The 57,128-nt window shown below is 72.8% G+C and carries 46 protein-coding genes and 1 pseudogene (2 of these 47 running past the window's edge); 20 read left to right on the forward strand and 27 right to left on the reverse strand.

Features of this window, described 5'->3' with window-relative positions; genetic code table 11:
- The 3 genes in view from ACFVTH_RS18230 to ACFVTH_RS18240 are tightly spaced (at most 58 nt apart) and all read left to right on the forward strand, a layout consistent with a single transcriptional unit that may run on beyond the window.
- Nucleotides 1-209: the 3' end of a transporter substrate-binding domain-containing protein gene (locus ACFVTH_RS18230; RefSeq protein ID WP_387094040.1), read on the forward strand. The gene continues 649 nt to the left of window position 1, outside the view; 209 of the gene's 858 nt are visible here — the last part of the coding sequence; its start codon lies off the left edge, out of view; it ends in the stop codon at nt 207-209.
- 58 nt (nt 210-267) lie between these two features.
- The gene (locus tag ACFVTH_RS18235) at nt 268-1,146 is read left to right on the forward strand and encodes an amino acid ABC transporter permease (protein ID WP_387094043.1); all 879 of its coding nucleotides are present in this window, start codon (nt 268-270) and stop codon (nt 1,144-1,146) included.
- Complete coding sequence (locus ACFVTH_RS18240; protein ID WP_387094046.1) at nt 1,143-1,892, forward strand: amino acid ABC transporter ATP-binding protein; 750 nt, start codon at nt 1,143-1,145, stop codon at nt 1,890-1,892. Before ACFVTH_RS18235 ends, ACFVTH_RS18240 begins: the two co-directional genes overlap by 4 nt.
- 28 nt (nt 1,893-1,920) lie before the next feature.
- On the opposite strand, the gene ACFVTH_RS18245 is transcribed toward ACFVTH_RS18240, so the two are convergent.
- Nucleotides 1,921-2,769 (reverse strand): NAD(P)H-hydrate dehydratase, encoded by an 849-nt coding sequence (locus ACFVTH_RS18245; RefSeq protein ID WP_387094049.1) that lies wholly within the window; start codon nt 2,767-2,769, stop codon nt 1,921-1,923.
- 23 nt (nt 2,770-2,792) lie between these two features.
- On the opposite strand from ACFVTH_RS18245, the gene ACFVTH_RS18250 reads away from it, so the two are divergent.
- Nucleotides 2,793-3,425, forward strand: a complete 633-nt coding sequence (locus tag ACFVTH_RS18250) for an HAD family hydrolase (RefSeq protein WP_387094052.1) — start codon at nt 2,793-2,795, stop codon at nt 3,423-3,425.
- On the forward strand, nt 3,422-4,537 hold the full coding sequence (locus ACFVTH_RS18255; RefSeq protein WP_387094055.1) for an NADH:flavin oxidoreductase/NADH oxidase: 1,116 nt from the start codon (nt 3,422-3,424) through the stop codon (nt 4,535-4,537). The genes ACFVTH_RS18250 and ACFVTH_RS18255 overlap by 4 nt, the downstream gene beginning before the upstream one ends.
- Before the next feature lie 16 nt (nt 4,538-4,553).
- Here the strand turns inward: ACFVTH_RS18255 and ACFVTH_RS18260 are convergent, their stop codons facing one another.
- The 4 genes from ACFVTH_RS18260 to ACFVTH_RS18275 form a co-directional block, all read right to left on the reverse strand.
- Complete coding sequence (locus ACFVTH_RS18260) at nt 4,554-4,982, reverse strand: VOC family protein (RefSeq protein WP_387094058.1); 429 nt, start codon at nt 4,980-4,982, stop codon at nt 4,554-4,556.
- Nucleotides 4,983-5,056: 74 nt separating this feature from the next.
- Entirely contained in the window at nt 5,057-6,094 is a 1,038-nt protein-coding gene (locus tag ACFVTH_RS18265; protein ID WP_387094061.1) for a hemolysin family protein, read from the reverse strand.
- 55 nt (nt 6,095-6,149) lie between these two features.
- Entirely contained in the window at nt 6,150-7,484 is a 1,335-nt protein-coding gene (locus ACFVTH_RS18270) for a hemolysin family protein (RefSeq protein ID WP_387094064.1), read from the reverse strand.
- Nucleotides 7,485-7,599: 115 nt separating this feature from the next.
- Nucleotides 7,600-9,039 carry a GuaB1 family IMP dehydrogenase-related protein gene (locus ACFVTH_RS18275; protein ID WP_387094071.1) on the reverse strand — a complete coding sequence of 480 codons (1,440 nt, stop codon included), beginning with the start codon at nt 9,037-9,039 and terminating at the stop codon, nt 7,600-7,602.
- Nucleotides 9,040-9,184: 145 nt separating this feature from the next.
- On the opposite strand from ACFVTH_RS18275, the gene ACFVTH_RS18280 reads away from it, so the two are divergent.
- On the forward strand, nt 9,185-12,955 hold the full coding sequence (locus ACFVTH_RS18280) for a multifunctional oxoglutarate decarboxylase/oxoglutarate dehydrogenase thiamine pyrophosphate-binding subunit/dihydrolipoyllysine-residue succinyltransferase subunit (RefSeq protein ID WP_387094074.1): 3,771 nt from the start codon (nt 9,185-9,187) through the stop codon (nt 12,953-12,955).
- A 141-nt stretch (nt 12,956-13,096) separates the two neighbouring features.
- Here ACFVTH_RS18280 and ACFVTH_RS18285 read toward each other — a convergent pair whose 3' ends face one another.
- The 3 genes from ACFVTH_RS18285 to ACFVTH_RS18295 form a co-directional block, all read right to left on the reverse strand.
- Nucleotides 13,097-15,337, reverse strand: a complete 2,241-nt coding sequence (locus ACFVTH_RS18285; RefSeq protein ID WP_387094077.1) for an MMPL family transporter — start codon at nt 15,335-15,337, stop codon at nt 13,097-13,099.
- 72 nt (nt 15,338-15,409) lie between these two features.
- A complete protein-coding gene (locus ACFVTH_RS18290) occupies nt 15,410-15,661 on the reverse strand; it encodes a zf-HC2 domain-containing protein (RefSeq protein WP_387094080.1) in 252 nt (83 codons plus the stop codon).
- Entirely contained in the window at nt 15,658-16,305 is a 648-nt protein-coding gene (locus ACFVTH_RS18295) for a sigma-70 family RNA polymerase sigma factor (protein ID WP_387094240.1), read from the reverse strand. Before ACFVTH_RS18295 ends, ACFVTH_RS18290 begins: the two co-directional genes overlap by 4 nt.
- A gap of 135 nt (nt 16,306-16,440) precedes the next feature.
- On the opposite strand from ACFVTH_RS18295, the gene aroA reads away from it, so the two are divergent.
- The 3 genes from aroA to bcp all read left to right on the forward strand — a co-directional run bounded on the left by aroA (nt 16,441) and on the right by bcp (nt 19,462).
- A complete protein-coding gene (aroA, locus tag ACFVTH_RS18300) occupies nt 16,441-17,808 on the forward strand; it encodes a 3-phosphoshikimate 1-carboxyvinyltransferase (RefSeq protein WP_387094083.1) in 1,368 nt (455 codons plus the stop codon).
- Nucleotides 17,805-18,845 carry a ribosome small subunit-dependent GTPase A gene (gene rsgA, locus ACFVTH_RS18305; protein WP_386937380.1) on the forward strand — a complete coding sequence of 347 codons (1,041 nt, stop codon included), beginning with the start codon at nt 17,805-17,807 and terminating at the stop codon, nt 18,843-18,845. The genes aroA and rsgA overlap by 4 nt, the downstream gene beginning before the upstream one ends.
- Nucleotides 18,846-18,985: 140 nt before the next feature.
- On the forward strand, nt 18,986-19,462 hold the full coding sequence (bcp, locus tag ACFVTH_RS18310) for a thioredoxin-dependent thiol peroxidase (RefSeq protein ID WP_386937382.1): 477 nt from the start codon (nt 18,986-18,988) through the stop codon (nt 19,460-19,462).
- 94 nt (nt 19,463-19,556) lie between these two features.
- Here the strand turns inward: bcp and ACFVTH_RS18315 are convergent, their stop codons facing one another.
- The gene (locus tag ACFVTH_RS18315; RefSeq protein ID WP_387094086.1) at nt 19,557-20,048 is read right to left on the reverse strand and encodes a hypothetical protein; all 492 of its coding nucleotides are present in this window, start codon (nt 20,046-20,048) and stop codon (nt 19,557-19,559) included.
- Between the two features lie 198 nt (nt 20,049-20,246).
- Between ACFVTH_RS18315 and ACFVTH_RS18320 the strand changes: the two genes are divergently transcribed.
- Nucleotides 20,247-20,495 carry a WhiB family transcriptional regulator gene (locus ACFVTH_RS18320; protein WP_022888365.1) on the forward strand — a complete coding sequence of 83 codons (249 nt, stop codon included), beginning with the start codon at nt 20,247-20,249 and terminating at the stop codon, nt 20,493-20,495.
- Nucleotides 20,496-20,556: 61 nt separating this feature from the next.
- Here ACFVTH_RS18320 and ACFVTH_RS18325 read toward each other — a convergent pair whose 3' ends face one another.
- The 3 genes from ACFVTH_RS18325 to ACFVTH_RS18335 are packed head-to-tail and all read right to left on the reverse strand — an operon-like array spanning nt 20,557 to nt 23,949.
- A complete protein-coding gene (locus tag ACFVTH_RS18325; protein ID WP_386937386.1) occupies nt 20,557-22,050 on the reverse strand; it encodes a sensor histidine kinase in 1,494 nt (497 codons plus the stop codon).
- A gap of 26 nt (nt 22,051-22,076) precedes the next feature.
- The gene (locus tag ACFVTH_RS18330) at nt 22,077-23,321 is read right to left on the reverse strand and encodes a CpaE family protein (RefSeq protein WP_387094089.1); all 1,245 of its coding nucleotides are present in this window, start codon (nt 23,319-23,321) and stop codon (nt 22,077-22,079) included.
- Between the two features lies 1 nt (nt 23,322).
- Complete coding sequence (locus ACFVTH_RS18335; protein WP_387094091.1) at nt 23,323-23,949, reverse strand: hypothetical protein; 627 nt, start codon at nt 23,947-23,949, stop codon at nt 23,323-23,325.
- 131 nt (nt 23,950-24,080) lie between these two features.
- Here ACFVTH_RS18335 and ACFVTH_RS18340 point away from each other — a divergent pair, with 131 nt between their 5' ends.
- On the forward strand, nt 24,081-24,374 hold the full coding sequence (locus tag ACFVTH_RS18340) for a helix-turn-helix domain-containing protein (RefSeq protein ID WP_387094094.1): 294 nt from the start codon (nt 24,081-24,083) through the stop codon (nt 24,372-24,374).
- A 21-nt stretch (nt 24,375-24,395) separates the two neighbouring features.
- Here ACFVTH_RS18340 and ACFVTH_RS18345 read toward each other — a convergent pair whose 3' ends face one another.
- Nucleotides 24,396-25,001: a hypothetical protein gene (locus ACFVTH_RS18345; protein WP_387094096.1), complete on the reverse strand. Its 606-nt coding sequence runs from the start codon at nt 24,999-25,001 to the stop codon at nt 24,396-24,398.
- 183 nt (nt 25,002-25,184) lie between these two features.
- On the opposite strand from ACFVTH_RS18345, the gene ACFVTH_RS18350 reads away from it, so the two are divergent.
- Nucleotides 25,185-25,637: an Rv3235 family protein gene (locus tag ACFVTH_RS18350; RefSeq protein WP_387094099.1), complete on the forward strand. Its 453-nt coding sequence runs from the start codon at nt 25,185-25,187 to the stop codon at nt 25,635-25,637.
- A gap of 9 nt (nt 25,638-25,646) precedes the next feature.
- On the opposite strand, the gene ACFVTH_RS18355 is transcribed toward ACFVTH_RS18350, so the two are convergent.
- From ACFVTH_RS18355 to mtrA, 7 genes are all read right to left on the reverse strand, one after another.
- On the reverse strand, nt 25,647-27,185 hold the full coding sequence (locus ACFVTH_RS18355; RefSeq protein ID WP_387094102.1) for a carboxylesterase/lipase family protein: 1,539 nt from the start codon (nt 27,183-27,185) through the stop codon (nt 25,647-25,649).
- Nucleotides 27,186-27,311: 126 nt separating this feature from the next.
- Entirely contained in the window at nt 27,312-30,095 is a 2,784-nt protein-coding gene (secA, locus tag ACFVTH_RS18360) for a preprotein translocase subunit SecA (protein WP_387094105.1), read from the reverse strand.
- Between the two features lie 179 nt (nt 30,096-30,274).
- Complete coding sequence (hpf, locus tag ACFVTH_RS18365; protein ID WP_387094108.1) at nt 30,275-30,979, reverse strand: ribosome hibernation-promoting factor, HPF/YfiA family; 705 nt, start codon at nt 30,977-30,979, stop codon at nt 30,275-30,277.
- A 23-nt stretch (nt 30,980-31,002) separates the two neighbouring features.
- Nucleotides 31,003-31,800, reverse strand: coding sequence for a ComF family protein (locus tag ACFVTH_RS18370; protein WP_387094111.1), 798 nt, complete (start codon nt 31,798-31,800; stop codon nt 31,003-31,005).
- A gap of 136 nt (nt 31,801-31,936) precedes the next feature.
- On the reverse strand, nt 31,937-33,649 hold the full coding sequence (locus ACFVTH_RS18375; RefSeq protein WP_387094114.1) for a GerMN domain-containing protein: 1,713 nt from the start codon (nt 33,647-33,649) through the stop codon (nt 31,937-31,939).
- Complete coding sequence (gene mtrB / locus ACFVTH_RS18380) at nt 33,642-35,342, reverse strand: MtrAB system histidine kinase MtrB (RefSeq protein ID WP_387094118.1); 1,701 nt, start codon at nt 35,340-35,342, stop codon at nt 33,642-33,644. The genes ACFVTH_RS18375 and mtrB overlap by 8 nt, the downstream gene beginning before the upstream one ends.
- A 12-nt stretch (nt 35,343-35,354) precedes the next feature.
- Nucleotides 35,355-36,035 carry an MtrAB system response regulator MtrA gene (gene mtrA, locus ACFVTH_RS18385; RefSeq protein WP_386937406.1) on the reverse strand — a complete coding sequence of 227 codons (681 nt, stop codon included), beginning with the start codon at nt 36,033-36,035 and terminating at the stop codon, nt 35,355-35,357.
- 156 nt (nt 36,036-36,191) lie between these two features.
- On the opposite strand from mtrA, the gene ACFVTH_RS18390 reads away from it, so the two are divergent.
- The 6 genes from ACFVTH_RS18390 to ACFVTH_RS18415 all read left to right on the forward strand — a co-directional run bounded on the left by ACFVTH_RS18390 (nt 36,192) and on the right by ACFVTH_RS18415 (nt 42,746).
- Entirely contained in the window at nt 36,192-37,475 is a 1,284-nt protein-coding gene (locus ACFVTH_RS18390; protein ID WP_387094121.1) for a hypothetical protein, read from the forward strand.
- A gap of 2 nt (nt 37,476-37,477) precedes the next feature.
- Nucleotides 37,478-38,143 carry a DUF4129 domain-containing protein gene (locus ACFVTH_RS18395; RefSeq protein WP_387094124.1) on the forward strand — a complete coding sequence of 222 codons (666 nt, stop codon included), beginning with the start codon at nt 37,478-37,480 and terminating at the stop codon, nt 38,141-38,143.
- Nucleotides 38,140-39,441 carry a DUF4350 domain-containing protein gene (locus ACFVTH_RS18400; protein WP_387094127.1) on the forward strand — a complete coding sequence of 434 codons (1,302 nt, stop codon included), beginning with the start codon at nt 38,140-38,142 and terminating at the stop codon, nt 39,439-39,441. Before ACFVTH_RS18395 ends, ACFVTH_RS18400 begins: the two co-directional genes overlap by 4 nt.
- Nucleotides 39,438-40,484, forward strand: coding sequence for an AAA family ATPase (locus tag ACFVTH_RS18405; protein ID WP_387094130.1), 1,047 nt, complete (start codon nt 39,438-39,440; stop codon nt 40,482-40,484). Before ACFVTH_RS18400 ends, ACFVTH_RS18405 begins: the two co-directional genes overlap by 4 nt.
- Before the next feature lies 1 nt (nt 40,485).
- Nucleotides 40,486-41,823 carry a DUF58 domain-containing protein gene (locus ACFVTH_RS18410; protein ID WP_387094133.1) on the forward strand — a complete coding sequence of 446 codons (1,338 nt, stop codon included), beginning with the start codon at nt 40,486-40,488 and terminating at the stop codon, nt 41,821-41,823.
- A 164-nt stretch (nt 41,824-41,987) separates the two neighbouring features.
- Entirely contained in the window at nt 41,988-42,746 is a 759-nt protein-coding gene (locus tag ACFVTH_RS18415; protein ID WP_387094135.1) for an aquaporin, read from the forward strand.
- Between the two features lie 76 nt (nt 42,747-42,822).
- On the opposite strand, the gene ACFVTH_RS18420 is transcribed toward ACFVTH_RS18415, so the two are convergent.
- Entirely contained in the window at nt 42,823-43,818 is a 996-nt protein-coding gene (locus ACFVTH_RS18420; RefSeq protein WP_387094137.1) for a stage II sporulation protein M, read from the reverse strand.
- Nucleotides 43,819-43,835: 17 nt separating this feature from the next.
- Between ACFVTH_RS18420 and ACFVTH_RS18425 the strand changes: the two genes are divergently transcribed.
- Complete coding sequence (locus ACFVTH_RS18425) at nt 43,836-44,678, forward strand: RDD family protein (RefSeq protein ID WP_387094140.1); 843 nt, start codon at nt 43,836-43,838, stop codon at nt 44,676-44,678.
- A 24-nt stretch (nt 44,679-44,702) separates the two neighbouring features.
- Here the strand turns inward: ACFVTH_RS18425 and ahcY are convergent, their stop codons facing one another.
- The 4 genes and pseudogenes from ahcY to ACFVTH_RS18445 form a co-directional block, all read right to left on the reverse strand.
- Nucleotides 44,703-46,193 (reverse strand): adenosylhomocysteinase, encoded by a 1,491-nt coding sequence (gene ahcY / locus ACFVTH_RS18430; RefSeq protein WP_387094143.1) that lies wholly within the window; start codon nt 46,191-46,193, stop codon nt 44,703-44,705.
- 65 nt (nt 46,194-46,258) lie between these two features.
- Nucleotides 46,259-50,269, reverse strand: a complete 4,011-nt coding sequence (locus ACFVTH_RS18435; protein WP_387094146.1) for a carboxypeptidase regulatory-like domain-containing protein — start codon at nt 50,267-50,269, stop codon at nt 46,259-46,261.
- A 139-nt stretch (nt 50,270-50,408) separates the two neighbouring features.
- Nucleotides 50,409-51,845, reverse strand: coding sequence for a phosphomannomutase/phosphoglucomutase (locus ACFVTH_RS18440; protein ID WP_387094149.1), 1,437 nt, complete (start codon nt 51,843-51,845; stop codon nt 50,409-50,411).
- A gap of 32 nt (nt 51,846-51,877) precedes the next feature.
- Nucleotides 51,878-52,057: pseudogene (locus ACFVTH_RS18445) on the reverse strand (DUF3499 family protein); the annotation flags it as partial.
- 126 nt (nt 52,058-52,183) lie between these two features.
- Between ACFVTH_RS18445 and ACFVTH_RS18450 the strand changes: the two are divergent.
- Nucleotides 52,184-52,540 (forward strand): hypothetical protein, encoded by a 357-nt coding sequence (locus ACFVTH_RS18450; RefSeq protein ID WP_386937423.1) that lies wholly within the window; start codon nt 52,184-52,186, stop codon nt 52,538-52,540.
- 45 nt (nt 52,541-52,585) lie between these two features.
- On the opposite strand, the gene ACFVTH_RS18455 is transcribed toward ACFVTH_RS18450, so the two are convergent.
- Both ACFVTH_RS18455 and ACFVTH_RS18460 read right to left on the reverse strand, forming a co-directional pair.
- Entirely contained in the window at nt 52,586-54,061 is a 1,476-nt protein-coding gene (locus ACFVTH_RS18455) for a DUF5719 family protein (protein WP_387094152.1), read from the reverse strand.
- On the reverse strand, nt 54,051-57,128 hold the 3' portion of the coding sequence (locus ACFVTH_RS18460) for a glycosyltransferase (RefSeq protein WP_387094156.1). It continues 105 nt past the right edge of the window; the window shows 3,078 of its 3,183 coding nt (coding positions 106-3,183); its start codon lies off the right edge, out of view — the gene reads right to left on this strand; the stop codon is at nt 54,051-54,053. The genes ACFVTH_RS18455 and ACFVTH_RS18460 overlap by 11 nt, the downstream gene beginning before the upstream one ends.

Consider the following 57,128-nt stretch of genomic DNA (forward strand, 5'->3'; position numbering starts at 1 on the left):
CCGGCGCAGAGCTCGACGGCGGCGAGATCATCGGGCAGCTGCCCGAGACCTCGGCCGGCGGCGACGAGTTCGGCTTCGTGCTCGCGAAGGACTCGCCGCTCACCGCCGAGGTGACCGCCGCGGTCGACGCGCTCCGGGCCGACGGCACCCTCGACGCCCTCGCGGAGGAGTGGCTCGGCGGCGAGGGCGCGGCACCGGTCCTCGAGTGATCCTCCGGCCGACCGCGGGGCGCCGAGGCATCCCCGTGCTGCCGCGAGCGTGGTCGTCGTGACCACGACGCGCCCCGACGACGCCGACGCGACCGCGTGGCGGCCGAGTGCGCTCGAACTCGACCGACGCGCGTTCCGGCGGCGGCAGACCCGGCGCTCGGTGCTGATCAGCGCGGGCTCGACCGTCGTCTTCGCCGCGCTGCTCGGCTGGGCCCTCATCGGCTCGCCGGGCTGGGCTGCAGTGCAGCAGTCGTTCTTCGACCCCGAGGTCGCGATCGCGTCGCTCCCCCGCATCCTCGAGGGCCTCTGGCTGAACGTCCAGGTGCTCGTCGCGGCGAGCATCGGCGTGCTGGTCTTCGCCCTGGTGCTCGCGACGCTCCGCACGCTCCGCGGCCCGGTGTTCTTCCCGCTGCGGGCGCTCGCGGCCGGCTACACCGACCTGTTCCGCGGGGTCCCGCTGCTCATCGTGCTCTACCTCGTGGGCTACGGCATCCCCGGCCTCGACTTCTTCCCGCCGCTGCCCGTGGCGTTCTGGGGAACGATCGCCCTCATCCTGACCTACTCGGCGTACGTCTCGGAGGTGTTCCGGGCCGGCATCGAGGCGGTGCATCCCTCGCAGCGCCTCGCCGCGCGGTCGCTCGGCCTGAGCCACGGCCAGACCATGCGGCGCGTCGTCCTGCCGCAGGCGATGCGCAAGGTGACCCCGGCCCTCATGAACGACTTCGTCGCGATGCAGAAGGACGTCGGGCTCATCTCGGTGCTCGGCGCGGTCGACGCCGTGCGCGCGGCCCAGATCGAGACCGCCCACTACTTCAACTTCACCCCGTACGTCGTCGCGGGCCTGCTGTTCGTGCTGCTCGCCTGGCCGATGATCCGGCTCACCGACTGGGTGACCGCGCGCATGCGGGAGCGCGAGCAGATCGGCAGCATCGTATGACCGCGACGACCGAACCCCTCCTCCGCCTCCGCGGCATCCGGCGCGCCTTCGGCGACACGGTCGTGCTCGACGGCATCGACCTCGAGGTGGACGCGCACGAGGTCGTGGCGCTCATCGGCGCGAGCGGCTCGGGCAAGTCGACCCTGCTGCGCTCCATCAACCTCCTGGAGCCGATCGACGACGGCGTCATCATGCTGCGCGGCGACGACATCAGCGATCCCCGCGTCGACGCCGACGCGGTGCGCGCGCGCATCGGCGTCGTGTTCCAGCACTACAACCTCTTCCCGCACCTCAGCGTGCTCGACAACGTGACGCTCGCCTCCCGTCTCGTGCACCGGAGGCCCCGGCGCGAGGCCGAGCGCCGAGGCCGGGAGCTGCTCGACTCGGTGGGCCTCGCCGAGTTCGCGGACGCGTTCCCCGACCGGCTCTCGGGCGGCCAGCAGCAGCGGGCCGCGATCGTGCGGGCGATCGCGGGCGACCCCGAACTGCTGCTCCTCGACGAGGTGACGAGCGCGCTCGACCCCGCCCTCGTCGGCGAGGTGCTCGAGCTCGTCCGCTCGCTCGCCGAGCGCGGCACGACGATCGTGATGGCGACCCACGAGATGGCCTTCGCGCGCGACGTCGCCGACCGCGTCGTCCTGCTCGACGGCGGTCGCATCCTCGAGCAGGCGCCGGCCGCCGAGTTCTTCGCATCGCCGCGCGAGCGGCGGACGCGCGAGTTCCTGTCGCGCTTCCTCGACGGCTGAGCACCGCCTCCGGGCCCGGCGCCGAGCCTCAGCGCTGCAGCAGCCCGCCGATCACCTGCGGCACCGTCGCGGCGATGTCGAGCGCGGCGACGGGCCCGCCGTCGACCGCGGCGCTCGCGCGACGCGCGGCCTCCCCGTGGATCCACGCGGCGGTGGCGGCGAGCTTCGTCAGCGCCTCGGCGTTCACCGCGAGCTCCTGGTGATGGGTCGCGACGAGCGCGCCGAGGACGCCGCCGAGCACGTCGCCGGTGCCGGCGCTCGCGAGCCAATGCGTCGGCGCGGTGACCCTGTAACGGTCGCCGTCGGGATCGGCGACGTAGGTCACCGCCCCCTTCAGCAGCACCGCGACGCCGAGCTCGCGCGCGGCCCGGTCGGCCCACCCGGCCGGGTCGGCCCGCACCTCGGCGAGGGTCACGTCGACCTCGCGGGTGACGAGCAGGTTCGCGAGCTCGCGCGCGTGCGGGGTGATCACGGTGGGCGCGGTGTGGGTGCCGACGAGGTCGAGCGCTCCGGCATCGAGCACGACGGGCAGGCGGGAGGCGAGTGCGTGCTGCAGGTCGCCCTGCAGCATGAACGAACGCCGGCCCGGGTCGATGCCCGAGCCGATGAGCCAGGCCTGCACGCGCCCCGAGACCGTGACGGTCTCGGGCCGGCGCAGCAGCACGGCGGCGCGCACGCCGCGCGGCCCGGTGTAGCGGACCATGCCGACGCCGGCGCGGGTCGCGGCCTCGACCCCGAGCACCGCCGCCCCGGGGTAGTCGGGCGAGCCGGTGATCACACCGAGCACGCCCCGCGTGTACTTGTCGTCGCCCGCGCCGGGGGCCCTCACCCAGCCGGCCGCCTCGTCGGCGGTCCATTCCTGCCACGGTTCGCCCATATACCAACGATAGGTTGAGCAGGATGACTCCGACAGCCCTCCCCCCGATCAGCCTCTCGCCCTCGGTCGTCGTCTTCGACTACGGCGAGGTGATCTCCCGCGAGCCGAGCGAGGCCGATCGGGCCGCGCTCCTCGCCCGCGCCGGCGTGCCGGCCGACGAGTTCTGGGGCGCGTACTGGGCGCATCGAGAGGGCCTCGACCGCGGGACGACCTCGATCGCCCGCTACTGGCAGGCGGTCGCCCACGACACCGGGGCGACGTGGGGCTCGCTCGACGTGCACGAGCTGTGGGCGATCGACCACCGCAGCTGGCTGTCGGTCGATCCCGGCACCCTCGCGGTGCTGCACGCCCTGGTCGACGGCGGCACGCGGATCGCGCTCCTCTCGAACGCCGGCGCCGACTTCTCGGGCTGGCTCCGCCACGGTTCGTTCGCGCCGCTCTTCGACCGGGTGTTCGTCAGCGGCGAGCTCGAGCTCGTGAAGCCCGAGGTCGCGATCTACGAGCACGTCATCGGCGCGCTGGCGATCGAGCCGGCGCAGCTCCTCTTCGTCGACAACCGGTCCGAGAACGTCGAGGGCGCCCGCGCGGTCGGCGGCGACGGGCACGTCTTCACGGATGCCCCGGCGCTCGAGCGCTGGCTCCGGAGCCTCGCGTGAGCGCGCCCGGGTCCGCAGGCCCCGCGCTCTTCCGCCCGATCACGGTCCGCGGGCTCGAGATCCGCAACCGCGTCTGGGTGCCGCCGCTCTGCCAGTACTCGGTCACGGCGCGCGACGGGGTGCCGCACGACTGGCACCTCGTGCACCTCGGCGCGATGGCCGCGGGCGGCGCCGGGCTCGTGGTCGCCGAGGCGACGGCGGTCAGCCCCGAGGGCCGCATCTCCGATCACGACACGGGGCTCTGGAACGACGCGCAGGCCGAGGCGTGGTCGCGGATCACCCGCTTCATCCGGTCGCAGGGCGCCGCCTCCGGCATCCAGCTCGCGCACGCCGGGCGCAAGGCCTCGGTCTGGCCCGAGCCGATGCGACGACGGGGCTCGCAACCGCTCGACGAGGGCGGCTGGCCGACCGTGTCGGCCTCGGCCGTCGCGTTCGACGGCTACCGGGAGCCGCTGGCGCTCGACGAGGCCGGCATCGCCCGCGTGATCGACGACTTCCGGTCGGCGGCCCGACGCGCGGTCGAGGCCGGGTTCGACCTCGTCGAGGTCCACGCCGCGCACGGGTACCTCGTGCACCAGTTCCTCTCTCCGCTGTCGAACCTGCGCGACGACCGCTGGGGCGGAAGCCTCGAGAACCGGGCCCGGCTCCTCCTCGAGATCGTGCGTGCGGTGCGCGCCGAGATCGGCGAGGAGATGCCGCTGTTCGTGCGGTTCTCGGCGACCGACTGGGTGCCCGGCGGCTGGGACGAGGACCAGACCTCCGTCGTGGTCGCGTGGGCCAAGGACGCGGGCGCCGACTTCTTCGACATCTCGACGGGCGGACTCGTCGCCGCGGCCGACATCCCGGTCGCGCCGGGGTACCAGGCGCACTTCGCCGAGTACGTCGGCGAGCACACCGAGGCCGCGGTCTCGGCCGTCGGACGCATCACCGACGCCCGTCACGCCGAGCGGCTCGTCGCCGAGGGCCGCGCCGACGCCGTCATGTTCGGCAAGGCGATGATGCGCGACCCGCACTTCGCGATGCGGGCCGCGCACGAGCTCGACGCGGGCACCTCGATGTGGCCCCCGCAGTACCTGCGGGCGAGGCCCGAGCACAACGACGGCGAGTGGTGACGACGACCGGTCGGCGCTAGCCCATCGAGCCCGACCGCATCTTCGCCATGCGTTCCGCCGACTCGGGCGACATCTGCCCGATCGCGAAGATGTTGCCCTCGCTGTCGCTGAACCAGGCGCTGCGCTCGTCGCCGAGCTCGGCCACGCCGTCGACCGTCGTGAGCCCCGGCAGGTCGTAGTCGTGGAACACGACGCCGTGCGTGCGGAGGGCCGTCATGTCGCGGTCGAGGTCGTCGGTGAAGAAGTTGAACGCGGTGTTCTGCGCCGTGCCGGCGTAGTCGGTGCGGTAGACCATGACCCCCACTCCGCCGACGTCGTAGAACAGCATCCCGCCCTCGGTCTCCTCGTACACCGGGTCGCGACCGAGCACGTCGTGCCACCAGTTGCGTGCCCGGTCGATGTCGGCGGCGGGGAGGACGGCGCACGCCATGAGCTTCTCGAACATGATGATTCCTCGTGTTCCTCGGGTCGGCAGTATTCTACGCCGCCGACCCCGCGGCCGCCCTCCCCCATTCGCGACTAACCGCGACGGGTCGCGTCCTGCACCTCGCCGACGAGTTCCTCGATGATGTCCTCCAGGAAGATCACCCCGCTCGTCGAGCCGTCCTCCTCGAAGGTGCGCGCGACGTGCGTGCCGAGGCGGCGCATCGTGGCGAGCGCATCCTCGAGGTCGGTGCCGTCGAAGATCGAGACGAGTCGCCGCACCCGCTTCGCGGGGATCGGGTCGTCGAACTCGTCGTCGTCGAGGTCGATCACGTCCTTCAGGTGCACGTAGCCGTCGGGCTCGCCGTCCTCCCCGAGGATCGGGTAGCGCGAGAAGCCGCGACGGGCGACGGCCCGCTCGACGTCGCCCGGGGTCGCCCCGGGAGGCAGGCTCACGAGGCCGGACATGGGCACCGCGACATCCTTCACCCGCTTCGTCGTGAACTCGAACGCCGCCGTGAGCGTGCCGCTCGCGTCGTCGAGCACGCCCTCACGGCGCGACTGGTGCACGATCGTCTGCACCTCCTCGAGGGTGTACGTCGAGGTGGCCTCGTTCTTCGGCTCGACGCCGAACAGGCGCAGCACGCCGTTCGCCGTCGCGTTCAGCGCGACGATGATCGGCTTGAAGACGCGCGCGACGAACACGAGCGGCGGCGCGAGCAGCAGCACCGCCCGGTCGGGCACCGAGAACGAGAGGTTCTTCGGCACCATCTCGCCGAAGACGACGTGCAGGTACGACACGAGCACGAGGGTCACGATGAACGCGACCGTCGAGACGACCTCCTCCGACCAGCCGGTGAGGTGCAGCGGCACCTCCAGCAGGTGATGGATCGCCGGCTCGGAGACGTTCAGGATGAGCAGCGAGCACACCGTGATGCCGAGCTGGCTCGTCGCGAGCATGAGCGTCGCGTGCTCCATCGCCCAGAGCGCCGTCTTGGCGCTGCGCTTGCCCTGCTCGGCGAGCGGCTCGATCTGCGAGCGCCGCGCCGAGATGACGGCGAACTCGGCGCCCACGAAGAAGGCGTTCGCCGCGAGCAGCACGAACAGCCAGGCGATGCCGGCCCAGTCGCTCATCGGCCCGCCTCCTCGTCATCGGCGACCCAGGCTGCCGGACCGTGCTTCACTGCCCTCATCGGCCCGCCTCCTCGTCATCGGCGGCCTCGTCGGCCGGAACGGGTCTCGGGACGAAGCGCAGCCGGTCGATGCGGCGGCCGTCGAGTCGCTGCACGCTGAGGGTGCCCTCGTCGATCGCGACCTCGTCGCCGACGACGGGCAGCCGCCCGAGCTCGGCCATCACGTAGCCGGCGACCGTCTCGTAGTCGCCGTTCTCGGGCACGCGGATGCCGGTGCGTTCGACGAGCTCGTCGGGTCGCAGTATGCCGGGGAAGCTCACGTTGTCGCCGCGGCGCACGATGCCCGCGCGCGTGCGGTCGTGCTCGTCGGCGACCTCGCCCACGAGCTCCTCCACCAGGTCTTCGAGGGTCGCGACCCCGGCGGTGCCGCCGTACTCGTCGACGACGACCGCCATCTGGAACCCGCGGCCGCGGAGCTCGCCGAGCAGTGCGTCGAGCTTGATCGTCTCGGGGACGCGCAGGGCGTCGGACTGGAGCGCCGACGCGGGCACCTCGGCCCGACGCTCGCGCGGGACGGCGACGGCCTGCTTCACGTGCACGACGCCCACGACGTCGTCGAGGTTCTCGTCGTAGACGGGGAACCTCGAGAAGCCGGTCTGGCGCGCGAGCTCGAGCACGGCCTCGGCCGGTTCGAGCCGCTGCACCGCAGCGACCCGCGGGCGCGGGGTCATGACGTCGGAGGCGTCGTGGTCGGAGAAGCGCAGCGTGCGGCCGAGGAGGGTCGCGGTGTCCTTCTCGAGCAGGCCCGCGCTGGCCGAGCGGCGCACGAGCGAGGAGAGCTCCTCGGCGGAGCGCGCGCCGGAGAGCTCCTCCTTCGGCTCGATGCCGAACGCGCGGAGGATGGCGTTGGCGCTGCCGTTCAGCAGGCCGATCGCCGGCCGGAACACCCAGGTGAAGGCCGTCTGGAACGGGATGACGAGCTTCGCGGTCGCGAGCGGCAGCGCGAGCGCGAAGTTCTTCGGCACCAGCTCGCCGATGATCATCGAGAGCAGGGTCGCGACGACGATCGCCGTCGTGGCGCCGACGGGACGCACGAGCGCGGCCGGAACACCGATCGCGGCCAGCGGCTCCGCGAGGAGCGACGAGATCGCCGGCTCCATCGTGTAGCCGGTGAGGAGCGTCGTCAGCGTGATGCCGAGCTGCGCGCTCGAGAGGTGGGTCGAGGTGATCTTCAGCGCGGCGATCGTCATGCCGAGGCGGGTCTCACCCCGCTCGCGACGCGCCTCGAGATCGGCGCGGTCGAGATTGACGAGCGCGAACTCGCTCGCAACGAACAAGCCCGTGCCGATCGTGAGGAGGAGTCCGAAGCCGAGCAGTATCCACTCAGACAACGCTGCCTCCCCGAACGGTCACGGGCGAGGGTCTATGGCCGGGGTTCTTCGCAGAGGGAGGATCATCCATGGTCGTTCAAGTATATGCGGGCGACCGGTGCGATCGCCGTGCGGGTCACCAGCTGACCGGCAGCGCCTTTCCCTCCTCGTAGCCGGCCGCCGACTGGATGCCCACGAGCGCGCGCTCGCGGAACTCCGCGAGCGTGCGCGCGCCCGCGTAGGTGAACGAGCTGCGCACCCCAGAGGTGATCATGTCGAGCAGGTCCTCGAGCGACGGTCGCAGCGGGTCGAGGTAGATCGACGACGACGAGATGCCCTCGGCGAACAGCTCCTTGCGGGCGAGCTCGTACGGCGAGAGGCGGTCGAAGCGCTCGCGCACGGCCTTCGTCGAGGCCATCCCCCAGCTCTCCTTGAAGAGGCGGCCGGATGCGTCGCGCCGCAGGGTGCCCGGCGCCTCGACCGTGCCCGCGAACCACGACCCGATCATCACCGAGGCGGCGCCGGCCGCGAGCGCGAGCGCCACGTCGCGGGGATAGCGCACGCCGCCGTCGGCCCAGACCCGGGCGCCGAGCTCGCGCGCGGCCTCCGCCGTCTCGAGCACGGCGGAGAACTGCGGGCGCCCGACGGCCGTCATCATGCGCGTCGTGCACATCGCGCCGGGTCCGACGCCGACCTTCAACACGTCGGCACCGGCCTCGACGAGGTCGGCGACCGCCGCGGCGGTGACGATGTTGCCCGCGACGATCGGGATGCCGAGGTCGAGGTCGCGCACCGTCGACACCGCACGGATCATGCCCTCCTGGTGCCCGTGCGCCGTGTCGAGGACGAGCATGTCCACGCCCGCCGACGCGAGCGCGCGCGCCTTCGCCGCCACGTCGCCGTTGATCCCGACCGCGGCCGCGACGCGCAGCCGGCCCTCGCGGTCGACGTTCGGCTCGTAGATCGTGCCGCGCAGCGCGCTCCGACGGCTCAGGGTGCCGACGACGCGACCGTGCTCGAGCACCGGGGCGAAGTCGAGCTCCGCCTCGACCATGAGGTCGAACGCGCGCCGGGGGCTGTCGACGTCGTCGGCGTCGAGCGAGGCGATCCCGCCGTGCACGAGGTCGCCGAGTCGCGCGTCGGGCAGTGCGCTCGCGAGCCGCGTCGCGGCGAGGCATCCGACGTAGCGCCCTGCCGTGTCGTGCAGCACGATGCCGTGGCCCTCGAAGGGCGGCAGCGACTCGAGCGCGTCGGCGACCGTCGCGTCGGGGTGGAAGTCGTGCGGGGTGTCGAAGCGGGGCGACTGGGACTTCACCGAGCGGATCGACTCGGCCAGGTCCTGGAGATGGAGGTCCTGCGGGAGCACGCCGATGCCGCCGCGCCGGGCGAGCGTCGCGGCGAGCCGCGGCCCGGTGATCGAGTTCATGTTGGCCGAGACGATCGGCACGGATGCCCCCGAGCCGTCGTCGGGGGCGAGCGACACGTCGAGCCGGCTCGTCACGCCCGAGCGGCTCGGAACGAGGAACACGTCGGAGTAGGTCAGGTCGTGGGTCGGGGCCGTCCGGTAGAACTCCATGCCCTCAGCGTAGGCCGCGCCCCTGCGACGTGCACGAGCCGCCTCGCGCGGGGTTTAGGCTTGTGTGGGTGATCGGCCACGACGCGTTCGCGGCCGGGTCGATCTCCGAGAATCCAGCATCAACGGAGAGAGTGGGCGAGCGGCTGTGTCGAGCCAATTGACCGGAGCGGGATCCGACGAAACGGCGTCGGGCGAATACGGAGCCAACGAGTGGCTCGTCGACGAGATGTACGAGAAGTTCCTCGCCGATCCCGACTCGGTCGACCAGACCTGGAGGCCGGTGCTCGAGCGGCGCCGCGCGCAGAGCGAGCAGGGCGCATCGGCCCCGACGAACGGCACCGCCCCGCAGGGCGACGCCGCCGCGCCGGCCGCCCCGGCGCCGGCCGAGGCGCCCGCGGCTCCCCCGCAGGGGGCTCCCGCCGCCGACGCGGCCGCGCCCGCCTCCCCCGCGACCGCGCCGGTGCCCGTGATCGGCCAGACCCCGGCCGCGCGCACGACCTCGGTGGCCCCGCGCACGCAGCCGGTGCCGGCCGACGTGCCCATGACGAGCCCGCAGCCGGTCGTGGCCGACGCCCCCGCCGAAGACGAGGTCGTGCCGCTCAAGGGCATGCCCAAGGCCCTCGCGGCCAACATGGACGCCTCGCTCACCGTGCCGACCGCGACGAGCGTGCGCACCGTGCCCGCGAAGCTCATGATCGACAACCGCATCGTGATCAACAACCACCTGCGGCGCACCCGCGGCGGCAAGATCAGCTTCACCCACCTCATCGGCTGGGCGCTCATCCAGGCGCTGAAGGAGTTCCCGAGCCAGAACGTGTTCTACTCCGAGGTCGACGGCAAGCCGAGCCTCGTGAAGCCCGCGCACATCGGCCTCGGCATCGCGATCGACATCCCGAAGCCCGACGGCACCCGCGCCCTCCTCGTGCCCGCGATCAAGCGCGCCGAGACGATGTCGTTCAACGAGTACCTGACCGCCTACGAAGACCTCGTCTCGCGGGCGCGCCAGAACAAGCTCAAGGCCGACGACTTCTCGGGCGCGACGATCTCGCTGACGAACCCGGGCGGCATCGGCACCGTGCACTCGGTTCCCCGCCTCATGAAGGGCCAGGGCTGCATCATCGGCGCCGGCGCCCTCGAGTACCCGGCCGAGTTCCAGGGCGCGAGCGACAAGACCCTCGCGAACCTCGCGATCGGCAAGACGATCACGCTGACCTCGACCTACGACCACCGCGTCATCCAGGGCGCCGGCTCGGGCGAGTTCCTGAAGAAGGTGCACGAGCTCCTCATCGGCCAGCGCGGCTTCTACGAGGGCATCTTCGCCGCCCTCCGCCTGCCGTACGAGCCGATCCGCTGGGCCCCCGACATCGCCGTCGACATCGCCAGCGCGATCGACAAGACGGCGCGCGTGCAGGAGCTCATCAACTCCTTCCGCGTGCGCGGCCACATGATGGCCGACACCGACCCGCTCGAGTACGTGCAGCGCTCGCACCCCGATCTCGACATCGCGAGCCACGGCCTCACCTTCTGGGACCTCGACCGCGAGTTCGTGACGGGCGGCTTCGGCAACAAGCGCACCGCGCTCCTCCGCGACATCCTCGGCGTGCTCCGCGACTCCTACTGCCGCACCATCGGCATCGAGTACATGCACATCCAGGACCCGGTGCAGCGCCAGTGGATCCAGAACGAGGTCGAGCGCCCCTACGAGAAGCCGACCCACGACGAGCAGATGCGCATCCTCGGCAAGCTCAACGAGGCCGAGGCGTTCGAGACCTTCCTGCAGACGAAGTACGTCGGGCAGAAGCGCTTCAGCCTCGAGGGCGGCGAGTCCGTCATCGCCCTCCTCGACGAGATCCTCCAGGGCGCCGCGAAGGAGGGCCTCGACGAGGTCGCCATCGGCATGGCGCACCGCGGCCGCCTCAACGTGCTCACGAACATCGCCGGCAAGACCTACGGCCAGGTGTTCCGCGAGTTCGAGGGCGCCACGGCCGGGCAGGGCTCCGGCGACGTGAAGTACCACCTCGGCACCGAGGGCACCTTCACCGCCGACGACGGCCACCAGGTTCCCGTCTCGCTCGCGGCGAACCCCTCGCACCTCGAGGCCGTCGACGGCGTGCTCGAGGGCATCGTCCGCGCGAAGCAGGACCGCAAGCCGATCGGTACCTTCTCGACGCTGCCGATCCTCGTGCACGGCGACGCCGCGATGGCCGGCCAGGGCATCGTCGTCGAGACGATGCAGATGTCGCAGCTGCGCGCGTACCGCACGGGCGGCACGATCCACGTGAACATCAACAACCAGGTCGGCTTCACGACGGTGCCGGGCGACGCCCGCTCCTCGATCTACTCGACCGATGTCGCGAAGACGATCCAGGCGCCGATCTTCCACGTGAACGGCGACGACCCCGAGGCCGTCGTCCGCGTGGCGGAGCTCGCGTTCCGCTACCGCCAGGAGTTCAAGCGCGACGTCGTGATCGACCTCGTCTGCTACCGCCGACGCGGCCACAACGAGGGCGACGACCCCTCGATGACGCAGCCGCTCATGTACAACCTCATCGAGCAGAAGCGCAGCGTGCGCAAGCTCTACACCGAGGCCCTCGTCGGTCGCGGCGACATCACCGAGGCCGAGTACGAAGAGGCGCACCGCGACTTCCAGGACCGCCTCGAGCGCGCCTTCGCCGAGACCCACGCCGTGCAGACCGGTGCGATCGCCGTGATCGGCGCGACCGAGCAGACCCAGGTGCCCGAGCAGCCCACCGGCGAGCTCGAGACGACGGGCGTCGGCGTCGAGGTCGTGCACGCCATCGGCGACGCGTTCAACAACAAGCCCGCCGGCTTCACGGTGCACCCGAAGATCCAGCAGCTGTTGACCAAGCGACTCGACATGAGCCGCAACGGCAAGATCGACTGGGGCTTCGGCGAGCTGCTCGCGCTCGGCTCGCTGCTCGTCGAGGGCACCCCGGTGCGGCTCGCCGGCCAGGACGCGCGCCGCGGCACCTTCGTGCAGCGCCACGCGGTGCTGCACGACCGCGCGAACGGCCAGGAGTGGCTGCCGCTGCAGAACCTGTCGGAGAACCAGGCGAAGTTCTGGATCTACGACTCGCTCCTCAGCGAGTACGCGGCGATGGGCTTCGAGTACGGCTACTCGGTCGAACGCGCCGACGCGCTCGTCATGTGGGAGGCCCAGTTCGGCGACTTCGCCAACGGCGCCCAGACCATCATCGACGAGTTCATCTCCTCGGCCGAGCAGAAGTGGGGCCAGCGCTCGAGCGTCGTGCTGCTGCTCCCCCACGGCTACGAAGGCCAGGGCCCCGACCACTCGAGCGCCCGCATCGAGCGCTACCTGCAGCTCTGCGCCGAGAACAACATGACGGTCGCGCGTCCCTCGACGCCGGCGTCGTACTTCCACCTGCTGCGTCGTCAGGCCTACGCACGGCCCCGTCGCCCGCTCGTGGTGTTCACGCCGAAGGCGATGCTGCGCCTGCGCGGAGCGACGAGCGAGGTCGCCGACTTCACCGAGGGACGCTTCGAGCCCGTGCTCGACGACCCCCGCATCACCGACAAGTCGGCGATCAAGCGCGTGGTGTTCGTCTCGGGCAAGATCTACTACGACCTGATCGCCGAGCTCGACAAGCAGCAGAACACCGAGATCGCGGTCGTGCGCCTCGAGCAGCTCTACCCGCTGCCCGCGGGCGAGCTCAAGGCCGTGGCCGACTCGTACCCCGAGGCCGAGCTGATGTGGGCCCAGGACGAGCCCGAGAATCAGGGCGCCTGGCCGTACTTCATCATCGAGACGAACAAGCTGGGCCCGCGCGAGGTCACGGTCGTCGCCCGCCAGGCCGCGGCGTCGCCCGCGACCGGCTCGGCGAAGCGCCACGCCACCGAGCAGGCCGAGCTGGTGCGCCGCGCGACGACGCTCTAGGCGAGCCCGAGCACAGCGATACGAAGCGAGCGGATGCCACGTGGCATCCGCTCGCTTCGTCGTTCGCGGGCGGCGGGGCGAGCCGAGCCCGCGACCACCTGCCCGTGCGGGGCGCCCGTGGGGCGCCGCGCACCGCCGTTCCTACTTGGGCCTGCGCGACAGCCTGCTCGGCCACCAGATGACCCGGCCGAGGTCGTACGCGAGCGCGGGCACGAGCAGCGTGCGCACCAGGAACGTGTCGAGCAGCACGCCGAACGCCACGATGAACGAGATCTGCACGAGGAACAGGATCGGCAGCACGCCGAGCGCCGCGAAGGTCGCCGCGAGCACGAGCCCTGCCGAGGTGATCACCCCGCCCGTGAGCCGGAGTCCGCGGATGATGCCGGGCCGGGTGCCGAACTGCAACGACTCCTCGCGCACGCGCGTCATCAGGAAGATATTGTAGTCGACGCCGAGCGCGACGAGGAACACGAAGCCGAACAACGGCACCGAGGGGTCGGCACCGGGGAACCCGAACACGTGCTCGAAGACGAGCGCCGAGACCCCGAGGGCCGCCGCGAACGAGATCACCACGCTGCCGATGAGGATGAGCGGGGCGATGATCGAGCGCAGCAGCAGCATCAGGATCAGGAGGATGGCGGCGAGTACGAGGGGGATCACGAGGTTCCGGTCGGCGATCGCCGCGTCGTTCGTGTCGAGCGCGACCGCGGTCTGCCCGCCGACGAGCACGTCGGTGCCGACCTCGTCGAGGGCCGTGCGGAGCTCCGAGACGGTGGCCTCCGCGGCCATCGAGTCCGAGGGGTCGGCGAGCGTGGCCTGCAGCATCACGTTGCCGTCGACGACCGTCGGCTCGGGTGCGGGAGTCCCGGGCGGGCCGAAGGCCTGCACGCCGTCGGCCGTCACCGGGGCGGTGCCGGCGGGCGAGTCGGCCGAGACCACGGCGAGCGAGTCGACGCCGTCGATCGCGAGGGCCGTGTCGGCCATCTGCTGCAGTTCGTCCTCGGGGCCGACGATGAGCGCCGGCGTGCCCGAGCCGGCCGGGAAGTGCTCGCCGAGCAGCGCCTGGCCGTCGCGGGCCTGCGACTCGCCGAGCACGAACTCGCTCGACGGCACCCCGTCGGCGTCGAGCTGGGCGAGACCGAGCGACATGCCCGCGAGCGCGAGCACCGAGACGATCCAGACGATGCGGGGGCGCCGCGAGACGAGCCGGCCGATGCCCGCCCAGAGGCCGCGGTCGGGCAGGTCGTGCTCATCGGGCGCGGACGCCTCGTGCAGCACCCCGGCCGCGTGCGCGCCGTGCGCGGGCTCGGCATCATCGCCCCGGTGGGCGATGCGGCGCGGCCAGAACGCCGCGCGTCCGGCCCAGAGCAGGAGCGCCGGCAGCAGGGTGAGCGCCGAGAGCAGGGCGAAGACGATGCCGATCGCCGCGACCGGTCCCAGGATCTTGTTCGAGGTCAGCTCGCTCGCGAGCAGGATGAGGAGGGCGACGATCACCGTGCCGCCCGAGGCCACGATCGGCTCCCACGAACCGCGCAGGGCCGCCCACGTGGCATCCCATCGCCGTTCGTAGCGGGCGAGCGTCTCGCGGTACCGCGAGATGTAGAGCAGCGCGTAGTCGGTCGCGGCGCCGATCACGAGGATGAAGAGGATGCCCTGCGTCTGCCCCGAGAGCAGCAGGATGTCGGCGCGGGCCAGGGCGACGACCGTGAACACCGAGGCGCAGAGGGCCGACATGCTCGTGAAGAGCACGATGATCGGCAACAGCGGTGAGCGGTACACGACGATGAGGATGAGGAACACCGCGGCGAGCGCGACCGCGAGCAGGAGGCCGTCGATGCCCGCGAAGGCGGCGCTGAGGTCGGCGGTGAAGCCGGCCGGCCCCGTGACGGCCGACGTCGTCCCGTCGACGGCGTGCTCGTCGAGGACGGTGCGCATCTCGGCGACGACGTCGGCCGGCGGCGCGGCGCCCTCCGAGGTGTCGATCGGCAGCACCACCTCGACGGCCTCGCCGTCGTCGGAGGGGATCACGGGCGACGACTCGTCGCCGAGCACCCCGTCGACGTCGATGAGCGCCGTGCGGAGCTCGTCGGCCGCGTCGAGCTGCGCCCGGTCGAGCTCCGTCCCGTCGTCGCTCGCGACGACCACGATCGCCGGGATCGCCTCGCCGTCGCGGAACTCCTCCGCGAGCTCGGCGACCTCCGTCGCCTCGGCCGAGGCCGGCAGGAACTGCGCCTGGTCGTTGGTCGAGACGTCGCTCAGCGAGCCGAACGCGGCACCGCCCGCGCCGAAGGCGCCGAACCAGATGAGGATGAGGACCGCGGGAATGAGCACGCGGAGCCACGTCGGGACGCGTGGGCGCTTCGGGGCAGGAGTGTCGATCACACAGCCGACGTTACGGGCGTCGCCGGCGGCCGCGCATCGAACGAACGATTGAGTCGGTCGGCGCGGGCCCGATCAGGCGACGGTGTGGGTCGACTGGTAGAGGCGGATCTGCGCGAGCACCTGCACGCGCAGCTGCTCGGGCGCGCTCTCGCGGCAGGCCCGCTGCACGACCTCAGTGATCGCGACGCCGACGCGGAGCTCCGCCTGGCAGTCGGCGCAGTTCTCGACGTGCTCGCGGATATCGGAGGCGTCGACGGCCTGCAGCTCGTTGTGCAGGTACTCCTCGAGCTCGGCTCTCGCCTTCTCGCAGCCGCAGTCCGTCATTTCTTGCTCCTTGCGGGTTTCGGCGCCTTCTCGGCCGCGGCGAACCCCTGTTCGCGGGCGTAGTCGGCGAGGGACTCGCGAAGCAGACGCCGGCCACGGTGCAGACGGCTCATCACGGTCCCGATGGGGGTGTTCATCATGTCGGCGATCTCCTGGTAGGAGAAGCCCTCGACGTCGGCGAAGTACACGGCGAGCCGGAAGTCCTCGGGGAGCGCCTGCAGCGCGTCCTTCACGGCGCTGTCGGGCAGGTGGTCGATCGCCTCGGCCTCGGCCGAGCGGCTCGACCGGGCGGTCGTCGACTCGGCGCCGCCGAGCTGCCAGTCCTCCAGGTCGTCGATCGTGCCCTGGTACGGCTCGCGCTGCTTCTTGCGGTAGCTGTTGATGAAGGTGTTCGTGAGGATGCGGTACAGCCACGCCTTGAGGTTGGTGCCCTGCGTGAACTGCCCGAACGCCGCGAACGCCTTCACGAACGTCTCCTGCACGAGGTCCTGCGCGTCGGCCGGGTTCTTCGTCATGCGGAGCGCGGCGGCGTAGAGCTGGTCGAGGAAGGGCAGCGCCTGCTCCTCGAAGAGTTCGCCGAGAGGCCGGGCCTCGTCGGGGGTCTCGGCTTCGGTCGGCGCCTGGTCGATCTCGTCGGCAGTCATCACCGTCAAGCTTAGATCGTCGGCTCCGGCGACGACCCCGCGCCCGGCACCGGGCAGCTCGATCGGTCGTTCGAGGACTGCAAGCGACATCCGCACCATCTCCTTCCGCGTCCCTGACGCTACTGTTGATAACCGATGCAGATTTCGAGGTATTCCGAGCCCGAGTTCGATCCGTACGGCGACAACAGAACGACCGAGACGGATGCCGGGTGGCGCGCGCCGCTCGCGACGTCGCCGCTGTCCGCGGTCGTGTCGCTTCCGGGGTCGAAATCGCTGACCAATCGCGAGCTCGTGCTCGCCGCCCTCGCCGACGGGCCGTCGATGCTCCGCGCCCCGCTCTGGTCGCGCGACAGCGAGCTGATGGTCGAGGCGCTGCGCGCCCTCGGCACCCGGTTCGAGCGACTGCCCGGCCGGGGCGAGTTCGGCGACGACCTGCGGGTCACCCCCGCCGACGAGCTGCTCGGCTCCACGACGATCGACTGCGGCCTCGCCGGCACCGTCATGCGCTTCATGCCGGCGGTGGCCGCCCTCGCCCTCGGACCGACGACCTTCGACGGCGACGAGTACGCCCGCAACCGCCCGATGTCGGGCGTCATCGAGGGCCTCAAGGGGCTCGGCGTCGACCTCGACGACGATCGCCGGGGCACCCTGCCGTTCACCGTGCACGGCACCGGCCGGGTCGCTGGCGGCGCACTCGAGATCGACGCCTCCGCCTCGAGCCAGTTCGTCTCGGGCCTGCTGCTGTCGGCTCCGCGCTTCGAGCAGGGCCTCGACCTCCGGCACGTCGGCGAGCGGCTGCCGAGCCTGCCCCATATCGAGATGACGATCGAGACCCTCGCCGCCCGCGGCGTCGAGGTCGCGACGCCCGAGACGGGCCGCTGGGTCGTCGCCCCCGGGCCGATCCGCGCGATCGACGTCGAGCTCGAGCCCGATCTCTCGAACGCGGCGCCGTTCCTCGTCGCCGCACTCGTCGCCGGCGGCTCGGTCACGATCGTCGGCTGGCCCGAGGCCACCACGCAGGTCGGCGCGCAGCTGGCCGAGCTGCTCCCCCGCTTCGGCGCCCGGGTCGAGCTCGACGGCGACCGGCTCACCGTGCACGCGCCGACGCCGTCAGAGGGCAGCCGCGGCATCCGGGGCGTGGAGCTCGACCTCTCGGAGGCCGGCGAGCTCGCCCCCAACCTCGTCGCCCTCGCGGCCCTCGCCGACGAGCCGTCGACGATCACGGGCATCGGGCACATCCGCCACCACGAGACCGACCGGCTCGCCGCCCTCGCGACCGAGCTCAACGGGCTCGGCGGCCGCGTCACCGAGCTGCCCGACGGGCTCCGCATCGAGCCCGCGCAACTCCGCGGCGGCCCGTGGCGGGCCTACGCCGACCATCGCATGGCGACGAGCGGCGCGATCATCGGGCTCGCGGTGGAGGGCGTCGTCGTCGACGATATCGCCTCGACCGGCAAGACGCTGCCGCAGTTCACCGCGCTCTGGGAGCGGCTGCTCGCATGACCTGGTGGAGCACCGACGACGACGAGGACGACGAGCCCGAGTTCGACGAGTCCGCCGTCAGGGTGCGCCCCAACCGGCGCGGCTCGCGCCCGCGCACGAAGACCCGCCCCGAGCACGCCGACGCCGTGACCGGCACCGTGCTCGGCGTCGACCGCGGCCGCTACTCGGTGCTCGTCGACGAGGGCGGTGCCGACGAGCGCGAGCTGACGGCGGCCAGGGCGAGCGAGCTGCGTCGCAAGTCGGTCGTGACGGGCGACCGGGTCGACCTCGTGGGCGACGTCTCGGGCGATGCGGGCACCCTCGCCCGCATCGTGCGGGTGCAGGAGCGCACCACGCTCCTCCGCCGCAGCGCCGACGACACCGACGAGGTCGAGCGCGTCATCGTGGCGAACGCCGACCAGATGCTCATCGTCGTCGCCGCGGCGAACCCCGAGCCGCGCGTGCGCCTCATCGACCGCTACCTCGTCGCGGCGTACGACGCCGGCATCCGGCCGCTGCTCTGCATGACGAAGACCGACCTCGCCGACCCCGACGAGTTCCTCCGCAACTTCCCCGGCCTCGAGCTGCCGGTCTTCCGCTCGCGCAGCGACGAGATGCCGCTCGCCGAGATCACCGAGGCGCTCGTCGGGCACCGCACGGTCTTCGTCGGCCATTCGGGCGTCGGCAAGTCGACGCTCGTCAACGCCCTCGTGCCGAGCGCCCACCGGGCGACCGGGCACGTCAACGTCGTGACCGGCCGCGGTCGGCACACCTCCTCGTCGACGGTGTCGCTTCGCATCGACCACGACGGCCGAACGGGCTGGGTCATCGACACCCCTGGCGTGCGCTCGTTCGGCCTCGGACACGTCGACCCCGCGAACATCCTCGGCGCGTTCACCGACCTCGCCCGCATCGCGGAGGACTGCCCCCGCGGCTGCACGCACCTGCCCGACTCGCCCGACTGCGCGATCATCGAGGCCGTCGACGCGGGCGAGCTCGGCGAGACCGGGCGGGCGCGCCTCGACTCGCTCCAGCGCCTGCTCGCGACCTTCGCCTGATCGTCGCCGGCCCACGGGGCCGCTCGCCCGAGCCCGAGCGCGTGCCGGGCGCGAGCACCGACGCGGCCGCCCGGCCCGCGCCCGTGCGCACGGGCGCGCACGGAGCATCCGCTCATCGAAGCGTGCCTACGATGGGTGGCATGACCGATGCACGACTCGCCCCCGGCGACCTCGCCCCCGACTTCACGCTCGACGACCAGAACGGCGACGCCGTCACGCTCTCGTCGCTGCGCGGGTCGAAGGTCGTCCTCTACTTCTACCCCGAGGCGATGACCCCGGGCTGCACCACCGAGGCCTGCGACTTCCGCGACAGCCTCAACTCGTTCAAGAGCGCCGGCATCCGCGTGCTCGGCGTCTCGAAGGACGAGGTGGAGAAGCTCGCCCGATTCGCCGAGCGCGACCGCCTGAACTTCACCCTGCTCGCCGACCCCGACCTCGCCGTGCAGCAGCAGTACGGCGTCTGGGGCGAGAAGTCGCTCTACGGCAAGATCGTCGTGGGCTCGATCCGCTCGACCTTCATCATCGACGAGGAGGGGCGCATCCAGCGGGCCATGTACAACGTGAAGGCCACGGGGCACGTCGCACGGGTTCGCCGCGAGCTCGGGCTCGACGCCTGAACCGCCCTCCTCGCCCTCGAGTCGACGAACGGGCCCGGCCGCAGCTGCGGCCGGGCCCGTTCGCGTTCGTGTTCGAGTTCGCCGGGACGACGGGTCAGGCCGTCGGGTGCTCCTCGGGCCGTGCGTAGGCGAGCCGCACCGGCGTCCAGAGGAGCAGGCCGATGACCGTGATGGCCGGCACGAGGAGCGCCCAGCCGATGTCGGGTCGCGCGAAGAGGCCCTGGAAGGCGCCGACCGCGATCGAGACCTGCAGGATCTGCCAGACGATCGCCGCCGCCCGCGACCACGGCGCGCGTCGCAGCGAGGCGACTGCGACCGCCGTGATCCAGATCGCACCGATGACCACGAGCACCAGCAGCGCGATCGCCGTCGCCATCGACGAGGGCTCGAGCGTGAACAGGTCGAACAGCAGCCAGAGCACGAGGCCGACCATGAGCAGGGCCTCGGCGAAGAGCGCGACGCTCACGACCACGAGGGCGGCGCGAACGCCGCCGTCCTGCGCGGGCTCGACGGGCGGACCGGCCTCGGCCGGATCGCCCGCCCCCTGACCGGATGCCTCGGGCCGGGTCTCGTCGCGTCGATTCACAGCGTTGTCCCATACATGGCTATTGATTCGGTCTCTCCACTATGCGACCATTTATGAGGTCGAATTGATGCTCACAGGGACGTGAGCCGATCAGTCATGATCCTACTTCCCGAGATTCGACTTTCCCCCTGCAGCAGCCCTTACGGGCAAGCGCAATCGTGCGCGTCTGCGAACGAAGTACATGCAAGGAGCATCTCCATGGATTGGCGCGACAAGGCCGCCTGCCTCACCGCAGACCCGGAACTCTTCTTCCCGGTCGGCAACACCGGTCCCGCCGTCGATCAGATCGAGAAGGCCAAGACGGTCTGCGCCCGTTGCACCGTCACCGAGATCTGCCTGCAGTACGCCCTCGAGACCGGTCAGGACTCGGGCGTCTGGGGAGGCCTCTCGGAGGACGAGCGCCGCGCACTCAAGCGCCGCGCCGCTCGCGCCCGCCGCGCGGGCTGAGCCCCATCGCTTCGGATGCTCCGGGGCCCGCGTCCGGCGGGCTCCGGAGCATCTTTCACTGCTAGGCCTGGGTGATCCAGCGCAGCGGGATCTCGATCGTCACCTCGGTGCCGCGGCCGACCACCGTGTGCCAGTCGATCGTGCCGCCGAGCTCGCCCTGGATGAGCGTGCGCACGATCTGCGTGCCGAGCCCCTCGCCGACCTTGCCCTCGGGCAGGCCCGCGCCGGTGTCGCGCACCTGCACCGTCAGCTCGGTCTGCGAGCGGTCGGCGATGATCTCGACGTCGCCCTCCTGACCGGCGAGGCCGTGCTCGACGGCGTTCGTCACGAGCTCGGTGAGCGCGAGGGCGAGCGGCGTCGCGTACTCGCTCGGCAGCACGCCGAACGAACCCGTGCGCTTCGGGTGCGCGGTCGTGTTGTGGGCCGACGCGACCTCGGCGACGAGCAGCAGCGCGCGGTCGAACACTTCGTCGAAGTCGACGTTCTGCGAGAGCCCCGTCGAGAGCGTGTCGTGGACGACGGCGATCGCCCCGACGCGCCGCATCGCCTGCGTGAGCGCGTCGCGCGCCTCGTCGGAGTGGGTGCGGCGCGCCTGGATGCGCAGCAGCGACGCGACGGTCTGGAGGTTGTTCTTCACCCGGTGGTGGATCTCGCGGATCGTCGCGTCCTTGGTGATGAGCTCCTGCTCCTGATGGCGCAGCTCGGTGACGTCGCGGGTCAGCACGATCGCGCCGGTGCGCTCGCCGCGCCGGCGGATCGGGATCGCCCGCAGCGACACGGTCACCCCCCGCGACTCGACGTCGGTGCGCCACGGCGCCCGGCCGGTCACGACGAGCGGCAGCGACTCGTCGACGACGAGCTTGCCGCCGAGCAGCGCGGTCGTCACCTCGGCGAGCGACTCGCCCTCGAGCTCGTCGTCGAAGCCCATCCGGTTGAACGCCGAGAGGGCGTTCGGGCTCGCGAAGGTCGTGATGCCGTCGACGTCGAGCCGGATCAGGCCGTCTGAGGCGCGCGGAGCGCCGCGGCGAGGGCCGGTCGGCGCCCCCAGGTCGGGGAAGTCGCCCGACGCGATCATCTGGAAGAGCTCTTCGGCGCACTCGTTGAAGGTGAGTTCCTGCCGGCTCGGCGTACGCGTCGCGCCCAGGTTCGTGTGCCGGGTGATGACGGCGACGGGCTCGGCTGCGATCGCCGTTCCCGTCGCGTTGAGTCGGCGCATCACCGGCACCGCGCGCACGCGCGTCGGCATCTCCTCGTACCAGTCGGGGGCCGAGGAGTCGACGATGCTGGCCGAGCCGAACGCCTCCGTCACGAGGTCGCGCCACTGGGGCTTGATGCCCTGCCCCACGAAGTCGCGGTAGAAGAGCGTCGCCGCGCTCGAGGGTCGCGAGTGCGCGACCGCGACGAAGTCGTCGTCGCCGGACGGCACCCAGAGCACGATGTCGGCGAAGGCGAGATCGGCGAGCAGTTGGAGGTCGCCCACGAGCATGTGCAGCCAGTCGACGTCGGCCTGACTGCTGCGGCCCTGGGCGAGGACGAGTTCACTGAGGGTCGACACGGATCCAGCGTAGTGCGCGTTTCGCCTCAGCCCGTCGCAGCACGACGCAGCAGGGGCGGCGCGAGGCGGCGTCGCACGGGCGCGACGGGCTCGGGCAGGACCGAGCCGAGCACGTAGGCGCGCAGGGCCGACCGGAGGGGTGCGCGCCCCGCAGCGTCGCGCAGGGTCCGCGCGCCGAGGATCGCGGCATCGGCCGCCCGGCCGTCGTGCGGCAGCAGCACGGCGTCGGTGATGCCCGCGAACCGGCGCAGCGTCTGCCTGACCTGGGCGTGCGCGTCGATGCCGAGCGCGCTCTGCCTGACCCGGTTGACGACCACGTCGATGCGCTCGGAATCGACGAGCGAACCGAGCTCGTCGAGGCCGCGGAGCAGACGCGAGAGCCCGACCGGATCGGCGAGCCCGATCGCGATCACCCGATCGGCCGACTCCAGCGCGGCGAAGGTCGCGGCGTTGCGCCGGGGCGCGAACTGGTCGCTCGTGATCTCCTCGTCGCGTTCGAGGCTGAACCCGGTGTCGATCACGAGGTACTCGTAGTGCTCGCGCATCGTCGCGAGCGCGCCGCCCACCCGCTCGTGCGAGAGCTCGGGCCATCGGCTCGGCCCGACGAGCCCCGTGAAGACGTCGAAGGAGGCGCGAGGAGCCGAGTAGCGCTGGGCGATGCGCTCGAGCTCGGCGCGGTCGAGCGCTCCGGCGCCGACGAGGCGGCAGGCCGCGGCGAAGCCTGGCGTCTCGTCGAGGAGTCCGAGCACGGGTGCGATGCCGCCGCCGTACGGGTCGGCGTCGACGAGGGCGACCCGATGGCCCGCGGCCGCGAGCTCGGCGGCGACGTTGACCGCGATCGTCGTGCGGCCTGGTGCGCCGGCCGCACCCCAGCAGGCGATCACCCCCTCCGTCGACGAGGCGCCGTCGCCGCCCCCGATGCGCGACGGGACGGCGACCCCGCCCGCCACGAGCGACTCGAACTCGGCCCACTCGGCATCGGCGTCGACGAGCTCGTGCACGCCGAGCGCGCCGGCGTGGGCGCGCTCGACGTCGTTCGCGACGACGCCGACGAGGCGGACGCCGCGCTCGTCGCACGCGGCGAGCAGCTCGGCGCTCAGGGTGCCGCGCCCCGCCCCGACGACCACGACGTCGGGCGCCAGCACGTCGAGGCTCTCGACGACGTCGCGCCAGCCGACCAGCCGGGCGACGACCGCGTGGCCGTGCTCGACGAGGTCGGGCAGGAGCCGATCCTCGGTGGAGGCGTCGAGGGCGAGCGCGAGGCGCGCCATCTCAGTCGCCCGACGATCGCGTCGCGACGAGGTCGATGGCGTCCTCGGCGGCGAGCGCCTCGAGCAGCGCCGCGACCTTCTCGCGCGGGACGAGGAGCTCGACCGACGTGCCCTCGGAGGCCATCATGCCGCTCTGCTCGACGAGCGCGGCGATCTCGGCGCCGCCGACCAGCACCTTCGGTGCCTCGAACCCGCCGCGCTCGGTCGCCTTCGCCGCCCAGACGTCGACCCTCGACCCCGCCTCGAGCCCGCTCGGCAGCGGCCCGCGGCTCGGCACGACGACCGTCGACAGGCCCGTGCGGTCGGCGTCGTCGACCGCAGCGAGCGGCACGAGCTCTCCGGCCTGCACGGTGCGCGTGACCACGAGCGACGAGGCGGGCGCGCCGTCGACGAGCAGATAGTGCCGCTCGCTCGCGCCGAGGCGCACCGCAGCGACGTCGAGGTCGTCGGTCTCGAGCCGGGTGCCCGGCGTGAGCGTGTCACCGGCGACGTAGACCTCGACGGTGTCGTCGAGGCCGGCGACGAGCGCCCAGACCCCGAGCGTCGAGCCGGCGACGAGGACGAGGCCGATGAGGAGCCTGGGATCGAGCCTCACGGCTCCGCGTTCGCCACGGCTGCGAGCGGTCATCGGCACTGCCTCCTGTCGTCGGCGCCCCTGCGCCGGACCCATCGTCGCCCGAACCGCGACGAACGTCCCGAAGTTATCCACAGCGGCACCGGCTCGACCGCGCACCACCCCATCGGGTCGATAATCGAGACATGACCTCACCCGGTTCGGGCGGCGAGATCGGCCGCTTCCTCACGATCGCCGACGCGGCCGAAATCCTCGCCGTCGACGTCGCGGCCGTCGACGGGCTGATCCGCAGCGGCGAGCTCCCGGCCATCCGGGTCGGCACGTCGGGCCCATGGCGCATCGAACGCGCCCAGCTCGAGGTCTGGATCGAGCTCCAGTACGAGGAGACGCGCGTGGGCGTGGCCTGGAACGAGGGCGAGTTCGCGAACGTCACCGAGCTCTCGGGGGCCCGCAGCGGTCGCGTCCGACCCGTCGACTGAGCCGCGCCAGCGGGCCCGCGGTCAGTCGAAACGCACCAGGAGCAGCCGCGAGAGCGGGACGATCCGGTAGCCGTGCACCTCGCGCTCGCGTCGCGCGCTCCCCGGTTCGTGGAGCGCGAGGTCGAGGTGATCGCGCGCGACCCGGTCGATCGTGCCGTGCACGATACCGTCGACGGTCGTGAGCTGCACGGCGGTACGACGACGGCAGAGGTCGCGCAGCACGAACGGCAGGCCGATCCGCTCCGCCAGGCGAACGGATGCCTCGGGCAGCACCGCGAGGCTCGGATCGAGCTGTCCGCGGCCCGGCAGGATCGCGGCGACCGCCGCGAGCGGCACGAGGCACTGCTCGACCGGGCGGCCGTGATGGCGGACCTCCGCGCTCATCCAGTCGCGGCCGAAGCCGACTGGGCGGACGGCGAGCACCGTGCCTCCCGCGAGCTCGATGCGCACGAGCTCCTCGCCGGCTCCCCCGGCGTCGGCGGCACGGGCGATGGCGGCCAGGCGGTCGCGCAGCGTCAGCCGACCGAGCCGGAGGCGCTCCTCCTCGAGCGCGAGGACGCGCTGCTCCTCGTGCTGCTCGCGGTCGAGCTGCGACTCGAGGTCGTCGAACAGCAGGTCCCAGCGCATGCAGCGACGCTACCCCGTGACGCCGGGTGACGGCGGAGTTCTCCACAGACCGAGAAATCTCTTGACACGCTTCGACGCCCTCCCTAAATTTCACTCCAGTGAGTCACGTCTGTCCCCCTCTCGGGGGGTGAGCCTCGTCGCCGTCCCGAACGCCCGGCGACTCCCAGCCCTACTGGAGCAAAGATGACCGTACGCGATGCCGCAGCCGCCCGAACGGCCGCGGTGCAGGGCAGTGCCGCCCGCCACCTCGAGCTCGACGACGACTACTTCGCACGCCAGCCGACGCGGCGCTCCGAGCTCCCCGACCCCGAGCCGCTGCTGCGCAACCTCACGCATTGCGTCCTCGAGTCGCTCGCCGGGGCGCGCGACCTCGAGCAGCTCGCCCGCTGGGTCACCGACGACGTCTACCGCGCCCTGTCGAAGCGGGTCGTGCTCGCCGCGAGGGCTCGCCGGGTCAAGGGCCAGCAGGCGCAGCGCCCCTCGTTCTCGGTCGGCCGCGTGCACCTGCACGAGCCTGCCGAGGGCGTCGTCGAGGCCGTGGTGATGGTGCACCAGCGAGCGCGCTCGCGCGCGGTGGCGATCCGCCTCGAGGGCTTCGACCGGCGCTGGCGCGCGAGCGCCGTCAGCGTGCTCTGAGCCGGGCACTCACTCCCAACTCGCGCGCTCGTCCTCCCTGGGGGCGAGTACGGTGCGCGTCTGCACGTCGAAGGTCCGCACCGGCCGATCGGCCGTCCAGCGCTCCCATCCCGGATCGCCGTGCGTCGCGAACGCGACCCATGCCCCATGCATCTCGCCGGCGAGCGACGCCGGCGCCGCTCCCCCGGTGAGCGCGACCGCATCGTCGGCGTCGAGCCGGTCGAAGACCGCCGGCAGTTCCATGCAGTGGGCCGCCCCGAGCCCCAGACGCGGGCTCGACCAGCCGAACTCGTACACCCAGGTCTCGGCGCCGCGCCCCAGGCGGGCGTCGGCCAGCCGGTTGATCGGGAGGCGGAGCAGGAGATCGGTGGCGAGCGCCCCGAACAGCTCGCCCCGGCTCGCGCCGGGCCGGTTGCGCCGGTAGACGCGCATCGTCGCGCCGCGGATCTTGAAGCTGAGTCGGGCCGCGGCGAGGTGGAGGGCACTGATGCGCGAGGTGAGCCCCGTCGGCTCGAGCCAGAGCCGGGCCTCCTCGCGGGTCGACCCGATGAGCACGGGGATCGCGTCGGCGGCCCCCGCGCCCAGCGCGACCTCGGGGTCGGGAAGACCCTCGCCGGCGGCGAGCGCGAAGCCCGGGCCGCCGGTCACGGGCGTGGTGCCGGCGGTGACGCGCAGCTGCGCCGCCACGAGCTCGGCGGGGGCGACCGAGGCGAAGCCCTCTCGGTCGGCGGCGACGCCGAGGTCCTTCGCGATCAGGCGGGTGATGCGGGCCGCCCGGTCGCGCGGGCGCGCCGCGAGCGGCCCGCTCTGCAGGATGGCCCGGTCGGCGAGCCCGGCGCCGTCGGGGTGCGCGAGCGCGGCCGCGATGAGCGAGGCCCCGGCCGACTGCCCCGCGACGGTGATCCGGCCGGGATCGCCGCCGAACGCGGCGATCTCGCTCCGCACCCAGCGGAGCGCCGCCATGACGTCGAGCAGCCCGAGGTTGAGCGGGGCATCCTCGAGCACCGAGAACCCCTCGGAGCCGACCCGGTAGTTGATCGACACGAAGACGACGCCGTCACGTGCGAACGTGCTCCCGTCGTAGCTGTCGAGGGAGTTCGCACCGCGCGACAGCGCGCCGCCGTGAACCCAGACGAGGACGGGCCGCAGCGTCGGCGCACCGCTCGGGTCGCCCACCTCGTCGAGAGTGGTTCCGTCGACGCGCGCCTCGGTCGACGGCGCCCACACGTTGAGGTTCAGGATCTCGTCGCCCGGCACCTCGATGGAGGGCAGCACCTGCTCGAGTCCGCCGCCGTAGGGCGCCTGCGGCGCCGTGGCGCCCGGTCGCGTGGCGTCCCGCCCGCCCGTCCAGCCGAGGTGAGGCTCGGGTCGCGCGAAGCGCAGGGGCCCGAAGGGCGCTGCCGCATAGGGTACTCCGAGGAAGCGATCGATGCCGTCGACGCGCGAGCCGCGGAGCATCCCACCGCCGACCCGGGCGACCACCGCCTCGTCGGGCTCGTCGATCTCGTCTGCGCGCACCGCGGCCGCATCATCGGGTCGTGACGCCATGTCTCCTCCTCGAGTGGGCGATCCTCCGATCGTAGGGGGCGCTGCGCTCCGTGCGCACTCGGGCGCGCGAGACGACCGCGGCCCGCATGCTCGGAGGAGCATACGGGCCGCGGAGGTCGACGGGGCTCAGCGGCCCTTGCGCTCCTGGGCGCGTCGCTCCGAGCGGTTCTGCGGGGCGACCTCGCCGCCCGCGCGCTGGCCGAAGGCCCCGCGCTCGGTCTCGGCCGCGGGAGCCTGGCTCTCGGCGACCGCGCGCCGCGCACGCTGGGTGGCGGCCTGCTGCACCTGGCCGCGCTGGTTGCGCACCTCGACGCCGCCCGAGTCGCTCGGCGCGGTGTAGCTGAGCTTGTCGTCGGAGGCGCCCTGGCGGCCGAGGCCCTTCGCCTCGATCGTCGCGCCCGAACCGCCCTGCGGTGCGACCTCGACCTCGAGGTTGAACAGGAATCCGACCGTCTCCTCGCGGATGGAGCCCATCATCTGCTGGAACATCGCGAAGCCCTCGCGCTGGTACTCGACCAGCGGGTCGCGCTGGGCCATCGCACGCAGGCCGATGCCGTCCTTCAGGTAGTCCATCTCGTAGAGGTGGTCGCGCCAGCGACGGTCGATGACCGAGAGCACGACGCGGCGCTCGAGCTCGCGCATCGCCGGACTGCCGAGCTGCTCCTCGCGGCGCTGGTAGGCGAGCTTCGCGTCGGAGAGGATCTCGCGGCGCACGAACTCGCGGTTGACGCGGCCCTTCTCGCCGGCCTCGGCGACGACCTCGTCGATCGTGATGCCGACCGGGTAGAGGGTCTTCAGCTCCGTCCAGAGGGCGTCGAAGTCCCACTCGTCGGGGTTGCCCTCGGCGGTGTGCTGCGCGAGCACCTCGTCGATCACGTCCTCGAGGAACTTCTGGGTGCGCTCGTGCAGGTCGTCGCCCTCGAGGATGTGACGGCGGTCGCCGTAGATCGCCTCGCGCTGGCGGTTGAGGACGTCGTCGTACTTCAGCACGTTCTTGCGGATCTCGGCGTTGCGGGCCTCGACCTGCGACTGCGCAGAGCGGATCGCGCGGGAGACGACCTTCGACTCGATGGCGACGTCGTCGGGCACGCCGCGCGACATCAGGCTCTCGGCCGCACCGGCGTTGAACAGCCGCATCAGGTCGTCGGTCAGCGACAGGTAGAAGCGGCTCTCGCCGGGGTCGCCCTGACGGCCCGAGCGACCGCGCAGCTGGTTGTCGATGCGGCGCGACTCGTGGCGCTCGGTGCCGAGCACGTAGAGGCCGCCCGCGGCGAGCACCTTCTCGGCCTCGACGTCGACCTCGGCCTTGACCGCCTCGAACACGCCGTCCCAGGCGGCCTCGTACTCCTCGGGCGTCTCGGCCGGCGAGAGGCCCTTCTCGTGCATCTGCTGCACGGCGATGAACTCGGCGTTGCCGCCGAGCATGATGTCGGTTCCACGGCCGGCCATGTTCGTGGCGACGGTGACCGCGCCGAGGCGACCGGCCTGCGACACGATCGCGGCCTCGCGCGCGTGGTTCTTCGCGTTCAGCACCTCGTGCCGCACGCCCTTCTTGGCGAGCAGGCGCGAGAGGTACTCGCTCTTCTCGACGCTCGTCGTGCCGACGAGCACGGGCTGGCCCTGCTTGTGGCGCTCGACGATGTCTTCCACGACCTGGGCGAACTTGACCTCCTCGTTCTTGTAGACGAGGTCGGACTGGTCGATGCGCACCATCGGCTTGTTCGTCGGGATGGGCACGACGCCGAGCTTGTAGGTCGACATGAACTCGGCCGCCTCGGTCTCGGCGGTACCCGTCATGCCCGAGAGCTTCGAGTAGAGGCGGAAGTAGTTCTGCAGCGTGACGGTCGCGAGCGTCTGGTTCTCGGCCTTGACCTGCACGCCCTCCTTGGCCTCGATCGCCTGGTGGATGCCCTCGTTGTAGCGGCGGCCCACGAGGATGCGGCCGGTGTGCTCGTCGACGATGAGCACCTCGCCGTTCATGACCACGTAGTCCTTGTCGCGCTTGAACAGCGCGTTCGCCTTGATCGAGTTGTTGAGGAACGAGATGAGCGGCGTGTTCGCCGACTCGTAGAGGTTCTCGATGCCCAGGTAGTCTTCGACCTTCTCGATGCCGGGCTCGAGCACGCCGACCGTGCGCTTCTTCTCGTCGACCTCGAAGTCCTCGCCGGGGACGAGCCGCGCAGCGAGTCGCGCGAACTCGGCGAACCAGCGGTTCGCCTCGCCCGAGGCGGGGCCCGAGATGATGAGCGGGGTGCGCGCCTCGTCGATGAGGATCGAGTCGACCTCGTCGACGATCGCGAAGTGGTGGCCGCGCTGCACCATGTCGGAAGCCTGCCACGCCATGTTGTCGCGCAGGTAGTCGAAGCCGAACTCGTTGTTCGTGCCGTACGTGATGTCGGCGGCGTACTGCTCGCGGCGGACCTGCGGGGTCTGGCCGGCCACGATGCATCCGGTCGTCATGCCGAGGGCGCGGAACACGCGGCCCATGAGCTCCGACTGGTAGCTCGCGAGGAAGTCGTTGACGGTGATGACGTGCACGCCACGGCTCGTGAGCGCGTTGAGGTACGCGGCGGTCGTCGCGACGAGCGTCTTGCCCTCACCGGTCTTCATCTCGGCGATGTTGCCGAGGTGGAGCGCCGCGCCGCCCATGAGCTGCACGTCGAAGTGGCGGAGGCCGAGGGTGCGGCGCGACGCCTCTCGGACGGCCGCGAACGCCTCGGGCAGCAGGTCGTCGAGCGACTCGCCGCTCGCGTAGCGCTCGCGGAGCTCGACGGTCTCGTGCTTCAGCTCGTCGTCGCTGAGCGCCAGGAAGCCCTCTTCGAGCGCGTTGATGGCCGCCGCGTAGTTCTCGAGCCGTTTGAGGGTTCGGCCCTCGCCGACGCGGAGGACCTTTTCAAGAATCGAAGCCACGAATGTTCTCCTGTGTTTCATCGGGCGCTGCGTCGTCGGTGCCCGCCTCGGGTGGCGGCGGCGCCCACTGCCGCCTGTCCAGCGGTCATCATAGCCATGCTAGTGGGCCGCAGCCTGAGCGACCCCGCTCCGCATCGTGCGATGCGGAGCGGGGTCGCCGGTTCAGAACATCGGGGCGGTCAGGATGCCACGGGCTCGCGCCCCTTCGTCACGGGGCTGTCGAGCACCGTGTCGGAGTTCTCGTCGAGGCCGATGAGCCCGTAGTCCCAGCCCTTGCGGCGGTAGACCACGCTCGGCCGGTTGGACTCCGCGTCGACGAAGAGGTAGAAGTCGTGACCCACGAGTTCCATGAAGTAGAGCGCGTCGTCGACGGTCATGGGCGTCGACGCGAACACCTTGCGCCTGATCACGACGGGGCTGTAGACCTCGTCCTCCTCCATCCCGTCGGGCTCGGTCACGACGGGGATCGACCCGGTGCGCACCCGCTCGAGCACCTCGGGTGCCGCGGCCTGCACGCCGACGTCGGCGAAGCCGGCATCGGTGGCCTCACGGAGCGAGGTGTGGCGGTGGTTGCCGCCTCGATGGACCTTCCGCCGATCCTTCGCCCTCCTGATGCGTTCGAGCAATCGCCCGAGCGCGACGTCGAACGCCGCGTACTTGTCGGTGCCGTCGGCCTCCGCCCGCACCACCGGCCCCTTGCCGAACAGGGTCAGCTCGACGCGGTCGAGTCCGGGGTTGCCGTTCTTCTCGTTGTGACGGCTGAGCTTCACGTCGAGGGAGATGGCCCGGTCGTTGAGGTGCGTGACCTTCTCGGACTTCTCCGTCGCATAGGCGCGGAAGCGGTCCGTGATCCCCAGGTTTCGTCCGACGATGTTCAGTTCCATGACGACCTCCGTTCACCGGCGTGTCACCCGGTTCTGAAGGGTGGATCGACCACGCCTGTCCTGCCACCGTAGCCCGCTTGACCGCCATTGTCACGGGCCGTTTCCGCAGAGTTCGCCGAGAGCCGAACACGTCGCAACGGCGTCTCCGCGAGCACGGCCGACCCCGCGACCGAACCGCCCGCGGACCGCACGGCGCGAGCGGTCTCGGCGAGAGTCGACCCGGTCGTGAGGATGTCGTCGACCAAGAGGAACCGCCGCCCGTCGAGGCGGTGCGGGGCGACGAGGCCGCCGTGCGCGTTCGCCCGACGCGCGGCCTCGTCGAGGCCGGCCTGGTCGGCGCGATCGCGTGCGAGGCGCAGCACCCGGGCGGAACGGATGCCGCTGCGCGCCAGCAGCAGCTCGACGGGGGCGTAGCCGCGCTCGCGCAGGGCGCGGCGCGTCGACGGCACCGTGCAGATCTCGACGGGGGCGCCGGCCGCCGCCTCGGCGAGCGCGGCGGCGACGGCCGCGCGCAGGGCTCGCGCGAGGGGCCTCGCGGCGTCGGTGCGCCCGCCGTCCTTGAAGGCGGCGATGATCGCGGCGACCGCTCCGGCGTACTCGAGGGACGCGTGGACGACGAGGGACGCGTCGGGGCTCGGGACCGGCCGGGTCACCGCGCGCGGCACGGCGGCGAGCGCGGCGAGGCACACGGCGCACACGGCCCGGTCGAGGGTGCCGCAGCCCGCGCAGTGCACCGGGGCGACCACGGCGAGGCCGTCGAGGGCCGCCTCGCGGACCGCGACGGCGGCACGGGCGATGGGGCGGGCCGGAGACGTCGTCACTCGACGCAGCCTGCCGGGCCCCGCGGGTCGACGGCGCTCGGGAGTCTCGCCGGGCGGCGACCGCCTCGGCCGGGCCGCTGGGGAGGAAGGGTGGGACCGGTCGCGCACGCCCCTGCGGTCGATCGGAGCGCGCCGCTCAGTCGGGCATCTGGGTCGCGACGAAGTCGATGCCTTCGGCCCGGGTCTGCCAGCCGACGCCGCTCTGCACGTCGAGGGTGCCGGCCGAGGTGCGCACGCGGAGATCGCGCTCCCCGTTGCCGGCGTCGAGCTGGACGCCGCCCTCGGGACCGGCGATCGTGTCGGGCACGCCGCCGAGCTCCTGCACGACGAGGCGCGTGTCGCCCCCAGGCAGCGAAGTGAGCGACGCGACCGTGTTCGCGTCGAGCCAGGCCACGTCGCGCGGGGTGCCGGCGAGCGCCGACAGGTTCAGCACGACCGGGCTGAGCGCGACGGGCATGCCGTCGGCGTCGCGTTCGATCGACGCCGCGGCGAAGCGCGTGCCGACGCCGTCGCCCAGCAGCGCGATGATGCGCGTGCCGTCGCGCGACACCTCGAGCGCCGCGATCGTCGACCCCGACCAGGGCACCGGGATCGGGCGCTCGCGCTCCTCCCCGCTCGGCAGGTAGGCGACGAGCTCCCCCGGCGCGGTCGCGGGCACCGACCAGATGACGCCGTGCGGGTCGATGGCGGGCGCGATGAGCCCCTGCCGCGGGTCGCGCACCTCGGCGGCCTCGCCGGGCAGCACGACCGAGACTCCCGCCTGCGTGCGCACGGCCACCGAGCCGGCCTGCGGACCGACCGCCGCGGCCGTCGGGGCGAGCCCCTCGATCTGCGGCGAGATGTCGTCGATCGGTTCGATCTCGTCGCCCGAAGCCGAGAGGTAGCCGAAGCTCGTGCCGTCGTAGACGACCGGCCGCGGATCGACCGGGGGATCGTGCACCGGTGCATCACTGAGCGGTGCGACGTCCTGCACCGCCCCGTCGATCGCGAGCGCGACCTCGTCGACGTTGCGCACGACGCCGATGAGGCTCTCGTCGAGCTGCTCCTGCATGCGCTGCACCGTCAGGACGTCGTCGAACGAGACTCCCGACAGCTCGACGCTCGCGGTGCCGTTCGCGACCGGCACGGCACCCGTCTCGAGCGTGACGCCCTCGGGGAACGCGCTCTCGACGCCCGGCGCGAGCCACTCGGCCGGTCCGGCGAGCAGCGCCCGCACGATGCTCGTCTGGGCGGTGTCGCGGCCGGCGAACCAGCGCAGGTCGGGCACGAGGTAGCGGAAGTCGGGATCGAAGAAGGCGAGCTCGTACGGCCGGAACACGTCGCCGAAGGTGAGCTCGTCGATCAGGATGCCGTCGGGGGCCTCGGCGATGCGCCACTCCCCCTCGACCCGCTCGAGGCGGTACGGCAGTGTCACCTCGGCCGTCGAAGCGGGCAGATCGTACTCGCCGGTCGCGGTGAGCGCGGCCGCGGGGGTCGCGCCTACCGAGACCCGCGTCTCCGCGGCGTCCTCGGGAACCTCGGCGGGCGCCTCGTACGAACGGTCGGCGAGCACGTCGATCGTCGCCCCCGCGCCGGGCTGCCACTCCGCCGCGAATTCGGGGGTCAGGTAGTCCCTCGCCGCTCCGTAGTTGCCGCGCGGGCTCGCGGCGGCCTCGATGAACCCCTGCACGATCAGCTCGGGGTCCGCACCCGCCTGCGGCGGGCGCACGAAGGTGTCGAGCTCGGCCGACTCCTCGACCGGGTCGGGATTGCCGACACCGACGGGTCCCGAGGTCGGCAGCGCGACGCAGCCGCTGAGCAGCGCCGCCATCGCGAGCGCCAGGGATGCCCCGAACGCGCGCCTACGCATCGCGCACCCCCTGCCCCGCAGCATCCGGCGGGCCGCCGCCCGACTCGCCGCCGGGATCGACGGCCGTGACGACGCCCGTCGGCGGCGGCCCGCTCGCGTGCGCGTCGTCGGGCTCGAGCGGCAGCGGCGAGACCACCGACTCGGCCCCGGGTCCGCGGGGCAGCGTGAGCCGGAAGACGGTGCCCGTGCCCCGCCTCGACCAGACGTCGAGGGTGCCCCGGTGGGCGACCGCGTCCTCCAGCGAGATCGCGAGGCCGAGCCCGGTGCCGCCGATGGTGCGGGTGCGGCTCGGATCGGCCCGCCAGAACCGGTCGAACACGCGGGCGCTCTCCTCCTCGGTCATGCCGAGGCCGTAGTCGCGCACCGACAGCGCGATCGCCGTGGGGTTACTGTCGACGGAGACGACGATCGGCCGCCCCTCGCCGTGCTCGATCGCGTTGCCGAGCAGGTTGCGCACGATCCGGCGGATGCGGCGGGGGTCGACCTCGGCGTCGAGGTGGCCGCCGGGGGCGACGAGCCGCAGCTCGCTGCCGTGTTCGCGCGCGAGCTCATGCATCGACTCAATCGCGTCGCCCGCGAGGTGCACGAGGTTCGTCGGCTCGGTCGTGAGCTCGACCGACCCCGCGTCGTAGCGGCTGATCTCGAGGAGGTCGCCGAGCAGCGTCTCGAATCGCTCGGTCTGGGTGTGCAGGAGCTCGACGGTGCGCGAGGTCGGCCCCGGGAAGTCCTCGCGCTGGCCGTAGAGCACGTCGCCCGCCAGGCGGATGGTCGTGAGCGGGGTCCGCAGCTCGTGTGAGACGTCGGAGACGAACCGCTGCTGCATCACCGACAACTCGGCGAGCTCGCGGATGCGCGCCTGCAGGCTGTCGGCCATGCCGTTGAACGACGCCGCGAGCGTCGCGAGCTCGTCCTCGCCCTTCGAGGGCATGCGCACGCCCAGGTCGCCGGCGGCCAGGCGGCGGCTCGTCGCCGCGGCGGTGCGGATCGGCTCGATCACCCAGCGCACCACGAGCAGGGTGATCGCGCTGAGCAGCACGATCAGGGCGATCGCGCCGAGCACGCCCACCGCCTGCATGAATCCGAGGGTCTGCTGCGCGTCGGCGAAGTCGTAGCCGATGTAGAGCTCGTAGTCGCCCGCCCTCGGCACCTCGAGGGTGCTGCCGACCACGACGCCCGGGTCGGTGCCGCCGTCGGCGTTCTCGAGTGCGACGGACTGCCAGAACTGCCCGTCGGGGTTGTCGCGCACGCGTTGCTGCAGCTCGTCGGTGATGACCGCGCTCAGCCGCGGGTCGCCGCGGTCGGGAGGTGCGTCGCGGACCGCGGTGTCGGTCGGCACGCGGAAGTAGGCGATCGAGTTCGAGCCCGAAGTCGTCTGCACCGTGCGCACGGTCGAGGTCATGAGGGACTGGAGCGCGCCGCGGTCGGCCGCTTCTGAGGAGTTCAGGATGCGCTGGGCCGCCACCGTCGCGTTGTTCGCCGCGGCGAGCGACTGGTCGAGCTGGCTCTGGAACAGGTTGGACGCCACGCTGAACGAGATGTACAGGCCGATGAGGAAGATCGCGAGCGAGGAGAGCGCGATGGTGATGACCACCGTGCGGAACTGCAGCGACCGACGCCAGAGCGCGGCCATCCTCCTCGGCAGGTCCCGCCACGAACCCGAGAGCGGGATCGCCGTGGCGGAGGTCTCGGTCATCCGGCCCGTCGCCTAGGTCGTCGCGCCGGCGCGGTAACCGACGCCGCGCACCGTCATGACGATGCGCGGGTTGTCGGGGTCGTGCTCGACCTTCGCGCGCAGCCGCTGCACGTGCACGTTCACGAGCCGGGTGTCGGCCTTGTAGTGGTAGCCCCAGACCTGTTCGAGCAGCATCTCGCGGGTGAACACCTGCTGCGGCTTCGACGCGAGGGTGAGCAGGAGGTCGAACTCGAGCGGGGTGAGGTTGATGCGGGTCTCGCCCCGTCGCACCTCGTGGCCGGCCGCGTCGATGACGAGGTCGCCGATGCCGAGCGTCGCGACGACGGGGTCGGGCGTCGGGCGGAGCCGGGTGCGGATGCGTGCGACGAGCTCCTTCGGGTTGAAGGGCTTCACCATGTAGTCGTCGGCGCCCGACTCGAGGCCCTTCACGACGTCGGCCGTGTCGGACTTCGCCGTCAGCATGATGATCGGCGTGCCCGACTCGGCACGGATGCGGCCGCACACCTCGATGCCGTCCATGCCGGGGAGCATCAGGTCGAGGAGCACGAGGTCGGGCTTCGCCTCGCGGAAGGCGGCGAGGGCGCCCGCGCCGTCGCCGCAGAACACCGGCTCGAAGCCCTCGGTGCGCAGCACGATGCCGATCATCTCGGCGAGGGCCGTGTCGTCGTCGACGACGAGTACGCGTGAAGTCATCCCGTTCATTCCTGTCGGCGCCGAGCGATCCGGCGCGGTCCCGTGTCGGTCCCGTGCGACGCGGCGCGGTCTGGTGGGCTCCAGCGTAGTCGGTCGGCGTGCGCGTCGGCCGAATGTGCGAGCATGGGGACACCCCGCCGGAAGGAGTGCGTACAGGTGTCGGATCACGACTGGCAGGCGCCCGGTACTCCGGCGAGCGGTTCGACTCCCGATGCCCCGGTGCCGCCGCCGTACGGCGCGCCCCCGGCCCCGCCCGTCCCGGGCTACGGTCCCCCGCCCGCGCCGCCGCAGCAGCCCTGGCCCGCCCCGGCGCCCGGTGTCTGGGCGCCGCCGCCGAAGCCCGGCCTCCTTCCGCTGCGCCCGCTGAGCTTCGGCACCCTGCTGTGGGCGCCGTTCCAGGCGCTGCGTCGCAACCCCGCCGCGACGTTCGGCAGCGGGCTCGTGGTGCAGCTCGTCTCGGCGCTGGCGACGCTCGCCGTCGTCGTGCCGTTCATGGTCTTCATCTTCACCCGCGTCGAGAACGCCGCAGCAGAGGACATGGACGCGGTCATGTCGGGCGGGGTCGGCGCGTTCCTCCTCCTCATGCTCGTGCCGATCGCGCTCACGCTCGTCGCGAGTGCGTTCCTCCAGGGGGTCATGGTCGTCGAGGTCGCGACCGGAACCCTCGGGGAGCGCCTCGGGTTCGGCGCGCTCTGGCGCCGGGCCGCCCGCCGTATCTGGCCGCTGCTCGGCTGGACGGCGCTCGTCACCCTGGCGCTGCTCCTCGTCGTCGCCTTCTTCACCGCCGTCATCGTCCTGGCAGCGCTCACCTCTCCCGAGGCCCTCATCGGTGCGGTGCTCCTCACGCTCGTCGGCGCGCTCGGGCTCGCGGTGCTCGGCGCCTGGATCGGCACGAAGCTGTCGATCGTGCCGAGCATCATCGTGCTCGAGAGCGCGGGTATCGGGCAGGCGGTGCGCCGGTCCTGGCGCCTCACCGACGGCTACTTCTGGCGCACGTTCGGCACGCTCCTGCTCGTGGGGCTCATCCTGAACGTCGCGGCGCAGGTCGTCGTGCAGCCGGTCTCGCTCATCGGCACGATCCTCGCCGCGATCATCGACCCGACCGGCGCGGGCGCCGCGCTCGGCATCACGATCGCGACGAGCGTGGTCACCCTCGTGCTGTCGCTGCTCATCGGGGCGATCACCGCGGTCGTGCAGAGCGCGCTCGTCGCGGTGATCTACATCGACCTCCGCATGCGCACCGAGGGACTCGACCTCGAGCTCGCCCGACACGTCGAGCAGCGCGACGCGGGCGCCGCCCCGGCGGGCGACCCGTACGCGCCTCCGCCGCAGGGCGCCCCCACCCCCGCGTTGTCGGCACAGGCTGCTGCGTCGACGCCGCCCACCGGGGCCCGGCCGACGCCGCCCGAGGCGGGCGAGCCCGGGCAGCCGCGGCCCTGACGGTGCTCGCCCTGACTCCGCTCGATCCCGACGCCCCCGAGGCGCGTCGGTGGCTCGAGGACGAACTCTCCAAGCCCGAGTACCAGAACGCGAAGCCGACCGCCTTCGACCTCGCGATGCAGGCCGTCCGCGACTGGTTCGCTGAGCTCTTCAACGGCGCCGGCGGCGTGCCGGCTCCCGTCGTGACGCTCATCGTCGTCCTCGCCGTCGCCGCGATCGTCCTCGTCGCCTTCCTCGTGTTCGGCGTGCCCCGCCTCCGGCGTCGCCGGCACGCCGCCGTCCCGCTCTTCGACGACGGCGACCTGCGCGGCCTCGCCGAGCTCCGGCGGGCGGCAGAGCTGGCCGCGGCGAACGGCGACTGGCCGCTCGCGATCGAGGAGCGCTTCCGCGCGCTCGTCCGCAATACGGTCGACCGAGATCTCGTGCAGGTGCATCCGGGCACCACCGCGCACGCCTTCGCCGCGGCCGCCGCCGCGCCCTTCCCCGCGCACGAGCGCGAGCTCGTCGCGGTCGCCGCCGAGTTCGACGGGGTCCGCTACCTCGGCGGGCAGGGCAGCGCGGCCGGGTACGAGCGGCTGCGCGCGCTCGAAGGCGAGCTCGCCGCGACCCGCCCGGCCGGCGCACCGGAGGCCTCCGGCTCCCCCGCCGAAGCGGAGGCGATCGGATGACGACCGCACCGCCCGCTGCGAGAGCCGCCGACCCCGCAGGACCCGCTCCAGCCGCCGCCATCACGCCGACGTTCCGCGCGAACGTGCGCCGCCGGCGTATCTGGATCGTGTTCGGGGTCGTCCTCGTCGTCGGCGCGGTCCTGCTGCTCGTGCTCCGCGGCGGCGCAGGCGGCGCAGGGCTGCGCCTCGGCGCCGACAATCCGGCGCCGCTCGGGGCGAAGGCGCTCGTCGAGGTCCTCGGCGCCCACGGGGTCGACGTCACGACCGCCGACGACTTCGACACGGCGCTCACGGCGGCGAAGTCCGGCGCGACCGTACTGCTCTTCGACGAGTTCGGCCTGCTCGACGAGCAGCGCCTCGGCAGGCTCGCCATGTTCGCCGACCGGCTCGTCGTGGTCGAGCCGGGCTTCACCGCGCTCGAGGCGCTCGCCCCCGGCGTGCGGCTGGCGGGCGCCGCCTCGGGCGCCCTCGACGACGTCGCATGCGACCTTCCCGCCGCCGAGCGCGCGGGGGCGCTCTCGACCGGCCAGCGCCTGTTCACGATCGACGAAGAGGCGGTCGCCGACGGCTGGGCCGGGTGCTTCCGCGACGGCGAGTACGGCTACGCCCTCGCGACCGGCCCCTCGTCGGGCGACGGGAGACTGGTGCTCGTCGGCGCGACGACCCCGTTCGAGAACGGCCGCATCACCGAGCGCGGCAACGCGGCGCTCGCCATCGGGCTCGCCGGGGCATCCGACGAACTCGTCTGGTACCTGCCCGGCCCGCTCGACGCCGCCCCCGACCAGGCGCCCACGCTCGGCGAGCTCACCCCGGGCTGGGTGAGCCCCGCGCTCGCGCTCGCGGTCGTCGTGACGATCGCCGCCGGCATCTGGCGCGGTCGCCGCTTCGGGCCGCTCGTGGTCGAGAACCTGCCGGTGCACGTCCCCGCGGGCGAGACCTCGGTCGGCCGTGCACGGCTGTACGCCCGCAGCGCCGCTCGCACGCACGCCCTCGACCAGCTGCGTCTCGGCGCGATCGCGCGCATCGCCTCGGCGCTGCGGCTGCCGCGCACGTCCGACGTCGCCGAGATCGCCGCCGCGGCGGCCGCCTCGACCGGGCGAGACCCCGGGCGGGTGCGCGCGGTGCTCGTCGACGCGCTGCCCTCGGGCGACCACGACCTGGTGCGGCTCGCGAGCGAGCTCGACGAGCTCGAGCGCGCCGTGCGTGCGACACTCGCACCAGAGACCTCTGCACCGCAGGCTTCTGCACCGCAGGCTTCTGCACCGCAGGATGCGGACCATCCAGGAAGGCGACCATGACCGACCCGATCGCGAACGAGACGACGGCCCCCCGGGCGGAGACCCCGGCGGCGCCCGCGGCGGGGCCCGCCGAGCAGGCCTCCGCGACGCCCGACGACGAGCTGCGCAGCGCGCTGAACCGCGTCCGCACCGAGGTCGGCAAGGCCGTCGTGGGCCAGGACGGCGCGGTGACCGGCCTCATCATCGCCCTGCTCACGCGCGGCCATGTGCTCCTCGAGGGCGTTCCCGGCGTCGCGAAGACGCTGCTCGTGCGTACGCTCAGCCGGACGCTGCAGCTCGACACACGCCGCCTGCAGTTCACGCCCGACCTCATGCCCGGCGACGTCACGGGGTCGCTCGCCTACGACCCGCGCTCGGGCGAGTTCGCGTTCCGCGATGGGCCGGTGTTCACGAACATCCTCCTCGCCGACGAGATCAACCGCACGCCGCCGAAGACCCAGTCGGCTCTGCTCGAGGCCATGGAGGAGCGCCAGGTCTCGGCCGACGGCGTGACCCGGCCGCTGCCCGACCCGTTCATGGTCGCGGCGACCCAGAACCCGATCGAGTACGAGGGCACCTACGCCCTGCCCGAGGCGCAGCTCGACCGCTTCCTCCTCAAGCTCGTCCTCGAGGTGCCCGAGCGCGAGGCCGAGGTCTCGCTGCTGCGCCGTCACGCCGACGGCTTCGACCCGCACGACCTCGCCGCCGCCGGCGTCACCCCGGTGCTCGGCGCCGACGAGCTCGCGGCGGCCCGACGCGCGGCCGCGGCGGTGCGCGTCGAGGACGACGTGCTCGGCTACCTCGTCGACCTCGCCCGGGCGACCCGGCGCAGCCCGTCGATGCGGCTCGGCGTGAGCCCCCGCGGCACGACCGGGCTGCTCGCCGCCGCGAAGGCCTGGGCGTGGCTCACGGGCTACGAGTCGCTCACCCCCGACCACCTTCAGGCGATGCTGCTGCCGGTCTGGCGCCACCGGGTGCAGCTGCGCCCCGAGGCCGAGCTGGAGGGCGTCTCGGTCGACCAGGTGCTGCGCGGCATCGTGCAGCAGGTGCAGGTGCCGCTCTGAGATGGCGCTGACCGGTCGATTCGCGCTGCTCGTCGCCCTCGGGGTCGTCCCCGTCGTGGTGGCGGGCATCTCGAGCGCGCCCCTCGCATGGCTCGCGCTCGTCGGGTGGCTCCTGCTCGTCATCGGCGCGGGGGTCGTCGACCTCTCGCTCGCGGGCTCGCCGCGCGCGGTGGCGTTCACCCGCGAGCTGCCCGACCGCGTGCGGCTCGGCGAACCGGTCGCCTCCGGGCTCTCGGTGCAGAACCTCGGCGGCCGGATGCTCCGCGCCACCGTCCGCGACGGCTGGGAGCCCTCGGCCGGGGTCGCCGGAACGAACCGCACCCGTCTCGCGATCCCGCCGGGCGAGCGCCGCCGCATGACGCTCCACTTCGTGCCGACCCGGCGCGGCGATCGCCGCACCGAGCAGGTGACGATCCGCTCGGCCGGCCCGCTCGGGCTGTGGGCGCGGCAGGCGACCCTCGCGGCGCCGGGCCGCGTGCGGGTGCTGCCGCCGTTCCACTCGCGGGTGCACCTGCCGTCGCGACTGACCCGGCTGCGCGAGCTCGACGGGCGGACCCCCCTCCTCATCCGCGGCCAGGGCACCGAGTTCGACTCGATCCGCGAGTACGTCCGCGGCGACGACGTGCGCTCCATCGACTGGCGGGCGACCGCTCGGCACATCGACCCCGAGGTACCGGGCAACACCCGGCTCATGGTCCGGACCTGGCGCCCCGAGCGCGACCGGAGGATCGTGATCGTTGCCGACACCTCCCGCACCGCGGCGGCGCGCATCGCCGACGAGCCGCGGCTCGACACGAGCTACGAGGCCTCGCTCCTGCTGGCAGCGCTCGCCTCGCACGCGGGCGACCGGGTCGACTTCCTCGCGACCGACCGCCGCCTGCGCGGGCGGGTGCACGGCGCGAGCGGGCCCGACCTCCTCGCCCGGATGGTCGACACCATGGCGGGCATCGACGCCGAGCTCGTCGAAGCCGATTGGGCCCTCGTACCGGGTCAGGTGCGGGCGGTGACGAGCCGCCACGCCTTCGTCGTGCTGCTGACGGCGGCCGACTCCCCCGGTTCCGCCCGCGGCCTGCTCTCGGTGCTGCCGCAGCTCACCTCCCGGCACACCGTCGTCGTCGCCTCCGTCGCCGACCCGGCCCTGATCGAGACGAGCCGGCTGCGCGGCGACCTCGACGAGGTCTACGGAGCAGCGGCCGCGGAGCGCGGCCTGCTCGACGGCGAGCGGGTCGGCGCCGCGATCCGCCGGCTCGGCGCGCAGACGGTCACCGCGGCGCCGCACGAGCTGCCCCCGGCGCTCGCCGACCGCTACCTCGAGCTCAAGGCGACCGGCCGCCTCTGAGCCGCCGCGACGTCTCGCGGCGTCACGCGGCGCCGTTTTCGAACATTCGCGCGGGGTTCACCGTCCGGTGACGGCCGACTCGCTACGCTCTGGGAGGCGCCGATGAGGCAGCGCCACGCTCGAGCGGTCGCCACCGGCGCCGCCACCCTACGAAAGGGACATCCTTGTCTGACACCGCATCCGCCGTCGCCCCGTCGCCTGCACCCGTCGTCGCCGGCCCGTCGACCACCCAGCGACTCATCGCCGAGCTCCTCGGCACGTTCATCCTCGTCTTCGGCGTGATCGGCGCGGCGATCTTCTCGTCCGCCGACACCGGCCTCCTCGGCGTGGCCTTCGCCCTCGGCCTGTCGGTCGTCGTCGGCGTCTACGCCTTCGGCCCGATCTCGGGCGGCCACTTCAACCCGGCCGTCACGCTCGGCCTCGCGATCGCCGGCCGCTTCGCGTGGAAGGACGTGCTCGGCTACCTCGCGGCCCAGGTCGTCGGCGGCATCCTCGGCTCCGTGGTGCTGCTCGGCATCCTCTCGACCGGGCCCGTGTTCGACATCGCCGTCTTCCGCAGCGTGTCGACCGGGTACGACGAGCTCTCGCCGAACGGGTTCGGCCTCGGCTCGTTCCTCATCGCCGAGATCGTCGCGACCGCGATCTTCCTCTTCGTCATCCTTGGCGTGACCTCGGCCGGCCGTGCGGCGTCGAACCTCGCCCCGCTCGCCATCGGCCTCACCCTCACCGTGCTCGTGCTCGTCGCCGGCCCGGTCTCGAACGGCTCGTTCAACCCGGCGCGTTCGATCGCGACCGCGATCTTCGGCGGCACCGAGGCGCTCACGCAGCTCTGGGCGTCGATCGTCGCGCCGATCGTCGGCGCACTGCTCGCCGGCGTCGTCTACAAGGCGGTCTTCGACCGTCCGGTAAAGCTCACCGCGTAGGCTCGCTCGGGCCGCGCGCCCGCATCGCACGACGGCGGATGTCCCACCACGGGGCATCCGCCTTCGTCGTATCGGATCAGCCGGAGACGACCCGCGTGGCGCCGGCGTCGAACGCGGCGAGATCACCGGTCGCCCCTGCGCGCCGGGCGCGGCCGCCGATCACCAGCATGTAGAAGAGGAACCCGCCGAGCGCGAGCGCGCCGATGCCGATCTTGACCGCCCACGGCCACGGCGCCGGGGTGACGAAGCCCTCGATCAGGCCGGCGACGAAGAGGAAGAACACGAGCCCGATGGCCACGGTGAACAGGGCCCGGGCGTCGGCGGCGAGTGCGACGCCGCGGGGCCGGGGCCCCGGCGCGACCCAGGCCCAGAAGATGCGCAGGCCGGCCGCGGCGGCGACGAACACGCACGTGAGCTCGAGCAGTCCGTGCGGCGCGATGTAGAGGAAGAACGTGTCGGCCTCGTCGTACGCGAACATGATCGCGGCGTTCACCCCGAGGTTCTGCGCGTTCTGCATGATCACCCACGGCACCCAGACGCCGAGCACGCCGAAGGCCACGCACTGCGCGGCGATCCACGCGTTGTTCGTCCAGACGGAGCCGGCGAACGAGCCCGCCGGGTGCTCCGAGTAGTAGGCCGCGAAGCCCTCCTCGGCGATCTGGCGCAGCTCGCGCTCCGAACCGACGTTCGCGAGCGCGCGCGGGTCGCCGCCGATCCACCAGGCGTACAGCGCCGCGATCAGGAACGTCGCCACGGCGACCGCGAGGGTCAGCCAGCGGATGCGGTAGAGCGCCGCCGGCAGGTCGACCGCGGCGAACCGGGTGAGCTGGCGCAGCGGGTTCTCTGGCGCGCCCGTGAACCGCAGCCGGGCACGGGCGAGCGAGAGCGAGAGCCGGTCGCCGAGCGCGGTCGACCCGGCCGTCGACTTCACGAGCGAGAGGTCGGATGCCCCGGCCTGGTACCGCTCGATGAGCTCGTCGGTCTCGGGCCCGCTGAGGCGCGAGTCGCGCGCGAGCGCGTCGAGCCGCTGCCAGTCGTCACGGCGGGCTGAGGCGAGCGCTTCGAGGTCCATCTGCTTGAATACTACCCATGGCCGAATCGACCGCGGAGCCCGTCCGGCTCGCCCGTTTCGACGACGACGGCGTACTCACCGGCGAGGCGGTCGGCCTCGACCTGCGGCCCGCGAGCGCCCTCATCCGATCGGGCGGCGCCGCGATCGACGTGCTCGTGAGCCTCGCCCTCCTCATCGGCCTCGTCTTCCTGCTCGCCGGCCTCGGGGTCGACGAGGCCGCCTTCCGCGCAGTGTTCATCACCGGGCTGGTGACGGTGCTCGTCGTGGTGCCGACGACCGTCGAGACGGCCACGCGGGGCCGCTCGCTCGGCAAGCTCGCTCTCGGGCTCCGCGTCGTGCGCGACGACGGCGGGGCGATCGGCTTCCGGCACGCCTTCATCCGGGCGCTCGTCGGGGTCGTCGAGATCTACATGACCTTCGGCGGGCTCGCGGTGCTCGTCGGGTTCCTGAATCCGTCGTCGAAGCGGCTCGGCGATCTCCTCGCGGGCACGCACGGCCAGGTCGAGCGCGTGCCCGTGCCGCCGTCGACGGCGTTCGGAGTGCCGGCCGAGCTCGCCGCGTGGGCGTCGATCGCCGACATCGGGCGCCTCCCCGATCCGCTCGCCCGCAGGGTCGCGTCGTTCTTCCAGAACGCGCCGCACCTCGCTCCGGCGAGCCGTGACCGTGTCGCGGCGTCGCTCGCGGCCGAGGTCGCCCCTTACGTCTCCCCGGTGCCCGCGGCACCGGCCGAGCGCTTCCTCGCCGGGGTCGCGGCGCTCCGGCGCGAACGAGACCTCGCCGCGCTCGACCTCGAGGCCGAGCGCATGGCCGCACTCGGCCCCGTGCTCACGGCGACCCCGCCCGGCTTTCCCCGGCGCTGAGGCCGGCGCCGGGGCATCCGCCCGTCAGTAGCGGTAGTGGTCGACCTTGTACGGGCCCTCGACCGGCACGCCGATGTAGGCGGCCTGTTCGGGGCTGAGCTCGGTGAGCACGACGCCGAGCGATTCGAGGTGGAGCCGCGCGACCTTCTCGTCGAGGTGCTTCGGCAGCACGTAGACGCCGATCGGGTACTCGGAGGGGCGGGTCCAGAGCTCGATCTGGGCGAGCACCTGGTTGGTGAAGGAGTTCGACATCACGAACGACGGGTGACCCGTCGCGTTGCCGAGGTTCATGAGCCGGCCCTCGCTCAGCACCAGGATCGACCGGCCCGTCGGCAGCCGCCACTCGTGCACCTGCGGCTTGATCTCGACCTTCTCGGCGCCCTCGAGCGCCTCGAGCGCGGCCATGTCGATCTCGTTGTCGAAGTGGCCGACGTTCGAGACGATCGCGAGGTGCTTCATCTCGAGCATGTGCTCGAGCCGGAGCACGTCCTTGTTGCCGGTGCAGGTGACGAAGATGTCGACCTCGCCGACCACGTCCTCGACGCGGGCGACCTGGTAGCCGTCCATCGCGGCCTGCAGCGCGCAGATCGGGTCGACCTCGCTCACGATGACGCGGGCGCCCTGGCCGCGCAGGGCCTCGGCGGCGCCCTTGCCGACGTCGCCGTAGCCGACCACGAACGCGACCTTGCCGCCCATGAGCACGTCGGTCGCGCGGTTCAGCCCGTCGGGCAGCGAGTGGCGGATGCCGTACTTGTTGTCGAACTTCGACTTCGTCACCGAGTCGTTGACGTTGATCGCCGGGAAGAGGAGCCCGCCCTCGGCGTGCAGTTCGTACAGCCGGTGCACGCCGGTCGTGGTCTCCTCGGTGACGCCCGTGAGCTCGGCGGCGATGCGGGTCCAGCGGTCGGGGCTCAGCTCGAGCGAACGGCGCAGGGTGTCGAGGATGACGCGGTACTCGCCGCTGTCGGCCGCGGATGCCTCGGGCACGGCGCCTGCGGCCTCGAAGTCGCGGCCGCGGTGCACGAGCAGCGTCGCGTCGCCGCCGTCGTCGAGGATCAGGTTCGGGCCGATCCAGTCGGCGCCCGCCGCGGCGGCCTCGGCCGACCAGTCGAAGATACGATCGGTGCACCACCAGTACTCGTCGAGGGTCTCGCCCTTCCACGCGAACACGGGCACGCCCTTCGGCTCGTCGACGGTGCCCTCGGGGCCGACGACGACCGCGGCGGCCGCCTCGTCCTGCGTGGAGAAGATGTTGCAGCTCGCCCAGCGCACCTGCGCGCCGAGCGCCACGAGCGTCTCGATGAGGACCGCCGTCTGCACCGTCATGTGGAGGCTGCCGGCGATGCGCGCTCCCGCGAGCGGCTTGGACCGGCCGAACTCCGCGCGCAGCGCCATGAGGCCCGGCATCTCGTTCTCGGCGAGCCGGAGCTGGTGGCGCCCCGCCTCGGCGAGCGAGAGGTCGGCGACCTTGTACGGGAGGGCGGTGGCGGTGGCGGTGGCGGGCAGCGAGCTCATGCCGTCCATTCTCGCAGCATCGCCGCGGGGTGGGTCGACGGCGCCCGTCGCCCCACCCCGCGGTCCTACTGCTCGGCTGCGACCACCGGCTCGGTGGGCGCGGACACCCGACGATCGAGCTCGACGCCGTGACGGAGCGTCCGGACCTCGACCTGGATCCGTGCTCCAGCCTGCGCCTCGCCGAGGCGCAGCGTCGACTTGGTCGCGCCCGTGACGGGTGCACCGTCGGCGAGCCAGCGATATGCGAAGACCGTGCCGTCGGGCTTCACGCCGGGGAGGACCCTGAGCTTGGCACCGACGGTCGGCGCGCCGATGATCAGCGGACGATCGGGATCGGGTGCGGCGGCGACCACGGCGTCGGTGGGCGCCGAGATCGACGTGGTCGCACGGTAGCCGTCGGCCGCAGCCGTCACGCGCACGGCGATCCGCGCACCGAGGTGCTCCTCGGTCACGGCCAGTTCCGTTCCGGTCGCACCGGCGATCGGCTGCCCGTCGGCGAGCCACTCGTAGGCGAGCTCGGCCCCGTCGGTCGTCGAGGTCGCCGCGGCGGTCAGCGTCTCGCCGACCTTCGGGGTGCCCACCACCTCCGGCGTCGGCAAGCCGACCGCGACGGTGCCCCGGCGCTCGAGCGCGGCATCGATTCCGGATGTCTCCTCGCCGGAGACCACGGTGACGCGCGCGGCCTCCGCGGACGAGCGGCGGTCGCTCCACCACTCGGGCAGGAGGCCGGCCGTGCGCTCGGGATCAGGAACGAACCGCAGCGTGTACTCACCGCCCGGAAGACCCGAGAACCGGTAGGCGCCCTGGAGGTCCGCGAGGTTCTCCCCGACGAGACGCCCGTCGGCGGCGTAGACCTCGACCGTCGTGAACGACGCCCCGAGACCGTCGGCGTCGGTGACGCGACCGCTGATCGTTGCGCCGCGCACGAGCTCGGCATCCACACCGGTCGCGGGCTCCGTGCCGAGCACGAGCTCCGTCGCCGTCGTCGGCGTGGACGCCCCGTTCCACCATTGGACGCCGAGGTCGTTCCAGGCGTGGCCGAACCTGATCGTCACCGGAACGCCGATCGGCAGACCGGTCAACCGGTACGAGCCATCGGCCGCCGTGTCGATCGAGGCGAGCCCGACGCCCAGGGCGGCGTCGGTCGCGGTGACCCACACGCCGCCGATCGGCTCGGCCCCTGCGCCGAGATCCGCGCTGACGCGGCCCTCGACGACGCCGCCCTTCGGGAGTTCCGAGTCGAGCTCCAGCGGGTCCGTCCGCCCCGCCGCGACCGAGACCCGGTGGGTGATCGCGCCCGCGCCGATCCCAGCGGCCGCGGTGAACGTGACGAGGTACTCACCCGGGGCGAACCACCATTCGTAGTTCCCGGACGGATCGGTGCAGGTGCCGTCGCGAGGCGTTCCGTCGAGCAGGCGGACGCTCACGCAGCCCTCGACGGGCTCACCGCCGTGGGTGATGGTGCCGGCAAGGCGCACATCGGGTTCGAGCAGCAAGTCGCTGACGACGTCGCGGTCGGCGGCCACGACGTCGACGAGCACCGGTTCGTGCGTGCTGGAACCGGCAGCCTGCGCCGTCACCGAGTAGCGCCCGGGTTCGAGCCCCGTCACGCGGTACCTGCCCTCGACGGCGTCCGCCCACGTGCTCCATGCCGGCGCCGCACCCTCGCGTCGGATCAGCACCGAGGTCGCGACCGGCTGGCCGCTCGGATCCGTGACGACGCCGCTGAGCACGGTGTCGAGGGTGATCGCGGCGTCCGCACGGGCCTCGCCGTCGATCGGCACCGTCAACGTGCCGGCCCCGGCGAAGTCGTCGCCGCCGCCCCACCACGCGTCGCGGATCGGCCCGCCGAAGTGCACCTTGACTGCGCCGGCCGGAACCCCGTAGACCGAGAACTCCGTCCCGTCGAAGGAGCTGGACGATGCGACGACCTCGCCCGATTCGGCATCGTAGACGTCGATGTCGATGTCACCGTCGTAGACGGAACCGTCGAGGTCGAGCGCCGCGGCGACCCGGCCGAGTCCCGGGAGCGTGTAGTCGCGGGTCACGGTGCCGGTCGCGCCGACCTCGAAGTACCGCGCCGTGTCGCGCGCCGAGCCGTCCCACCACCACGAGGAGGCCGCCCACTCCGACTCGGCGAACCGCACGGCGTAGCGCCCGGCCTCGAGCCCGTCGAACGCGTACGAGCCGTCGGCCCCGGCCACCGTTCTGCGCAGCGGCTCGACTCGTTCGGTGTAGAGCTCGACGATCGCACCTTGCGCTGCGACCGTGCCCTCGGCGGTCATGAGCGACACCGTGCCGGCGATCGCCCCCTCGCCCCCGGCGGCAGCAGCCACGTCGAGGACCGTCTCGCGCTCGGCCGCCACCGCGAACACCTCGGCGCCGGGCCGGTCCTCGGCGCCGCCCGACCAGGTCGTGCGAATGCCGGGGCCCGATACCTCGAGCAGGTAGCGACCGGCCTCGAGCGGGGCGACCGAATAGCGGCCGTCATCGTCGGTCGTGGCACTGCCTGCGGCAGCACCGCTGAACGTGTGGACCGTCACCACGCCGTTCGGCACACCCGCACCGGACCCCGCCACGGTGATGCGACCGGACAGGCTCGCCGCCCGGGCCGGCGTGTAGTCGAGCGTGACGGGATCGCCGCCGACCAGCTCGACCGTCGCCGAGCCGCCGACGTACGGGGTTCCGCTCGGCATCGTGAACCAGACCTCGTAGAGGCCGTCCGCCAGGCCCTCGAGCGTGTAGCGACCGTCGGAATCGGTCGTGGTCGAACCCCAGCCGGGGCCGTTCGCCGACACCTCGACACCGGGGATCGGGGTGCCGTCGACCGCGACCGTGCCGGCGATGGAGCCGCCCCGCGAGAGCCGGGCGTCGATGCCCGTCACCGCTTGGCCCGATTCGACGACCACCGGTGTCGCGTCGTACTCGACCAGCACGTCGTCCCAGTACTCGCGGATGTAGCCGGCCGCCGGCCCCGGCTCGTACTCGTCGGGCGCGAACGAGAGCGTGTAGCTTCCTGCGGAGAGGCCGACGAGCTCGTAGCGGCCGTCGGCGTCCGTCGTCGCGAAGCCCCACGAACCCCAGTTCGAGGCGGCGACATTGACCCCGGGCAGCGGCTCTCCGTCGTCTCCGGTCACCTGTCCGCTGATGCCGCCGCCCGCCGAGAGCGTCGCGTCGAGACCGTCGAGGGTCTCACCGCCGACGACCGAGACGGTGTCGGCGTCGGACTGGTCGGGACGGTCGTCCCACCATTCGCCGGTGTATGCAGAGCCCCACGGGGGGCTGAACTCGAGCGTGTACCGGCCCGCGGCCAGGCCCGCGATCGTGAAGGCCCCGTCCTCGCCCGTCCACGAACTGCCGCCGTACTCGAGATTCCCGTCGACGAGCGCATAGGCGGTGACGGTGGCCTCGGGCAGGGGCGCACCGCCGTCGCCGGAGACGACGCCGGCGAGCGAGCCGCCGATCGCCAGGGTGGCCTCGAGTCCGCTCACCTCGGCGCCGTCCTCGACCTCGAAGGTGTCGGCGTACCACTCCATCGACTGGTCGTTCCACCACTCACCCACGAGCTGCGAGCCGGCGGGCGGCGAGAACTGCAACGTGTACGTACCAGCGGTGAGCGCCTCGAACGCGAAGGCGCCGTCGACGTCGACGTCGACCCCGGCAGCCCACTCCAGGTACTCGCCGTTGTGCCGGTGGGCGCTGACCGTCGTGCCGGCGACCGACGCGCCCCCGTCGGCGACCACGGTGCCCCTGATCGACCCCGTCGCCGTCGGCTCCGCCGGGGCGGGTTCCTCCGCCGGGGCGGGTTGCTCCGCCGGCGCGGGTTCCTCCGACGGGGATGGCGGCTCAGACGAGGAGGCGCCCGAGTCGGGCTCGCTCGTCGGCGCCTCGGACGACGCCGGCTCATCGGCCGGCGGAGCGGTCGGGGACGGCGCCTCGGTCGCCGGCGCGGTCGGGGACGGCTCGACCGCGAAGGCCGCTCCCGACCCCCCGAGCACGAGCGTCGAGGCGAGGAGCGCGATGAGGCCGGCGCGAGTCGCGGCGCGCAGGGTCGGCAGGGAGGATCGAGGACGCACGTGGTCTCCGGCTGTAGGGTTCGGTCTCGGGTGGAACCGGAAGCGCGGCGACAGCGTCGCACGGGCAGGGCCGTGTTCGGATCTTGAGACTACCGACCGTTCGGTCGCGGACCATCACCCCCTTTCGGGGGGTGTTCGCCTACACGTCGCGGATGAGCCCGAGGACCTCGTCGCGGACGGCGGCCATGGTCGGCTCGTCGCCGCCCTCGACGTTCAGGCGCAACAGCGGCTCGGTGTTCGACGGCCGCACGTTGAACCACCAGAACGGCTCGTCGCCCGCCGTCTGCCCGATGACGGTGAGACCGTCGAGCTCGTCGAACTCGCCGCGCCCGGTGAACGCCTCGACGATGCGCGTGTATGCGGCCGGGACGTCGTCGACCACCGAGTTGATCTCGCCCGAGAGCGAGTACGGGTCGAAGCGGGCGCCGAACTCCGAGAGCGGGGCGTCCTGCGCGCCGAACTCGGCGAGCACGTGCATCGCGGCGAGCATGCCGTTGTCGGCGCCCCAGAAATCGCGGAAGTAGTAGTGCGCGGAGTGCTCTCCGCCGAAGACGGCCCCGGTCGCCTTCATCTGGTCCTTGATGAGCGAGTGCCCGACGCGGGTGCGAACCGGCACGGCGCCGGCCGCCTCGATGGTCTCGGGCACGAAGCGCGAGGTGATGAGGTTGTGGATGACGTTGACGTCGGTCTCGCCTGCGGCGCCGACGCGGGCGATCTCGCGGAGGGCGACGATCGCCGCGACCGCCGAGGGGGTGACGGCACCGCCCTGCTCGTCGACGACGAAGCAGCGGTCGGCGTCGCCGTCGAAGGCGAGGCCGAGGTCGGCGCCGTGCTCGACCACCGCGCGCTGCAGGTCGACGAGGTTCGCGGGTTCGAGCGGGTTGGCCTCGTGGTTCGGGAAGGTGCCGTCGAGCTCGAAGTAGAGCGGCACGATCTCGAGGGGCAGTGCGGGAAGCCCTGCGGCCTCGCCGAGGACGGCCGGGACGGTGAGGCCGCCCATGCCGTTGCCGGCGTCGACGACGATCTTCAGCGGGCGGATGCGGCGGAGGTCGACGAGGGTACGGAGGTACGCGGCGTAGTCGGCGAGGACGTCGGCCTCGAGGATCGCGCCGGGCAGCTCGACGGGCGTGATGCCCTGCTCGAGGTAGTCGGCGGCCCGGTCGCGGATCGCCGCGAGCCCAGTGTCGAGCGAGATGCCCTGTGCGCCCGCGCGCGAGAACTTGATGCCGTTGTACGCGGCGGGGTTGTGACTCGCGGTGAACATCGCCGCCGGGGCGTCCATCGAGCCCGACGCGAAGTAGCTCTCGTCGGTGGAGCACAGCCCGATCGACACGACGACGGCGCCGCGCGCGGCTGCGCCGGCTGCGAAGGCCGCTGCGAAGGCGGGCGAGGAGTCGCGCATGTCGTGCCCGACCACGACCCGCCCGCCCGCTGCGCCGACCTCGTCGACGAAGGCGGCGCCGAGCGCCTCGACGGTCTCGGCGGTCAGCCCCTCGCCCACGATCCCACGGACGTCGTAGGCCTTCACGACCGCGTCGAGGCGCGCGCGAGCGTCGGATGATGCAGCCGGAGTCATGCCTTGAAACCTACCCCACCGAGTGCGGTGTGCCGCACGACCTGCCAGCCCACCGGGGCCGAGGTGCGCTCGGCGTGGCGGGCGCAGAGATCGTACCCGTGCGGTTCGCGCACGACCGCGAGCGGGCCCAGCACCGCCGTCGACTCGGCGTAGTCGAAGGTCAACGTCGCAACCGCCTCGGCGGCGCATGCGGTTCGCGAACAACGTCTCATGGCAGATCAAGAGTAGCGATCGGCGCCGACAATAGGATGGAATGCATGCCCCGCTCTCGTCGTGTCGCGCCCAGCTCCCCGAGACGGCTCGCTCGTGACCGTCACGGCCGCGGCATGCGCTCGCCCGTGACCGGACCGCACCTCCCGCTGCTCTCGACCCGGCTCGACGAGTTCGAGCTCACGATCGGCACGACCGTCTCGTACCTGCGCGGGCTCTGGCCCGAGCTCGACGGCGTCGTGTTCGAGGTCGCGCAGGCCCCGGCCGAGGCGATCCACGACGACCACGTCGACCGCTGGAAGGTCTACCACGACGAGCGACGCATCGTCTTCTTCCGACTGCCGATCGTGCGCTTCCTCCGGCTGCAGGAGGGCGAGGACCGCGACGAGAAGCTGCTCGTCGAGAGCTGCGTATTCCGCGCCGTCGCCGACTTCCTCGGCCGCGACCCGTGGGAACTCGCGCCGGGACGCTACCGGCACTTCTGAGGCCGATCCGCCGCCGCTCGATTCGGGCGACGGCGGCCGGATCGCCTATCGCGGCGTGACGACGATCGGCGAGTCGAGCGGTCCCGGCGGGCGGATCGGGAACGACGCCAGGGCTCGCTCGCCCGAGAACGACACCGTCGCGTGCACCCCGGCCGCCTCCACGAGCTCGACCACGCTCCGCGGATCCAGGTCGATCGCCGCCGCCTCGTCGGGCGCCAGCCGGACCGAGCGCTCCTCGCCGTCGACGACGGCCTGCACCTCGAGCTCGTCGTCACCCGGGTTCAGCAGGTGCAGCACCGGCCCGGGCCCCTGCGGCACCGCCACCACGGCGGCATCGAGCAGCGGAGAGGTCGCGACGGTCCAGGCGAGGTCGACGGACGCCTCCTCGTCGGCGCCGTCGGGCGCGGTCTGGGCCTGCGGCGTTCCGGTGGTCGCGCGGGCCGCGGCGACGATCGGCGCATCGGCCTCGAGGGTGATCGTGTAGTCGCCCTCGTCGAGCTCGCCGAGCGGCACGTCCGTGGCCTGGCCCGGCTCGAGCGAGACGTCGATGCTCGTCCCGCCGCCGCCCGACTCCGAAGCCACGCCGATCGAGACCTCGGCGGGCTCGTCGCCGGGCGCGAAGAGCCGCACCACCGGATGGTCGTCGCCCTCGGCGTGGTCGTCGGCGGGGTCGACGCCGCCGGCGGTCGGCACCACGAAGCCGGGGATCACCTGGGTCGTCGCGGGCGGCGCGGTCGGTCCGACGAGCTCGACGCCCGCGGGCGTCAGCCCCTCGACGACCGAGTGCTCGAGCGACGCCGCGATCGCCCCGCCCGTGCTCGCGACGTGCACCACGGGCGAGTGGAGGTTCGGGGCCAGGCCCGCGAGCGAGAGCACGCGCTGCTCCCCTGCGGGCACCGTGATGCCGAGAGCCGACGGGGCATCGACACCGCCGTTCTCCCCGCTGACGCGCACGTCGACGGTCGCGGCGACCGCGCTCGGGTTCGAGAGCAGCACGATGGTGCTCCGCCCGACGTCCGTGGCGCCGCCGACGAGCCACGCCTCGGCGACCGCCTCGTCGCACGCGGCGGCGGCGAATCCGGCGATCGTCTCGCGGTCGCTGCGCTGCCCCTGCGCTCCGGCCAGCTCGCCGACGCCCGCGGCACCGGCCTCCGTCGTGATGGCGAGCGGAGTGCCGTCGCGGTCGGCGTTCGGGTTCTCGGGCGCGGCGAGCGGGGTCTCGGTGATCTCGACGTCGTCGGGCGAGACGCCCGTCGTGACGGAGGTCGAACCGAACGAGACCGCGGTCGTCGCGTCGGTGTCGTCGTCGCCGAGCGCGAGCAGCGGGCCGGGGCAGACGCGAAGCTGCCCCGTCTCTGTGGGCTCCACGACCGTCGACGGCGGTTCGACGCGGAAGTCGGGCCACGGGACGAGGGCCGCCGCCGCGATCGCCGCGGCTGCGATGCCGCCGGCGGCGACCAGGGCGAGGGCCTTGCCGCTCGCGCGGGCGACGTTGCGAGCGAGGTCGCGCTTATCGGCCATCGTCGTCTCCTTCGCTCGCGGGGGCGGGTTCATCGGGGCGTTCGGGGCCCGGCGCGCCATCGGATGCCTCGGCGTCGGAGCCGCCGGTTGGGGCGGGCTCGTCTCGGACTCCGCCGTCGCCGCCCGTCTCCGCTCCGGGCTCGGTCTCGGCCGCCGCTTCGGCATCCGCATCGGCATCCGCTTCCGGCCGCGCGCCGGCCGCGGCGGCATCCCCGGCCTCGTCGGAGGCCGCGACCGGCACCGCGTCGCCTACCGGGGCGACCGACTCGTCGGAGTCGACGTCGCCGCCCGGCTCGGGTTCGGCGACCGCGGATCCGGCGCCGACCGGCGCGGCTGCGGCCGCGCGCGCCGTGCGCCGCGGCTTCACCGGACGACGCTCGGGACGGCGATCCGCCTCCCTGCCGGCACCGGTGGGGATCGAGAGCAGCAGCGTCGCACCGAGGACGAGCAGCTGCACGGCGATGACGACGCCGGCGATCCAGCCACCCGCGTCGGCCGGGATCTGCGCGGCCGGAGCGTCGGGTTCGGCGTCCGTGAACCGCCAGAGCGTGCCGAAGTCGGTCTCGCCGACGGCGACCAGCGCCGGGTTGGCGTCGAGCGCGGTGCGCGCGCGATCGGCCACCGCCACCGCGTCCACGTCGTCGAGATCGCTCGCGTCGTCGAGCAGCACGAAGGACGCGCCGAACTCGTCGACGGCCGCCTCGGCGCCCGATCCGCTGCGCGAGGCGAGGTTGCCGGCGACGAGCGCGAGCTCCTCCTCGTCGGCCGAGAGCGTGCGCGCGGTGGCGGCGAGCGTCGACTGCTCGTCGAGCGTGGTCCCGGTGCCCCGCTCGAGCGTGGCGCGCAGCACCCCGTCGGACTCGGGCGTCAGGCGGAGCGTCGTCACCCTGGGATCGGTCTCGGCCTCGGCACCGACGAACGCCGGCAGGGTGCGGGCCGCAGCGGGCTGCACGGCGACGGAGCCCGTCGCGAGCGCGATCCCGGTCGGCAGCACCGCCGCGGCCATCGCGGCGAACACCACCCACCCGAGCATGGCGCGGCCGCGACGCATGGCGTCGAGCGCGAGCACCGCGGCGAGCACGAGCCCCAGCCAGGCGAGGCTCAGGCCGCCGCCCGTCCAGACCGGCACGGCCGCGGGGCCCGCCGAGGCGACCGAGAGGTGCGCCGCGGCGACCGCGGTCGCGAAGCCGAGCAGGGCGATGCCGAGCGAGAGCACGGCCGCCCTGAGCGAGCGGGTGAGCACCGCCGTGAGCGCGACGATCACGAGCGGGAGGACGAGCGCGCTGAGCGCGATGCGGAAGTCGACCGAGCCTGCGGAGGGGAAGAAGTCCTCCCACCCGCCCCAGGAACCGTCGGGAAGCCCCAGCGCGAGCTGCCAGGTCGACGGGATCCCGCTGCCGGTCGGGAGCCCGGGATCGGCGAAGAGGCCGAGCGGGGTGCCGCGGCGGAGTTGATCGACGATGAGCGGAAGTCCGAGCACGAGTGCGGGGATCGGCAGCCCGATGAGGCGCACCCACGCCCGGCCGCTCACCGCGAGCGCGACGACCCAGGCGACGAGCAGTGCCGGCACGAGGCTCGGAGCGGCGCCGACGAGCGCCGCGAGCAGCAGCGAGGCGGTCGCCGCCGCGGCCCAGGACGTCGCCGCGCCGATCGCGGCGAAGACGAACCAGGCGAGCAGCACGTGCGCGAGCACGGCGCCGGGGCGGCCGTCGCCGAGGGCGACGAGGAACGGAGGGGCGAAGGCCCAGAGCAGTGCGGCGACGGCGCGCACCGACGCCCGGTCGGTGAGGCGCGAGGCCGCGAACCAGGCGCCGACCGCGGCCGCGGGGATCGCGAGCAGCCAGAGCAGGAGGAGCCCGAACGACGGCGCCCAGAACGCCACGGACCCGAGTACCGCGAGTACGCCGGCGAACGGGTCGGCGGCACCGACGAACCCGGTGCCGAGGTCGCGCCAGCCGTAGGCGGCGTTGCGCCAGAGCTCGGCGAGGTCGCTCGAGAGCGGCTGGAGCGCGCCGCCGCCGACTCCGCCGGAGCCGAGGAGCCAGGAGAAGAGTCCGATGGAGGCGGCCGCCGTCACCAGGAGGATCCAGCCTCCACCGGTGCCGATGAACTGCAGCTCGTGCTTGCGCCCCCTGGCGCGCTCCCGGCGCGCCTCGGCGGCGTGCTGGCGGCGACGGCGCATCTCGTCGGGCTGCATGCGCAGCGGCGCGACGGCCGACCAGCCGACCGTGCGCGCCGACTTCAGGGTGCGACGGGCACGCGGCACCTTCGCGCCCGAGAACATCGTCGTGAACGCCGCGGCGAACTCGCCCGGGATCGCCCCGGGCGCCTTGACGAGCAGCAGGCGCACCGAGCGGAGGACGGCGAGCACGAGGAAGCTCAGCCAGTGCAGCGGCACGAGCGGGAGCGGCGCGTAGACGAGCCTGCGGTGCAGCTGGGCCGCACGCGTCGCGCGCACGCGACGGCGCGTCGTGCGTGCGCGCGAGCCGGCTTCGGGGCCCGCGACGCCCACGCCCGCGAAACGCACCTTCGCCTCGGGCACGACGGCAACCCGGTGCCCCGCCAGGCGGGCGCGGATCGAGAGGTCGAGCGCGTCGTCGACGGTGGGCAGCCCCGGGTCGAATCCGCCGAGCGTGCGCCAGACGGTGTGCCGCACGAGGACGGCTGCGGGATCGAGCCCGAGGACGTCGCTGAGCCCGTCGTGCTGGCCCTGGTCGAGTTCGTCGGTGACGATGGCGACGCTGCGTCCGAGGCGGGTGATCGATCGGCCGAACCGGGCGATGCGCTCGGGTTCGTCCCAGTCGACGAGCTTCGGGCCCGCGACGGCGACCGACTTCGCGGTCTCGAGTGCGGCCACGAGCTGCGCGAGCGCGCCGGGCGCCGGCGCGCTGTCCTCGGCGAGCAGCCAGAGCGCGTCGGCGTCGCTCGCGGGGGCCTCGAGCACGCGGTCGGCGGCACGGATCGCCTCGCCGAACGATCGGCGCTGCGAGAGGTCGATGACGTGCGACGGCGAGGCCGCGACGACCTGCTCACGGGCGACGGCGTCGGCCTCGGTGAGGACGACGAC

Origin of the sequence: Agromyces sp. NPDC058104 (genome assembly GCF_042884835.1) — a bacterium.
GTDB lineage: Bacteria > Actinomycetota > Actinomycetes > Actinomycetales > Microbacteriaceae > Agromyces.

Bases quoted from the DNA above. Each gene is read 5' to 3' on its own strand.
- ACFVTH_RS18240 (WP_387094046.1), top strand. From the start codon at position 1,143: ATGACCGCGACGACCGAACCCCTCCTCCGCCTCCGCGGCATCCGGCGC.
- ACFVTH_RS18245 (WP_387094049.1), bottom strand. From the start codon at position 2,769: ATGGGCGAACCGTGGCAGGAATGGACCGCCGACGAGGCGGCCGGCTGG.
- ACFVTH_RS18250 (WP_387094052.1), top strand. From the start codon at position 2,793: ATGACTCCGACAGCCCTCCCCCCGATCAGCCTCTCGCCCTCGGTCGTC.
- ACFVTH_RS18260 (WP_387094058.1), bottom strand. From the start codon at position 4,982: ATGTTCGAGAAGCTCATGGCGTGCGCCGTCCTCCCCGCCGCCGACATC.
- ACFVTH_RS18265 (WP_387094061.1), bottom strand. From the start codon at position 6,094: ATGAGCGACTGGGCCGGCATCGCCTGGCTGTTCGTGCTGCTCGCGGCG.
- ACFVTH_RS18275 (WP_387094071.1), bottom strand. From the start codon at position 9,039: ATGGAGTTCTACCGGACGGCCCCGACCCACGACCTGACCTACTCCGAC.
- ACFVTH_RS18290 (WP_387094080.1), bottom strand. From the start codon at position 15,661: ATGACGGACTGCGGCTGCGAGAAGGCGAGAGCCGAGCTCGAGGAGTAC.
- ACFVTH_RS18295 (WP_387094240.1), bottom strand. From the start codon at position 16,305: ATGACTGCCGACGAGATCGACCAGGCGCCGACCGAAGCCGAGACCCCC.
- aroA (WP_387094083.1), top strand. From the start codon at position 16,441: ATGCAGATTTCGAGGTATTCCGAGCCCGAGTTCGATCCGTACGGCGAC.
- rsgA (WP_386937380.1), top strand. From the start codon at position 17,805: ATGACCTGGTGGAGCACCGACGACGACGAGGACGACGAGCCCGAGTTC.
- bcp (WP_386937382.1), top strand. From the start codon at position 18,986: ATGACCGATGCACGACTCGCCCCCGGCGACCTCGCCCCCGACTTCACG.
- ACFVTH_RS18320 (WP_022888365.1), top strand. From the start codon at position 20,247: ATGGATTGGCGCGACAAGGCCGCCTGCCTCACCGCAGACCCGGAACTC.
- ACFVTH_RS18330 (WP_387094089.1), bottom strand. From the start codon at position 23,321: ATGGCGCGCCTCGCGCTCGCCCTCGACGCCTCCACCGAGGATCGGCTC.
- ACFVTH_RS18335 (WP_387094091.1), bottom strand. From the start codon at position 23,949: ATGACCGCTCGCAGCCGTGGCGAACGCGGAGCCGTGAGGCTCGATCCC.
- ACFVTH_RS18340 (WP_387094094.1), top strand. From the start codon at position 24,081: ATGACCTCACCCGGTTCGGGCGGCGAGATCGGCCGCTTCCTCACGATC.
- ACFVTH_RS18345 (WP_387094096.1), bottom strand. From the start codon at position 25,001: ATGCGCTGGGACCTGCTGTTCGACGACCTCGAGTCGCAGCTCGACCGC.
- ACFVTH_RS18350 (WP_387094099.1), top strand. From the start codon at position 25,185: ATGACCGTACGCGATGCCGCAGCCGCCCGAACGGCCGCGGTGCAGGGC.
- ACFVTH_RS18355 (WP_387094102.1), bottom strand. From the start codon at position 27,185: ATGGCGTCACGACCCGATGATGCGGCCGCGGTGCGCGCAGACGAGATC.
- hpf (WP_387094108.1), bottom strand. From the start codon at position 30,979: ATGGAACTGAACATCGTCGGACGAAACCTGGGGATCACGGACCGCTTC.
- ACFVTH_RS18375 (WP_387094114.1), bottom strand. From the start codon at position 33,649: ATGCGTAGGCGCGCGTTCGGGGCATCCCTGGCGCTCGCGATGGCGGCG.
- mtrB (WP_387094118.1), bottom strand. From the start codon at position 35,342: ATGACCGAGACCTCCGCCACGGCGATCCCGCTCTCGGGTTCGTGGCGG.
- mtrA (WP_386937406.1), bottom strand. From the start codon at position 36,035: ATGACTTCACGCGTACTCGTCGTCGACGACGACACGGCCCTCGCCGAG.
- ACFVTH_RS18400 (WP_387094127.1), top strand. From the start codon at position 38,140: ATGACGACCGCACCGCCCGCTGCGAGAGCCGCCGACCCCGCAGGACCC.
- ACFVTH_RS18405 (WP_387094130.1), top strand. From the start codon at position 39,438: ATGACCGACCCGATCGCGAACGAGACGACGGCCCCCCGGGCGGAGACC.
- ACFVTH_RS18410 (WP_387094133.1), top strand. From the start codon at position 40,486: ATGGCGCTGACCGGTCGATTCGCGCTGCTCGTCGCCCTCGGGGTCGTC.
- ACFVTH_RS18420 (WP_387094137.1), bottom strand. From the start codon at position 43,818: ATGGACCTCGAAGCGCTCGCCTCAGCCCGCCGTGACGACTGGCAGCGG.
- ACFVTH_RS18425 (WP_387094140.1), top strand. From the start codon at position 43,836: ATGGCCGAATCGACCGCGGAGCCCGTCCGGCTCGCCCGTTTCGACGAC.
- ahcY (WP_387094143.1), bottom strand. From the start codon at position 46,193: ATGAGCTCGCTGCCCGCCACCGCCACCGCCACCGCCCTCCCGTACAAG.
- ACFVTH_RS18440 (WP_387094149.1), bottom strand. From the start codon at position 51,845: ATGACTCCGGCTGCATCATCCGACGCTCGCGCGCGCCTCGACGCGGTC.
- ACFVTH_RS18455 (WP_387094152.1), bottom strand. From the start codon at position 54,061: ATGGCCGATAAGCGCGACCTCGCTCGCAACGTCGCCCGCGCGAGCGGC.